General features: G+C 63.3%; 47 protein-coding genes (1 of these 47 running past the window's edge). 22 read left to right on the top strand and 25 right to left on the bottom strand.

Annotation, left to right across the window (positions count from 1 at the left end):
* A protein-coding gene (gene folP, locus NKG99_RS22815; protein WP_352870890.1) for a dihydropteroate synthase crosses the window boundary here: on the bottom strand, positions 1–336 show its 5' end (the start). Its footprint begins 516 nt before the window's first position; the window shows 336 of its 852 coding nt (coding positions 1–336); its start codon is at positions 334–336; its stop codon lies beyond the left edge, outside the window.
* A 103-nt stretch (positions 337–439) separates the two neighbouring features.
* On the opposite strand from folP, the gene NKG99_RS22810 reads away from it, so the two are divergent.
* Both NKG99_RS22810 and NKG99_RS22805 read left to right on the top strand, forming a co-directional pair.
* On the top strand, positions 440–1,075 hold the full coding sequence (locus tag NKG99_RS22810) for a DUF922 domain-containing Zn-dependent protease (RefSeq protein WP_502910997.1): 636 nt from the start codon (positions 440–442) through the stop codon (positions 1,073–1,075).
* A gap of 216 nt (positions 1,076–1,291) precedes the next feature.
* Positions 1,292–2,767: an MDR family MFS transporter gene (locus NKG99_RS22805; protein ID WP_352870889.1), complete on the top strand. Its 1,476-nt coding sequence runs from the start codon at positions 1,292–1,294 to the stop codon at positions 2,765–2,767.
* 51 nt (positions 2,768–2,818) lie between these two features.
* Here the strand turns inward: NKG99_RS22805 and NKG99_RS22800 are convergent, their stop codons facing one another.
* The 3 genes from NKG99_RS22800 to NKG99_RS22790 all read right to left on the bottom strand — a co-directional run bounded on the left by NKG99_RS22800 (position 2,819) and on the right by NKG99_RS22790 (position 4,751).
* The gene (locus tag NKG99_RS22800; protein WP_352870888.1) at positions 2,819–3,853 is read right to left on the bottom strand and encodes an NAD(P)/FAD-dependent oxidoreductase; all 1,035 of its coding nucleotides are present in this window, start codon (positions 3,851–3,853) and stop codon (positions 2,819–2,821) included.
* A 96-nt stretch (positions 3,854–3,949) separates the two neighbouring features.
* Positions 3,950–4,270, bottom strand: coding sequence for a 2Fe-2S iron-sulfur cluster-binding protein (locus tag NKG99_RS22795; RefSeq protein ID WP_023674833.1), 321 nt, complete (start codon positions 4,268–4,270; stop codon positions 3,950–3,952).
* Between the two features lie 112 nt (positions 4,271–4,382).
* Positions 4,383–4,751, bottom strand: a complete 369-nt coding sequence (locus tag NKG99_RS22790; protein WP_352870886.1) for an Hpt domain-containing protein — start codon at positions 4,749–4,751, stop codon at positions 4,383–4,385.
* Positions 4,752–5,022: 271 nt separating this feature from the next.
* Between NKG99_RS22790 and NKG99_RS22785 the strand changes: the two genes are divergently transcribed.
* A complete protein-coding gene (locus NKG99_RS22785) occupies positions 5,023–11,322 on the top strand; it encodes a kinesin (RefSeq protein ID WP_352870885.1) in 6,300 nt (2,099 codons plus the stop codon).
* A gap of 158 nt (positions 11,323–11,480) precedes the next feature.
* Entirely contained in the window at positions 11,481–12,095 is a 615-nt protein-coding gene (locus NKG99_RS22780; protein ID WP_352870883.1) for a 3'-5' exonuclease, read from the top strand.
* Positions 12,096–12,130: 35 nt separating this feature from the next.
* Here the strand turns inward: NKG99_RS22780 and NKG99_RS22775 are convergent, their stop codons facing one another.
* The 4 genes from NKG99_RS22775 to NKG99_RS22760 all read right to left on the bottom strand — a co-directional run bounded on the left by NKG99_RS22775 (position 12,131) and on the right by NKG99_RS22760 (position 16,217).
* The gene (locus NKG99_RS22775) at positions 12,131–12,724 is read right to left on the bottom strand and encodes an ABC-type transport auxiliary lipoprotein family protein (RefSeq protein ID WP_502910996.1); all 594 of its coding nucleotides are present in this window, start codon (positions 12,722–12,724) and stop codon (positions 12,131–12,133) included.
* A gap of 94 nt (positions 12,725–12,818) precedes the next feature.
* Entirely contained in the window at positions 12,819–14,192 is a 1,374-nt protein-coding gene (locus NKG99_RS22770; protein ID WP_352870881.1) for an MlaD family protein, read from the bottom strand.
* Positions 14,193–14,206: 14 nt separating this feature from the next.
* Positions 14,207–15,028: an ABC transporter ATP-binding protein gene (locus tag NKG99_RS22765; protein WP_352870879.1), complete on the bottom strand. Its 822-nt coding sequence runs from the start codon at positions 15,026–15,028 to the stop codon at positions 14,207–14,209.
* A gap of 1 nt (position 15,029) precedes the next feature.
* Positions 15,030–16,217 carry an MlaE family ABC transporter permease gene (locus NKG99_RS22760; protein ID WP_352870878.1) on the bottom strand — a complete coding sequence of 396 codons (1,188 nt, stop codon included), beginning with the start codon at positions 16,215–16,217 and terminating at the stop codon, positions 15,030–15,032.
* 76 nt (positions 16,218–16,293) lie between these two features.
* On the opposite strand from NKG99_RS22760, the gene dgcA reads away from it, so the two are divergent.
* Entirely contained in the window at positions 16,294–17,277 is a 984-nt protein-coding gene (dgcA, locus tag NKG99_RS22755; RefSeq protein ID WP_352870877.1) for an N-acetyl-D-Glu racemase DgcA, read from the top strand.
* Here the strand turns inward: dgcA and NKG99_RS22750 are convergent.
* Together NKG99_RS22750 and NKG99_RS22745 are read right to left on the bottom strand one after the other, a co-directional pair.
* Entirely contained in the window at positions 17,248–18,462 is a 1,215-nt protein-coding gene (locus NKG99_RS22750; protein ID WP_352870875.1) for an MFS transporter, read from the bottom strand. The genes dgcA and NKG99_RS22750 overlap by 30 nt on opposite strands.
* 125 nt (positions 18,463–18,587) lie before the next feature.
* Positions 18,588–19,403 carry a UDP-2,3-diacylglucosamine diphosphatase gene (locus NKG99_RS22745; RefSeq protein ID WP_352870874.1) on the bottom strand — a complete coding sequence of 272 codons (816 nt, stop codon included), beginning with the start codon at positions 19,401–19,403 and terminating at the stop codon, positions 18,588–18,590.
* A gap of 122 nt (positions 19,404–19,525) precedes the next feature.
* Here NKG99_RS22745 and NKG99_RS22740 point away from each other — a divergent pair, with 122 nt between their 5' ends.
* The 3 genes from NKG99_RS22740 to NKG99_RS22730 all read left to right on the top strand — a co-directional run bounded on the left by NKG99_RS22740 (position 19,526) and on the right by NKG99_RS22730 (position 24,112).
* Positions 19,526–20,305, top strand: a complete 780-nt coding sequence (locus NKG99_RS22740) for an SDR family oxidoreductase (RefSeq protein WP_352870872.1) — start codon at positions 19,526–19,528, stop codon at positions 20,303–20,305.
* Positions 20,306–20,482: 177 nt separating this feature from the next.
* A complete protein-coding gene (locus NKG99_RS22735; RefSeq protein WP_352870871.1) occupies positions 20,483–22,807 on the top strand; it encodes an NADP-dependent malic enzyme in 2,325 nt (774 codons plus the stop codon).
* 90 nt (positions 22,808–22,897) lie between these two features.
* Positions 22,898–24,112 carry a DUF2865 domain-containing protein gene (locus NKG99_RS22730; protein WP_352870870.1) on the top strand — a complete coding sequence of 405 codons (1,215 nt, stop codon included), beginning with the start codon at positions 22,898–22,900 and terminating at the stop codon, positions 24,110–24,112.
* Here the strand turns inward: NKG99_RS22730 and gltX are convergent.
* The 4 genes from gltX to NKG99_RS22710 all read right to left on the bottom strand — a co-directional run bounded on the left by gltX (position 24,030) and on the right by NKG99_RS22710 (position 30,328).
* Positions 24,030–25,403: a glutamate--tRNA ligase gene (gene gltX, locus NKG99_RS22725; RefSeq protein WP_352870869.1), complete on the bottom strand. Its 1,374-nt coding sequence runs from the start codon at positions 25,401–25,403 to the stop codon at positions 24,030–24,032. The two genes, NKG99_RS22730 and gltX, sit on opposite strands and share 83 nt — an antisense overlap.
* Before the next feature lie 179 nt (positions 25,404–25,582).
* The gene (locus NKG99_RS22720; protein WP_352870868.1) at positions 25,583–27,388 is read right to left on the bottom strand and encodes an ABC transporter ATP-binding protein; all 1,806 of its coding nucleotides are present in this window, start codon (positions 27,386–27,388) and stop codon (positions 25,583–25,585) included.
* A gap of 460 nt (positions 27,389–27,848) precedes the next feature.
* Positions 27,849–29,525 carry an NAD+ synthase gene (locus NKG99_RS22715; RefSeq protein ID WP_352870867.1) on the bottom strand — a complete coding sequence of 559 codons (1,677 nt, stop codon included), beginning with the start codon at positions 29,523–29,525 and terminating at the stop codon, positions 27,849–27,851.
* Positions 29,522–30,328: a DNA-3-methyladenine glycosylase I gene (locus NKG99_RS22710; RefSeq protein WP_352870866.1), complete on the bottom strand. Its 807-nt coding sequence runs from the start codon at positions 30,326–30,328 to the stop codon at positions 29,522–29,524. Before NKG99_RS22710 ends, NKG99_RS22715 begins: the two co-directional genes overlap by 4 nt.
* A gap of 93 nt (positions 30,329–30,421) precedes the next feature.
* Between NKG99_RS22710 and NKG99_RS22705 the strand changes: the two genes are divergently transcribed.
* Together NKG99_RS22705 and NKG99_RS22700 are read left to right on the top strand one after the other, a co-directional pair.
* Positions 30,422–30,985, top strand: coding sequence for a DUF1003 domain-containing protein (locus NKG99_RS22705; protein ID WP_352870865.1), 564 nt, complete (start codon positions 30,422–30,424; stop codon positions 30,983–30,985).
* On the top strand, positions 30,982–31,569 hold the full coding sequence (locus NKG99_RS22700) for a DedA family protein (protein ID WP_352870863.1): 588 nt from the start codon (positions 30,982–30,984) through the stop codon (positions 31,567–31,569). Before NKG99_RS22705 ends, NKG99_RS22700 begins: the two co-directional genes overlap by 4 nt.
* A gap of 58 nt (positions 31,570–31,627) precedes the next feature.
* Here the strand turns inward: NKG99_RS22700 and NKG99_RS22695 are convergent, their stop codons facing one another.
* Together NKG99_RS22695 and NKG99_RS22690 are read right to left on the bottom strand one after the other, a co-directional pair.
* Positions 31,628–31,987, bottom strand: a complete 360-nt coding sequence (locus NKG99_RS22695) for a diacylglycerol kinase (RefSeq protein ID WP_292179283.1) — start codon at positions 31,985–31,987, stop codon at positions 31,628–31,630.
* Positions 31,988–32,068: 81 nt separating this feature from the next.
* Positions 32,069–32,485: a GFA family protein gene (locus tag NKG99_RS22690; protein WP_352870862.1), complete on the bottom strand. Its 417-nt coding sequence runs from the start codon at positions 32,483–32,485 to the stop codon at positions 32,069–32,071.
* Between the two features lie 410 nt (positions 32,486–32,895).
* Here NKG99_RS22690 and NKG99_RS22685 point away from each other — a divergent pair, with 410 nt between their 5' ends.
* From NKG99_RS22685 to NKG99_RS22675, 3 genes are all read left to right on the top strand, one after another.
* Positions 32,896–33,966, top strand: a complete 1,071-nt coding sequence (locus tag NKG99_RS22685) for a diguanylate cyclase (protein WP_352870861.1) — start codon at positions 32,896–32,898, stop codon at positions 33,964–33,966.
* 98 nt (positions 33,967–34,064) lie between these two features.
* Positions 34,065–34,439: an MbcA/ParS/Xre antitoxin family protein gene (locus tag NKG99_RS22680; RefSeq protein ID WP_183451823.1), complete on the top strand. Its 375-nt coding sequence runs from the start codon at positions 34,065–34,067 to the stop codon at positions 34,437–34,439.
* Entirely contained in the window at positions 34,399–35,166 is a 768-nt protein-coding gene (locus tag NKG99_RS22675) for an RES family NAD+ phosphorylase (RefSeq protein ID WP_352870860.1), read from the top strand. Before NKG99_RS22680 ends, NKG99_RS22675 begins: the two co-directional genes overlap by 41 nt.
* A 69-nt stretch (positions 35,167–35,235) precedes the next feature.
* Here the strand turns inward: NKG99_RS22675 and NKG99_RS22670 are convergent, their stop codons facing one another.
* Positions 35,236–36,609 carry a class II 3-deoxy-7-phosphoheptulonate synthase gene (locus NKG99_RS22670; protein ID WP_352870859.1) on the bottom strand — a complete coding sequence of 458 codons (1,374 nt, stop codon included), beginning with the start codon at positions 36,607–36,609 and terminating at the stop codon, positions 35,236–35,238.
* Between NKG99_RS22670 and NKG99_RS22665 the strand changes: the two genes are divergently transcribed.
* The gene (locus tag NKG99_RS22665) at positions 36,566–36,766 is read left to right on the top strand and encodes a hypothetical protein (protein ID WP_352870913.1); all 201 of its coding nucleotides are present in this window, start codon (positions 36,566–36,568) and stop codon (positions 36,764–36,766) included. The genes NKG99_RS22670 and NKG99_RS22665 overlap by 44 nt on opposite strands.
* Positions 36,767–36,823: 57 nt before the next feature.
* On the opposite strand, the gene mfd is transcribed toward NKG99_RS22665, so the two are convergent.
* Together mfd and NKG99_RS22655 are read right to left on the bottom strand one after the other, a co-directional pair.
* The gene (gene mfd / locus NKG99_RS22660; protein WP_352870857.1) at positions 36,824–40,324 is read right to left on the bottom strand and encodes a transcription-repair coupling factor; all 3,501 of its coding nucleotides are present in this window, start codon (positions 40,322–40,324) and stop codon (positions 36,824–36,826) included.
* Between the two features lie 28 nt (positions 40,325–40,352).
* Positions 40,353–40,640 carry a succinate dehydrogenase assembly factor 2 gene (locus NKG99_RS22655; protein WP_352870856.1) on the bottom strand — a complete coding sequence of 96 codons (288 nt, stop codon included), beginning with the start codon at positions 40,638–40,640 and terminating at the stop codon, positions 40,353–40,355.
* Positions 40,641–40,735: 95 nt separating this feature from the next.
* Here NKG99_RS22655 and recG point away from each other — a divergent pair, with 95 nt between their 5' ends.
* On the top strand, positions 40,736–42,844 hold the full coding sequence (recG, locus tag NKG99_RS22650; RefSeq protein WP_352870855.1) for an ATP-dependent DNA helicase RecG: 2,109 nt from the start codon (positions 40,736–40,738) through the stop codon (positions 42,842–42,844).
* Here the strand turns inward: recG and NKG99_RS22645 are convergent.
* The 6 genes from NKG99_RS22645 to NKG99_RS22620 all read right to left on the bottom strand — a co-directional run bounded on the left by NKG99_RS22645 (position 42,796) and on the right by NKG99_RS22620 (position 48,618).
* Positions 42,796–43,551, bottom strand: a complete 756-nt coding sequence (locus tag NKG99_RS22645) for a DUF502 domain-containing protein (protein ID WP_352870853.1) — start codon at positions 43,549–43,551, stop codon at positions 42,796–42,798. The genes recG and NKG99_RS22645 overlap by 49 nt on opposite strands.
* Positions 43,552–43,631: 80 nt before the next feature.
* Positions 43,632–43,931 carry a HigA family addiction module antitoxin gene (locus tag NKG99_RS22640; protein WP_352870851.1) on the bottom strand — a complete coding sequence of 100 codons (300 nt, stop codon included), beginning with the start codon at positions 43,929–43,931 and terminating at the stop codon, positions 43,632–43,634.
* A gap of 37 nt (positions 43,932–43,968) precedes the next feature.
* Positions 43,969–44,250: a type II toxin-antitoxin system RelE/ParE family toxin gene (locus NKG99_RS22635; RefSeq protein WP_352870850.1), complete on the bottom strand. Its 282-nt coding sequence runs from the start codon at positions 44,248–44,250 to the stop codon at positions 43,969–43,971.
* A 118-nt stretch (positions 44,251–44,368) separates the two neighbouring features.
* Entirely contained in the window at positions 44,369–46,192 is a 1,824-nt protein-coding gene (gene glmS, locus NKG99_RS22630) for a glutamine--fructose-6-phosphate transaminase (isomerizing) (protein WP_352870849.1), read from the bottom strand.
* Positions 46,193–46,367: 175 nt separating this feature from the next.
* On the bottom strand, positions 46,368–47,726 hold the full coding sequence (gene glmU / locus NKG99_RS22625; RefSeq protein ID WP_352870847.1) for a bifunctional UDP-N-acetylglucosamine diphosphorylase/glucosamine-1-phosphate N-acetyltransferase GlmU: 1,359 nt from the start codon (positions 47,724–47,726) through the stop codon (positions 46,368–46,370).
* A gap of 145 nt (positions 47,727–47,871) precedes the next feature.
* Positions 47,872–48,618 carry a cytochrome c biogenesis CcdA family protein gene (locus tag NKG99_RS22620; protein WP_352870846.1) on the bottom strand — a complete coding sequence of 249 codons (747 nt, stop codon included), beginning with the start codon at positions 48,616–48,618 and terminating at the stop codon, positions 47,872–47,874.
* A 185-nt stretch (positions 48,619–48,803) separates the two neighbouring features.
* Between NKG99_RS22620 and NKG99_RS22615 the strand changes: the two genes are divergently transcribed.
* The 7 genes from NKG99_RS22615 (at position 48,804) to NKG99_RS22585 (ending at position 57,547) form a co-directional block, all read left to right on the top strand.
* Positions 48,804–49,181 (top strand): COG4315 family predicted lipoprotein, encoded by a 378-nt coding sequence (locus NKG99_RS22615; protein WP_352870845.1) that lies wholly within the window; start codon positions 48,804–48,806, stop codon positions 49,179–49,181.
* A 366-nt stretch (positions 49,182–49,547) separates the two neighbouring features.
* Complete coding sequence (gene topA, locus NKG99_RS22610) at positions 49,548–52,184, top strand: type I DNA topoisomerase (RefSeq protein WP_352870844.1); 2,637 nt, start codon at positions 49,548–49,550, stop codon at positions 52,182–52,184.
* A gap of 6 nt (positions 52,185–52,190) precedes the next feature.
* Entirely contained in the window at positions 52,191–54,509 is a 2,319-nt protein-coding gene (rnr, locus tag NKG99_RS22605; RefSeq protein WP_352870842.1) for a ribonuclease R, read from the top strand.
* Positions 54,509–54,955 (top strand): DUF983 domain-containing protein, encoded by a 447-nt coding sequence (locus NKG99_RS22600; protein WP_352870841.1) that lies wholly within the window; start codon positions 54,509–54,511, stop codon positions 54,953–54,955. Before rnr ends, NKG99_RS22600 begins: the two co-directional genes overlap by 1 nt.
* An 86-nt stretch (positions 54,956–55,041) precedes the next feature.
* Positions 55,042–55,782 carry an NUDIX hydrolase gene (locus NKG99_RS22595; protein ID WP_352870839.1) on the top strand — a complete coding sequence of 247 codons (741 nt, stop codon included), beginning with the start codon at positions 55,042–55,044 and terminating at the stop codon, positions 55,780–55,782.
* Between the two features lie 16 nt (positions 55,783–55,798).
* On the top strand, positions 55,799–56,977 hold the full coding sequence (locus tag NKG99_RS22590) for an MFS transporter (RefSeq protein ID WP_352870838.1): 1,179 nt from the start codon (positions 55,799–55,801) through the stop codon (positions 56,975–56,977).
* A 111-nt stretch (positions 56,978–57,088) separates the two neighbouring features.
* Positions 57,089–57,547 carry a YqfO family protein gene (locus NKG99_RS22585; RefSeq protein WP_352870837.1) on the top strand — a complete coding sequence of 153 codons (459 nt, stop codon included), beginning with the start codon at positions 57,089–57,091 and terminating at the stop codon, positions 57,545–57,547.
* Positions 57,548–57,671: the final 124 nt, after the last annotated feature.

Here is a 57,671-nt window from a genome sequence, read left to right as displayed (position 1 = left end):
AACCGCGAGCCGCGCGGTGTCGGCGCGATAGGTGTCGACCGAAATCAGCACCTCGCCAGTGCTCGCCAGTGCCTCGATCACCGGCAGGATGCGGGCCTGTTCCTCGCTTGCCGATACCGCGGCGGCACCGGGGCGGGTCGATTCTCCGCCGATGTCGACGACCAATGCCCCTTCCGCCATGATGCGCCGTGCCTGGGTCAGCGCCGTTTCGGGGGCGTCGAACAGACCGCCGTCGGAAAAGCTGTCGGGCGTGACGTTGAGGATGCCGACGACCACGGCCTTATCGCCAAGGTCGAGATGGCGCCCATGCGCCAACTGCCACCGCCTAGCCGTCATTGCTCATCAACCATGGAGTTCATCAATCATGTGTGATCCCCGGCGGATCAATTCCGTTGCGCCGGCAACGGCCGTAAAGCAAGGTGGTCGAAGAGGCAACATGATGAAACCATCCATGCTTGGCATGAAACAATTCCTGCTTGGCGCGCTGCTCGCCCTGACCGCGATCCCGGCGGGTGCGGCCAATCTCGTCAAGACGTACAGCTACTTCGCCGTTGGCGGCAGCACGCTCGATGAAATCGAGGCACAGCTCTTCAAACGCGGGCCGGAGGTGAAAAGCACGGGTACGCGCCACCCTGGCGCCACGCAAATGGCCTTCACCACCCGCATCAGCTATGCGCGGACATCGAGCTCCTGCCGGATCGCCGATGCCGTGGTGACCGTCAAAGTGAAGGTGATCCTTCCCGAATGGCGCCGCACACGCAAGGCCGATGCCGATGTCAGGCTGTTCTGGGATACGCTCTCGGCCGACATCAAGCGACATGAGGAGCGCCACGTCGAGATCGCGAAGAACCATGGCCGCGAGCTCGAACAGGCGCTGGAAGCCACCTACCCGCAAAGGAACTGCGACGCCGCCAAGGCCAAGGCCGCCGCCATCACGGCAGCCGTTCTGGCCAGACATGACCGTGCCCAGGTCCAGTTCGACCGTGTCGAAAGCGTCAATTTCCAAAGCCGCATCCTCAGGTTGCTGCGCTACCGGATGGAGCGCATCGGGAACGGTAAACTGCCGCCGGCCTGAATCCGCCGAGGCGTTGAATGGCGGCGCAGGCCAATTGCGCTGAAGCGTAGTGCCAGCTTCGAAAAATTTCCGAGCACCGGTCGAAATCGGCCTATACGGGACGACATATGTCAGGTTCGCCAGGGCGACCTTCGAAAGATCAATGCGGCCAACGCGATCAACACGCTGGAATGGCTGAATGGGGCCGGCCAGCCGCAAGCATACGGATGAATGGACATGGACCAGACTGTCGATAGTCGGACGGCGGTGAAGAGCGACGCGCCTCTCAGCGAAAGCGAAAAGAACGCAATCATCGGTGGCGTACTCCTGTCGATGCTTCTGGCAGCGCTTGACCAGACCATCGTCGCGCCGGCGATGCCGACCATGGCGCGCCTGCTCGGCCATGCCGAATATCTGCCATGGATCGTGACCGGTTACCTGTTGACCGCCACCGCGATGGCGCCGCTCTATGGCAAGATATCGGACGTTTATGGTCGCCGGCCAACGATTTACGCGGCAATCCTCATCTTCCTTGCCGGATCACTGGTTAGCGCCATGGCGCCTAACATGCTGGTCCTGATCGTCGGCCGCGCGATCCAGGGCGCCGGCGGCGGCGGCCTGTTCGCGCTGGCGCAGACCGTGATCGGTGACCTCGTGCCGCCGCGCGAGCGCGCGCGCTACTCGGCCTGGATCGCGGGAACCTGGGCGGTCGCCAGCATCGCGGGCCCGCTTTTGGGCGGCACCTTCGCCGAGCATCTCCACTGGTCGCTGATCTTCTGGATCAACATCCCGCTTGGTCTCGTCGCCATGGCCATCATCAACAAGCCGCTGAGAAAGCTGCCGATCGCGGCAAAACACCATCGCATCGATGGCCTAGGCGCGTTGCTGCTCGTCGCGGCCACCGCCTTGCTGTTGCTGGCGTTGAACTGGGGTGGCAGCGAATATCCATGGCTGTCACGCGAAATCTTCGGGCTGCTCGCCTGTTCGGCTGTCATCTGGAGCGCCTTTGCGTTGCGGCTGCTGCGTGCGGCCGAACCGTTAATCTCGCTCGAAGTGCTTGGCAACCCGATCGTCCTTGCCGGCACGTTGTCATTGTTCCTGCTGCAGGCCGCCAATATTGGCCTTGCGGTCTACCTGCCGGTCTATTTGCAGTCCATCCTCGGGCTTTCGGCCAGTGAATCGGGAACCGCCATGCTTGGGCTCATGCTCGGCACCGTTGCGGGCGCGACATTCAGCGGCCGCACGATTCCCCGGTTCGTTCACTACAAGCGGATCGCGATGGCAGGGGTAACCTTCGCCATCCTGTGCCTCGGCATACTCAGCCTGGTGGCGGGACATGCTTCCCTGCTGATCGTCGAGATTCTGACGACCTGCATCGGCCTGGGCAGCGGCACGACATTCCCGGTTGCCACCGTATCGGTTGAGAATGCCGTCGATCAGGCCCATCTCGGCGTCGCCACCGGCGTACTGACCTTCCTTCGTTCTTTGGGCAGCGCGCTTGGCGTCGCCATCCTTGGCGCGGTCGCGCTCGGCTACGGCCTGCCGCTTGCCGGAGAAGGGACCCAAGCGGCCAGCACCGCCGTCGAGGCACTGGCATTCGTGATGATCTTCTTCACCGCGGCAACGATGCTGGTCATGGCGCTCGTCGCGCTGGTGCTGATGCCGGAAAAGCCGCTGCGCGGCCATCCCGAGGCTCCGGTGCTGGCTGACTGACAAAAGACGTGAAGCGCGTCGGCTGCATTTGATTATTCAAAGCGACGCGTTTCAAGAAGCTTCCACCACGCCGAGCTTCTTCTGCAGGCTGGTCGACGAGGTCGTGTACTGGAACACGATACGCTCGCCGGGGCTGATGACGCGCTTGGCGGCCTGCGCCATCAGCGCCACCTCGTGGAAACCCGACAGGATCAGCTTCAACTTGCCCGGATACCAGTTGATGTCGCCGACCGCGAAGATGCCGGGCACCGATGTCTGGAACTTCTCGGTATCCACCGGAATGAGGTTCTCGTGAAGATTGAGCCCCCACTCCGCGATCGGTCCGAGCTTCATGGTCAGGCCGAAGAACGGCAGCATGCGCGTACAAGGCACCTCGACATCGCCGTCCGGCCCCTTGATGGTGGCCGATGACAGCTGGCCGTCGGCGCCGGTCAATCCGGTCACCTGCCCGACCTGGAAATGCAGCTGCTTCATCTCCTGCATGGCATACATCTTGTTGACGCTGTCGGGCGCGGCACGGAATTCAGGCCGCCGGTGCACCAGCGTCACGCTCTTTGCCACAGGCTGCAGGTTGAGCGTCCAGTCGAGCGCCGAGTCGCCGCCGCCGACAATGACGAGGTCGTGGTCGCGAAAATCCTCCATCCGCCGCACCGAATAGAAGACACTCTTGCCTTCATAGGGTTCGATGCCCGGGATCGGCGGACGCTTGGGCTGGAAGGAGCCGCCGCCGGCGGCGATCACCACCACCTTGGCCTCGAACACTTCGTTCTCGTCGGTGGTGACGCGAAAACTGCCGTCCTCCAGCTTTTCGAGGCTGGAAACCATGCGGTTGTAGGTGAAATCAGGCTTGAACGGCGCGATCTGCTCAAGCAGTTTGTCAACCAGCCCCTGCGCCGAGATCGAGGGCCAGCCGGGAATGTCGTAGATCGGCTTTTCCGGATAAAGTTCCGCGCATTGGCCGCCGGGCCGGTCGAGGATGTCGATCAGGTGGCACTTCATGTCGAACAGGCCGAGTTCGAACACGGCAAACAGGCCGACAGGCCCTGCCCCGACAATAAGCACGTCTGTCTTGGTGGTCTCGGTCATGCGATGCGCCTCGCTGCGAAGAGAGCAGGACACTGCATGACCAATGCTCCGCTGCCAAGCCGCAGCGGGAAAAATCAGTTGGCAAGGATCCTGCGCTTATCCCTGGCGGGCGGGCACGCGGACAACCAGGCCGTCAAGCGCGTCGCGCACCTTGATCTGGCACGACAGGCGTGAGTTCGGCTGGACCTCGTAGGCGAAGTCCAGCATGTCCTCTTCCATCGCTTCCGGCTCGCCGACCTCAGCCGTCCAGGCTTCGTCGACATAGACGTGACAGGTCGCGCAGGCACAGGCGCCGCCGCATTCCGCCTCGATCCCGGGCACGGCGTTGCGGATCGCGTTCTCCATGACCGTCGAGCCGTTCTCGGCGTCCACGTCGAAATGTGTGCCGTCATGGGCGATGAAAGTCAGCTTGGTCATTTGTCACCTGAAGGGAGTTGCAGCCGAGATAATCACACCGGCGAGCAAGTCAACTGCCGCGCGAAAGCGCCGCCCCGTGACGTTTTTCCGCAAACCGGCTTTAGCGCCGGATTCAGCGACTGATGGCGGCGATGAAATCGCGCACTTCGTCGATCAGCGTGCCGAGCCGCTTGAGCGTCTGGTTGTCTTCCGGCCGGCGCTCGATCTCGGTGACGCAATCGGCAATGGCAAAGGCACCCACGCCCCGTGCCGAGCCCTTGAGCCCATGGGCGAGCAGAAGCCGGTCCTTGATGTCGGCGTCGACTATTCGGTCGCGCACCGACAGAGCCTGTTGTACAAACAGCGCCAGCACCTCCTGCTCGAGGCCGCGGTCGCCCATCGTCTGGTGGGCAAGGTGTGCCAAATCGACCGGCCGCGACCGCCTCGGTCCGGATACGTCGCCCCCGGGCATTGAGAAGGCAATGCCGCTTTCGCCACGCATGAACTCGAACTCCGTTTCTTCAATCGCCCCAAAACCTAGGCGAATCCAGTGGACAACGGGTTAATGGATGGCCCCGAAAAATGTTGCGAAAACGGCGCCGAAATCACGGTTGCGTTAACCTTATATTTAAAGTTTTACGTATCCCGCGGAATGCATGTTTTCTTTACCCCCCTGTGTCATTACGATACGAGGGGTCCATTTTCAGCCTCCTGCGCGTGGTACGACAAACAGAATTATAAGCCCGCGGCAGCTAGTACAGGGTAGCGAAGGCATGGCAAAGAAACCAACGACGACGAGAACTCTCGACAGCGACGTGGCCAGGGAACTGGAGAAGGCGCTTGATATCGACCTCAGCAATGACGTCGGCAGCGGCGACCTCGACATCGCGGCTTCGATGGAGGATCTGGAAGCACAGATATCCCAGGCCGCCGACGAGCTGGCACGCGAGGGACGCAATCAGAAACCAGAGTCCGTGGTCAATCAGGGCCAGGCCCAGAGCCAGGCCACAAAACCCGCGCCAAGGGCCAAGCCCGCCGAGTTGCGCCCCGTGGAAACACGCAATGGTGCCCAGCCCGCGGGCTTCGCCCCGGCCAATGACGATCGCCAGAAGGACTACAAGACGCTCCTGCACAGCCTCAACAGGCGTGCCTCGAACACCATTTACTGGGTCGTTGCCTTCGTTTCGCTCGCCTGGTTCGCCGGCGCCGGCGGATTGGCCAATCTCCTTTTCGGACCGAGCATCTGGAGTATCCGCACGCTCGACCAGTTCCTTGCCCGTCCGGAACTGATCGGCCTCGCCGTCGCGGCGATCGTGCCGGTCATCCTGTTCTGGGCCTTCGCGGCCATGATCCGCCGCGCCCAGGAAATGCGCATCGCCGCCCAGTCTATGACCGAAGTTGCCTTTCGCCTGACCGAACCGGAAAACCTTGCCCAGGACCGCGTCATGATGATCGGCCAGGCCGTTCGTCGCGAGGTCGCGGCCATGGGCGAAGGCATCGAACGCACGCTTGCCCGCGCCGTCGAGCTGGAAACGCTGGTGCACAGCGAAGTCAACCAGATCGAACGCTCCTATTCCGAGAATGAATCCCGCATCCGTTCGCTGGTCGACGGGCTCGGCAGCGAGCGCGAAGCCGTCGTCACCCACGCAGAGCGCGTCCGCGCGTCGATCACCGGTGCGCATGAGACGCTGAAGGACGAGATCGGCGCCGCCTCCGACATCATCCGCGACAGCATCCTCAATGCGTCGACCAAATTGTCGATGACCATCACCAATTCCGGCGACACGCTCATCGACCGCATCAACGAAAGCTCGATGTCGATCTTCGATTCGGTGGAAGGCCGGCTCGATTCGATCACCGACCGGCTGTCGACCTCGGGCGAGGCCTTCGCCAGCCTTCTCGACACCCGCATCGCCAAGCTGACGGACACCACGGACGGCCTGACACGGTCGTTGACCGATCTGCTCGACGATCGCACCACCGGCATGGTGTCGCTGCTTGGCGGCGCCGCGCGCACGCTCAATTCCGAATTCGAGGCCAGCCTCAACGGCATCGAACGCACGCTCGCCGAACGCGGCCAGGCGCTGATCAGCGAGTTCCAGACCCGCGCCGAGGCGCTGGATACCGGAACGCAGAAGCTTAATGCGGCCCTCGAGGCCCGCGCCCGCCAGATCAACGAGACACTGGTCGAGCGCGCCCGCGAAATCGCCCATACCTTTGCCGAGAGCAAGGACACGCTGTCGGCGATGATCGATCAGGGCAAGACCCAGATCGGCGCCGATATGGCCGACATCGTCACCTCGACCTCCTCCATGCTCGAAGCCCGCGCCAGCGACTTCGCCGGGCGCATGGAAGCCGCCCGTCACGTCGTCTCGCGTTCGTTCGACAGCGACATCCAGCGGCTCGCCGACGCCCGCGTCGGCATCGAGGAAGCCGTCGAGAACCACAGCAGAAAGCTGTCCGAAAGCCGCGAGCGCATGGCCGAGGCCATGCAGGCCGATCTGGCGAAGTTCGCCGAGAGCCGCGCCGGCATCGATGCAGCGGTGACAGACCAGGTGCAGAAGCTGGCCGAGGGCCGCAGCCTGATCTCGCGCGCTCTCGAAGAGGATCTGCGCAAGGTCAATGAATCGCGGGCGGCCATCGATGCGTCGCTTGGCAGCCATCTCGAAAGGCTGGAAGAAGGCCGCAACAGGCTCTCCGCCGCCCTGAATGAAGACTCAGGGAAACTGGTGCAAGCCCGTACGATCATTGATGAAATGGTTGCCGGCCATGTCGGAAAACTCGCCGAAGGCCGTAACATCCTGTCGCGCGCCCTGGAAGCCGATCTCGGCAAACTGTCGGACAGCCGTGCCGACATCGACGGTCTGGTCGCCGGTCAGGTCGAAAAGATCGCCGAAGGCCGCGCCGTGCTCGCCAAGGCGTTGGAAAACGACATCATCGGCATCAAGAGCCTCATCGAAACCCATTCCGCCAAGCTGGCGGAAGACCGCACGCAGCTTTCCCATTCGCTGGACGACGATCTATCCGGCATACGCGGCCTGATCGAAAGCCATTCGGGACGGCTGGCCGAAGACCGCAGCCTGCTGTCACAGACCCTCGAAGCCGACCTTGCCAAGCTGGCGGAGAGCCGCTCCAGCATCGACGGGCTCGTCGCCGGCCAGGTCGAGAAGCTGGCCGAAGGGCGCGACATTCTCAAACGCGCGCTTGAATCTGATCTGAACACGATCAAGGGCGTCATATCGAGCCAGTCGGAAAAGTTGGCCGAGGATCGCGGCCAACTTTCGCGGGTGCTGGAAACCGATCTGGAGAATGTGAACAGCGTCATCGCCGACCACATGAACAGGCTGGTGCAGGATCGTTCGACCCTGTCCAAGGCCCTTGAGGACGATCTCGCCAAGCTGGCGGAGAGCCGCTCCAGCATCGACGGGCTGGTCGCCGGCCAGGTCGAGAAGCTGGCGGAAGGCAGAGATATCCTGCGGCGCGCCCTGGAATCCGACCTCAATGCGATCAAGGGAACCATTGCCGACCAGTCGCAGAAACTGGTCGATGACCGGGCACAGTTCGCCCGGGCGCTCGAGGCTGATCTCGAAAGCGTCAACGGCCTCGTCAACAGCCATTCCGAACGGCTCGCCCAGGATCGTTCGACCCTGTCGAGATCACTTGAGGCCGACCTCGACAACGTCGCCGGCCTGGTCGACAGCCACGCGGAAAGGCTTGTCCAGGAGCGCTCGACCCTGTCGAAGGCGCTTGAAGACGACCTAGCCAAGCTCGCCGAGAGCCGCTCCAGCATCGATGGCCTTGTCGCCGGCCAGGTCGAGAAACTCGCCGAAGGCCGCGATGTTCTCAAGCGCGCGCTGGAAGCCGACCTTGCCAAGCTGGCCGAGAGCCGCTCCAGCATCGACGGTTTGGTCGCTGGTCAGGTGGAGAAACTGGCCGAAGGCCGCGATATTCTCAAACGCGCCCTCGAAGCTGACCTGCAGAAGCTGGCCGAAAGCCGCGGCGATATCGACGATGTCATTGCCGGACATGTCGGCAAGCTGTCCGAAGGCCGCAATATGCTGACCCGCGCACTGGAAGACGATCTCGGCAAGCTCGTCGAGACCCGCAAGGACGTCGACCGCTCGTTGTCGGGCCATATCGACCAGATCGCCGCCAGGAGCACCGATATCTCCGCGGCGATCGCAAGCGATGTCGAGAAGATCGAGCAGGCGTTCAGCCGCCAGACCGGCATCATCGAGGAGCGCGCCGGCACCATGGAGCGTGCGCTCTCGACAGGCGTCGACAACGTCCGCGCCGTGCTCGAAAAGAGCGCCGTGTTTGTCGCCGGCGCCTTGCGCGAGAAGGTGCTGGAAGTCACCAGCACGCTGCACGAGCAGGCCGGTGCCGCGTTCAGCGACGCCGACCGCAAGATCGCCGAGCGCGCCGAGCAGACTTCCGCAGCCCTGCTGGCACGGGCCGAGGACATCGCCCGCACGTTCGAGGACGCGGACCGTCGCCTGCACGCCCGTGCGGAAGATACGTCGAACGCCTTGCTCGCCCGCGCGGAAGATACGTCCAGCTCGCTGCTGGCCCGCGCCCATGAATCCGCCGATCAGCTGGCTGCTCGTGCAAGCCAGATCGCCGGCGCCTTCGACGTGGCGGACCAGAAGCTCGCCGCCCGCGCCCAGGAAACCACCGACCAGCTGACCGCCCGGGCTCAGGACGCCGCCGATCATCTGGCCGCCCGTGCAAGCGAGATCGCCGGTACGTTCGATGCAGCCGACCAGAAGCTGGTCGCCCGCGCCATCGAAACGGCCCAGTCGCTGGCCGCTCGCGCCGGCGACATCTTGCGCAATTTCGAAGGCGCCGACCAGCGGCTCGGCATGCGCATTGGCGAATCGGCCGAAGCGCTTGCCGCCCGTGCATCGGACCTCGGCCGCATCTTCGATGCCGCCGACCAGCAATTGGTCTCGCGCATCGCCGAAGGTTCGGAAGCGCTGTCGAGCCGTGCCTCCGAAATCGGCCGCATCTTCGACGACGCGGATCAGCGTCTGGTGTCGCGCATCGCAAGCAGCACCACCGCGATCGGCGAGCATGCCGAGACCATCGTCGGCGCCTTTACCGACACCGAGCAACGGGTCGCCGAACGTGCAAGGCGGACCGGCCAGGAAATGGCCGTGCATGCCCGCGAAATCGAACAGGCGCTTGTCGGCGCCGACGAGCGGCTTGCGTCGAGCGCGGCGGCCGCGGCCGCCCGTGTGGAAGAGCAGGTCTCGGGCGTCGAGAACCGCCTCGCCCACACGGCCGAGACGATGGGCCAGAAGCTCAACGAGCAGGTGTCGAATGCCGAGGCGCAACTCGTCTCGCGCGCCAATGTCATCGCGGAGACCTTCACCGCGGTCGGCCAGCATATCGGCCAGAGCACCAACGATGCCGCCAAGACGATCGGCGCCAACACCCGCGAACTCAACACCATGCTCGCGGCGCGTTCGGCCGAAATGTCGAAGATCCTCGACGAAACCGCACGGCCTTTGGTCGAGCGCTTCGCGCAAGGTGGCTCGGAACTGCAAAAGAGCATGGAAGAGGTCACCGAACGCGCCACCGAGAAGCTGCGCAGCGAGAATGCCGCCCTTGTCGACGCGCTCGCCAGCCGTACCGCCGAGACCTTGTCGGCGGTCGAAGGCGCTCGCTCGTCGCTGTCCGACAGCGTCGCCGATCTCATCGGCCGCATGACCAAGTCCAGCTCGCAGCTCGGTCAGCTGATCGAGCAGGCCGCGGTCAATCTCGGCCAGGTCGATGAACGCCTCAGCGGCAGCACACAAAGCTTCGCCGCCACCACGGAGAAGGCCGCTCAGACCTTCGCCAGTTCGGCGCGACTGGTCGATTCGAACACGACAAGGCTGACTGAACTGTCGTCGTCCACCTTGCGCGAGGTCGCGTCGATCGCCACCAAGTTCGACGAACATAGCCGCCTGCTCTCCAGCGCTTCGGACCTGTTGAGCTCGGCCCAGAGCAACCTCGAACACACGCTCGAACGGCAGTCGTCGCTCGAAGACCTCGCCGTCGGCTTGGTCAAGAAGTCGGAAGATCTCGAAAGGGTCATGCGCTCGTTCGAAAACCTCGTCGGCCAGACGCTGCAGAACGCCGAGGGCAAGACGATGGAGTCGGCCGACAAGATCCGCAACGCCATCACCGACGTCGTCGATTCGGCTACCAAGCGCTTCGCCGATGCGACCGAGGAGATGCGGCGCACCGCTGGCTCGATCAAGAGCGAGCTCGACCTCACCCGCGCCGAGCTCAAGAAGGGCGTCATCGAAATGCCGGAGGAGGCCAAGGAATCGACCTCGGCCATCCGCCGCGCCGTTTCCGAGCAGATCAATGCGCTGAAAGAGCTTTCCGAGATCGTTGCGAAATCTGGCCGCAATGGTGACGGGTCCGAGCCACGCAATCTGCGCCCGGCGCCGCAAGCGCCGGCCGCACGCGCCGCCGAACCACCGCGCCGTGCACCGTCGCCGCAGCCGGAGCTGCGCACGCCCCAGGCACCCTTGGGCGGCCCTGCATTGCGCGGCACGCTCGACCTTGAGCGTCCGGCCGAATCGGCGCCGCGCCAGCGTTCGGACGCCAGTGCCCGCACGCCGCAAGGCGGCTGGGTGCGCGATCTCCTGACCGCGGCGTCGAACGACGAGGACCTGAGGCCCGCGGCACCCTCGGAAGGGCCGCGCGCGGCCCCTGCCCAGCGCTCGCCCCTGCATGTCGTGGAATCGCTGAACTCGCTCTCCGTCGATATCGCGCGGGCCATCGATCACGAAGCGTCGATCGAGTTGTGGAACCGCTACCGGCGCGGCGAGCGTGACGTGTTCACGCGGCGGCTCTACACGCTGAAGGGTCAGCAGACGTTCGACGAGATCCGTCGCAAGTATCAGGCGGAGGCCGAGTTCCGCGCCGCCGTCGACCGTTACTGCGACGATTTCGAGAAGCTGCTCAAGGATGTCTCGCGCAACGACCGCGACAACATCATGGCGCAGACCTACCTGACGTCGGATACCGGCAAGGTCTACACCATGCTGGCCCACGCCAGCGGCCGGCTGCACTAAGACAGCAATTGAATAGGCGGGGCCATGGGTCCCGCCTGTGACTGCCTTAACCTCCAGCACGCGCTGAACCTGGATGCGTTCGGGAATCGTCCAAAGTCCGATTCCCAACGGCACCAAGTCCACTGGCAAAGCTCCGCCTACGCTCAAAGGATGTGATCGTGAAGACGGCAATCATATTCGACTGCGAGTTTCTTTGCCTCGAAGGTTCGCAACGTCGATTCTGGTGTGCGGCCCACGACCCCGACCCGGTGATCGTGCAGATCGGCGCCGTCAGACTAGGACTCGGGCACGACTTTCCCCTGTTGGGCACGCACAAGGCCTATATCAGACCGGTCGACCGGTTTGGCAACAGATACGCCCTCGACCCGTTCTTCACCAAGCTGACCGGCATCACCGAGGAAGACTTGGAGACCGAAGGGGTAGACCTCGGGGAAGCCCTCGCGGACGTCGATCGCTTTTCCGATGGAGCGCGGTTCTGGTCCTGGGGCAAGGACGAACTGAACATGGTCGCCATCAGTTGCTATATCGCGGGCATTCAACCTTCGATCCCGGCCACCCGGTTCGACAACGCCGTCAGGCTGCTGGTCGAGGCTGGGATGCCGACCGAGGATCTGGCGAGAACACCGAGCAACAAGCTTGCGGACTACTATGGCATCGAACACCCGCCATTGCAGGGGCACGACGCGCTCGATGACGCGCTGTCTGTGGCCTACACCCTGCAGCACGTGATGAAGACTGGAAAGCTCTGGCCGGACATCTTCGACCGCCTGTAGGTAGAAGAGTTTGATGGGATTCTGGCGCCTCGCGCTCAGATCACCGAATCCGTCCAGCGCACGATCTGCCGGGCGGCATCGCCGAACGCGTTGTCGAGCGCGTTGACATAGGCTGGATTGCCGCTGCCCGAAACAGGCGCCGAGGCGGTGAAGCTCTTCGATGCACGCACCTCGCCATTGCGGTCGTTGAGGATGCGCACGAACAGGTCGACCTCGGCATGCTCGCCGCCGTCGACGCGCACCTCGAACGAACGGATCTCGACGATCACCTGATAATCGATGGCAAGGCCCTCGCCCGGCTTGCCGACGCCGGCAAAACTGCCCGAACGCTGGAACGTCTCGGCCAGCCGCGCCTGCACGATCAGCGGCAGCCGGTCGGCCCATTGCGCGCCCTTGAGATACTGGATCGAGCGATCCGACGGCTTGATGACGATGTTCTGGCTGTCCAGCGCCTTGAGCGCAGATGGCTGCGCGATCAGGATCTGGCGACGGCTGTGGCCGCGCACATCAATCGAAGGCGCCGACAGCTCAAAGGTGTCGAGTGGCGCAGGCTTGCCGCCCAACACTGCGCAGCCGGCCAGCGTTAGGGCAAGCAGAGCCGCAGCCGATGTCAACCCGCCCGTTCTCACCCACACAGACTTCACACGCGATCCCCGTTGTCCCCGGATCGTAAGATCAACCCGCTTTCGCGGCTCATGTTCTTGCGGCGCGCCGACGCCGAAGTCAACGCCGCGCCCTGCCATTGAACTGCCGAACCTCGCCCTCGCCACCCGAAAGGATGCGCTGCGGATTGCGGCTGAGATCGGTCACCGCCTCCTCGATGCGGCTGATCGAACGGCGGCTGTCCTGCACCAGTGCTTCGACATTCGACAGCCCCTGGCCCGAGAAACGCGTCAGATTGTCGGTTATGACGCCAAGGCGGGCATTCAGCGTGTCGGCAACCTGCTTGAACGATTTCAGTGTGGCCCTGGCGTCGGCCATCACCCCATCGGCCTGCCCTGAACCGAGCAAGTGGTCGACCCTGGCGAGAATGCCGTCGACACGCACCGAGGCGTCGTTGAGGCGTTGCGCCAGTTGCTTGGCGTCCTTGATCGTCTGGTTGATGTCGTCGGCGCGGTTGGCGAACTTGTCGGTCACCTCCGCGATGTCGGCGGCGGCCTTGTTGGCGTTTTCGCTGGCTTTCTGGATATTGGCAAGCGCCGTGCGCACCTGCGCCGGATCGATGCCGTCGAGCACGCCGTCGACCTTGGCCAGCGTGCCTTGCGTCTGCTTGGCGAAATCGTTGACCGACCCGACCGCCGTGTCGACGTTCTTGATCACGCCGTCGAGCTGTTTCGAAGTCTCCTTGAGGTTGCCTGTCACCGTATCGACGTTGGCGACAATGCTCTTGATCTTGTCCTTGTCGACGGCGTTGAGCAGGCCTTCGGCTGCCTTCAGCGTGCCGTCGAGCTTGCCGGAAACGCCTTTCAGCTCATCGGACAGCGCACTGGCGGCGGACAGGAACTTGTCGATGCCGTCGGAATTCTTGGCCAGCGCGTCGGAAAAGGTCCGCACGTTCTGCACGGTCTGCGTCAGCGGCCCACGAACGTCCCTGGTGAAGCCTTCGAGCTCCGTGAGCACCTTGTCGGCGCGAGTGAAGATGTTCTGCGCTGTCTGCAGGAGGTTGGTCACCGCCGACGGGTTGGCGACGATCTCGGCGACCTTGCCTTCCTTTTCCGCCTGGTCGAGGAGTTTCACTTCCTTGGGATCGGCGCCCTTGAGCTCGATGTTGGCCTGTCCGGTGAGGCCGGCAAGACCGATATCAGCCTGCGTCGACTTGGTGATCGGCGTCAGGCGATCGATCTCGGTATCGGCGATGGCGACGGTCGGATTGTCGACGTCGATATAGACGCGCCTGACATCACCGACCTTGACGCCGTTGAACAGCACGAAACTGCCGCGGCCTAGTCCGGACGCCGAGCCTGGAATGCGCACGCGCAGCACCGTCGTCTCGCCCTTGTCGCCGATCGCCGCCGTCCAGTAGACGAAGGCAAAGGCCGCCAGGATCGCGGCCAGCGTGAAAATGCCGACAATGACGTAATTGGCTCTGGTTTCCATTGTCCCACTTATGGCTATGCGCGCGCCGCAAGATCAAGTTGCCGGGCGCGTTTTCCGCGGAAATAGGACTTTACCCACGGTTCCTCGCTCTTCAGCATGTCGTCGATGGTGCCTTCGACCAGCACTTTCTTCTTGCCGAGCACGGCCACCCGGTCACACGCCGTGAAAAGCGTGTCGAGATCATGCGTCACCATATAAACGGTCAGATCCATCGTATCGCGCAGTTTGACCACCAGTTCGTCGAATTCAGCCGCGCTGATCGGATCGAGGCCGGATGTCGGCTCGTCGAGGAAGACGATATCGGGGTCGAGTGCCAGCGCCCGCGCCAGCGCGGCGCGCTTGATCATGCCGCCGGAAAGTTCGGACGGGAATTTCTGCGCCGCGTCAGGCGGCAATCCGACCAGTTCGATCTTGAGCAGCGCCAGCTCATCCATCAGCTTCTTGGGCAGGTCGAGATATTCGCGCATCGGCACCTGGACGTTTTCCTGTACCGTCAGTGCCGAAAACAGGGCGCCGTGCTGGAACAGCACGCCAAGCCGCATGTCGATGCGCAGACGCTCCACTTCGCTGATCTTCTCGACATCGACGCCGAACAGCTTGATCGTTCCCGACTGCTTGCGCGTCAGGCCGAGAATGGTTCGCAGCAGAACTGACTTGCCGGCGCCCGAGGCGCCGACAAAGCCAAGGATCTCGCCGCGCCTGATATCGAGCGACAGTTTGTCGAGGATGAGCTTGTCGGCGAAGGACACGCTGATGTCGTGCGCGGAAAGCACGATGTCGCCCTCGCCCGTGTCGTCAGTCAGCGCACTTGCCTTTTTCCGGTTTCGCAGCTTCATCTCAAAACTCGATCGCTGCGTAGAACATGGCGAAAAGCCCGTCGAGGATGATGACGACGAAAATCGACTTCACCACCGAGGCTGTCACGTGCTGGCCGAGCGATTCCGCGCTGCCGCCGACCTTCATGCCTTCGACCGAGGCAATCGTGCCGATGATCATGGCCATGAACGGCGCCTTGATCAGGCCGGCGAAAATCGTGCTGAGATCGATGGCGACGCGCAGCCGGTCGATGAAGGCGGCCGGCGCGATGTCGGAATAGAGCCAGGCAGCCAGTATGCCGCCGCCGAGAGCGGCGAAATTGGCGATGATGGTCAGGCACGGCAAGGCGATGACCAGCGCCACGAGCCGTGGAAAGACCAGGACGCCGATCGGGTTGAGCCCGATGACCTTCAGCGCGTCGACCTCCTCGCGCATTTTCATCGAGCCGATCTCGGCGGTGATCGCGCTGCCGGAGCGGCCGGCGATCATGATCGCCGTCATCAGCACGCCGAGTTCGCGCAGGATCAGCACGCCGACCAGGTCGACGACGAATATGTCGGCACCGAAATAGCTGAGCTGATAGGCGCCTTGCTGGGCGACGATGGCGCCGACGATCGCCGACATCAGCACCACCACCGGAATGGCGCCGACGCCCATGCGGTCGATCTGGTTGAAGATCGCCGCCGGATTGACGGCATGACCACGACCGAGCTTCATCTGCGCGCCGCGGATGGTGGCGCCGAGGATGTTCATCGAGGCGAGGAAGTCGTCGCGCATCTCGTAGACGCGACGGCCGACCGCCTCCAGCGCGCGGATGACGATATTGGGCGGACCGGCGGCGCCGGATTCGGGTTCGCGTCGCACGGCCTCGCCCACAGCGTCGAGCAGGATCGAAGCGATCTCGCTCTGGCCTTGCATCTGGATCTCGACGCCCTTCTTCTCGAAGGCGCTTACCAGCCGATCGATCAGCCAGGCGCCGGCGGTGTCCATCTTCTCGATCTTGGAAAGATCGAGCGCCAAGGTTTTGAAGCCGCTTCGTTTTTCGATCTTGCGCATGTCGGCGTCGATCAGCGCGACGGTCCGTGTCGTCCAGATTCCGGAGAAGGCGCAGCCGAGAACGCCGTCCTCCTCGCCGATTGCCACGCGCGGTTCGTGGTCAGCCTCCCCTGCGGTCGTGCCGCTTGCGTCGCGCTTGCCAATGGTCAACATGGCGTCCTGTTTAGCCTGACGGGTCTGACCTGTCGATTTGCCGACAACGCTTGTCGCATAGCAGGAGCAGAAAAATATGGCGCGTGTCATTTCGGTCGAGGCCGAGCGTTTTCCAATCGCCGGAACCTTCACCATTTCGCGCGGTTCCAAGACCGAAGCCGAAGTGATCTCCTGCACGATCAGCGAGGGCAGCCACGCCGGCCGCGGCGAATGCGTTCCCTACAAGCGTTATGGCGAGACGATGGACGCCGTTCGCGAGGCGATCGAAGCCATGCGCGACCGGATCGCCGGCGGCATCAGCCGAACCGCCTTGCTCACGGCCATGCCGGCCGGAGCCGCCCGCAACGCTATCGACTGCGCCTTATGGGATCTGGAGGCAAAGGTCAGCGGAACATCGGTAGCCGATCGTATAGGTGCTGCTCCCTTACGGACGCTCGAAACCGCCTACACGCTGTCGCTCGGCGAACCGGAAGCGATGGCGGCGCAGGCCCGCGCCAATGCGGCGCGGCCTCTGCTCAAGGTCAAGATCGGTGGCGACAACGACATCGCCCGTATCCGCGCGGTAAGGCAAGCGGCGCCCGACAGCCGCATCGTCCTCGACGCCAATGAGGGCTGGACCGACGATAATATCGTGGCAAACCTTGCCTTTGCCGCCGAGCAAGGCATCGCGCTGATCGAACAGCCGCTGCCGGCTGGCCATGACGAAATCCTGCGCCATATCGCGCATCCAGTGCCAATCTGCGCCGATGAAAGCGTGCACGAGGTGAAGAATCTCGGAACTCTTATCGGCCTTTACGACGCCATCAACATCAAGCTCGACAAGTCGGGTGGCCTGACAGCTGCCCTTGTGCTGCGCGATCGCGCCCGCGAACTCGGTTTCGGCGTGATGGTCGGCTGCATGGTCGGTACGTCGCTGGCGATGGCGCCGGCGGTGCTGCTCGCTCAGGATGCCGATTTCGTCGACCTCGACGGTCCGCTGCTGCTTGCTCGCGACCGTGTGCCCGGCCTTGTCTACCAGGGCTCGCTGGTGTCACCGCCTGATAAGGCGCTGTGGGGCTGAGCGCGCCGCTAGCCCGATCAGCACCAGGCCGATCAAGGCGATCGGGATCATGGCAAAAAAGCCGTTGACGCCGAACCGCTCGTAAAGCGGGCCGGATGCCAGCGTCATTACCGCCATGAAGAAGCCGTTGGAGAAATAGGCGATGCCTTGCGCGGCGCCTGTCCGCTCTTCGGACACCGTTTCACCGATCATCTTCTGCAGGCCGATCAGCACCAGCGCCACAGAGACCGAGTGCAGCGTCTGGACGCCGAAAAATCCGGCAACGCCGAGGCCGAGCGGCCAGACCAGCGGAAAGGCGATCCAGCGCACGATCGAGCCGATCCCTGCCATCACCATGATCGACACGACGGAGAACCGGTCGAAAAAGCGGGTGAACATCATGAACATGCAGACTTCCGAAACCACGCCCCACGCCCACAAAAAGCCCACAACCGAATCGCTGATGCCGATCGATTTCCAGTAGATGGAGACGAAGCCGTAGAGAAATGCGTGGCTGGCGGTGATGACGCCGACGCCGATGGAAAAATACAGGAAATACGGGTTGAGAAGCTTCGGTGCTGAATGCTGGATGTCGGTGGCCGACAGCGGCGAAGCGCGCCGCGGACGGCCAAGACGCGGCGCCAGCAGCCCGGCGGCAAGGGCCGCGACAAACGCCACGAGAATGATCACCGGAACCGCCCGCGAGCCGGTTGCCGACAGGATGAAGCCACCGGCGACATTGGCGAGCAGATAGGAGATCGAGCCCCATTTGCGCATGCTCGTATAGTTCGATCCGAAGCGGCGCACGCCTGAAAGCGCCAGCGAATCGGCGATCGGCGAATGCGGCGTCCAGACGATGGTCAGCGCCAGCGACACCGCCAGCACCATCGCGTAGGTCGGCGTCAGGAAATAACCGGCCGACAAAAGCAGCGACGCAGCCACCAGCGCGACGTAGACATCGGCGCGGTCCCTGGCACGGTCGGCCAGCGCGGTCAGCAACGGCGTCGTCACCACGCGCAGGAACATGGGGGCCGCCAGGATGACGGCGATCTGCTCGGCATGAAAACCCTTGGCCTGCAGCCACAGCGGGAAATACGGCAGATGCGTTCCGAGCGGCACGAACAGCGTCGCGAAGATCAAGCTCATGCGCAGTTCGAAATGACGCGGCTTGACGAGTTGTTCGGGCGAAAGCGGCGGCAGGGACATGAATCGATCCAATCACGCTGCACTTGGCCGGACGGCAACGCGTGTCGATCCCTTAACATGAGCGAAAACCGGGCGAAACCGGTTGGACCAATCGATTGCCGCCGGAGCGGGGAGGAACGCCGGCGCTATGCCGCCTGCCCTACCCGGTCTTCGATGAGCAACGGGATAAAGGGCTCGTCCGGCGCCTCGGGCAGCACCTGTGCCCAGGTCAGGATTTCCATCCGGCCATCAAAATGCTCGACCACCGCCGTGCAGCTTTCCACCCAGTCGCCGGTGTTGATGTACTGGACATCGCCAAAATTCTCGATGACGGCATGATGGATGTGGCCGCAGACGACGCCGTCGACATGCGAGCGGCGCGCCTCTTCGGCAAGCATCGTCTGGAACGAGCCGATGAAGTTGACCGCTTTCTTGACGTTGACCTTGGCCCAGGAGGAGAACGACCAATAAGGCAGTCCGAGCAGCTGGCGCAGCCGCGTCACCACGCGGTTGACCAGCATGGCCGCGTCATAGGCGTGATCACCAAGATAGGCCAGCCAGCGCGCATTGTGGACGACGGTGTCGAACTGGTCGCCATGGATGACGAGCAGGCGCTTGCCGTCGGCGGTCTCGTGGATGGCACGGTCGGCCACGACGATGCCGCCGAAATGCACGCCCTGGAACTGGCGGGCGAATTCGTCATGGTTGCCGGCGATGTAGGTGATGTTGGCGCCCTTGCGCGCCTTGCGCAGCAATTTCTGCACGACGTCGTTGTGGCTTTGCGGCCAGTGCCAGTTCCGCCGCAGCCGCCAGCCGTCGACGATGTCCCCGACCAGATAGATGATGTCGGCGTCATGATAGCGCAGGAAGTCGATCAGGAATTCGGCCTTGGCCGCCTTCGAGCCCAAATGGACATCGGAAATGAACATGCTGCGGAAAGTGCGGGGCTCTTGGCCGGACATCGCGATTTTTCACCGTTGCTTTCGCGAGAGCCTATGCCCCGATTCATGCAACAACCGTATGACGGTTGCGATTGGTCCAGTCGAAGGACTAGCTTGCCGCCGGCTCACAAGGAGAAATCATCATGGATCTCGGTATCAGCGGGAAGAAGGCCATCGTCTGCGCTTCGAGCAAGGGACTTGGGCGCGGTTGTGCCATGGCGCTGGCGGAAGCCGGCTGCGACGTCGTCGTCAACGGGCGCAATGCCGAACTGGTGGCGAAAACCGCTGCGGAACTGCGCCAGCGCTATGGCGTCACGGTGACGGAAGTCGTTGGCGACGTCTCGAGGCCCGAGGTGCAGAAGGCGCTGCTCGCGGCCTGCCCGGAACCGGATATCCTCGTCAACAACAATGGCGGACCGCCGCTTCGCGATTTCCGCACGCTCGACCGCGAAAAGATTCTCGAAGGCGTCACCCAGAATATGGTGACGCCGATCGAACTGGTGCAGGCTGTCCTCGACGGCATGGCGGCGCGCGGCTTCGGCCGCATCGTCAACATCACCTCGCTGTCGGTCTATGTTCCGATCCCCGGCCTGGACCTGTCGTCCGGCGCACGCGCCGGCCTGACCTCGTTCCTGGCCGGCGTGGCGCGGACGGTGGTCGATCGCAACGTGACCATCAACAGTCTTTTGCCGGGCAAGCTCGACACCGACCGGCTGCGCGGGCCGCACGAGGCCGGCACATCAGAGGATCCCGCCGCCGCGGCAGCCCGCAAGACCCGCATCAGCGCCGATGTTCCGGCCAAGCGGCTCGGCACGCCGGAGGAATTCGGCCAGATCTGCGCCTTCCTGTGCTCGGTCCATGCGGGCTATCTGACCGGGCAGAACATACCGGTCGATGGCGGTCTCTATGTCAGCGCCTTTTGATCGACGCGCCTGCCAACCAGCAGCAATCATTTGCTGTCAAATCGGCATAAGCACTTGATAGATAACGATTTTCGACACGCCGCAGGGTAAAGCCGCCGGCGCGTCAATTAGCGTCGCGAAAAACCTCGGCTGCATGCTAAAAGGGAATCTCCAGGCAGATTTCGGAGGAGCGGCCGCATGGAAGGCGAGAGCAAAAAGACGGCACGTTCGGACCTCGACGAAGCCGCCCTCTACTTCCACAAGCACCCAAGGCCGGGAAAACTCGAGATCCAGGCGACCAAGCCGCTCGGCAATCAGCGCGACCTCGCGCTCGCCTATTCGCCTGGTGTCGCCGCCCCTTGCCTGGAAATCCGTGACGATCCGGCGACCGCCGCCGACTATACGGCGCGCGCCAATCTGGTTGGTGTCGTCTCCAACGGGTCGGCGGTGCTCGGCCTCGGCAATATCGGCCCGCTGGCCTCCAAGCCGGTGATGGAGGGCAAGGCTGTCCTGTTCAAGAAATTCGCCGGCATCGACGTCTTCGACATCGAGATCGACGCGCCCGGCATCGAGCGCATGGTCGAGACGATCTCGGCGCTCGAGCCGACCTTCGGCGGCATCAATCTCGAAGACATCAAGGCGCCGGAGTGCTTCGAGGTCGAGGAGCAGTTGAAGGCCCGCATGGGCATACCGGTGTTCCACGACGACCAACACGGCACCGCGATCATCGTCGCCGCCGCCGTACTCAACGGGCTGGAATTCGCCGGCAAGACCATCTCGAACATCAAGATCGTCACCTCAGGCGCCGGCGCTGCCGCCCTTGCCTGCCTCAACCTGCTGGTCTCGCTCGGCGCGCGGGTCGAAAACATCTGGGTCACCGACCGTTTCGGCGTCGCCTACAAGGGCCGCGTCGACGAGATGGACCGCTGGAAGGACCCCTATGTGAAAGACACAGAGGCGCGCACGCTGGCCGATGTCATATCAGGCGCCGACGTCTTCCTCGGCTTGTCGGCGGCAGGCGTGCTGAAGCCGGAACTGCTCCAGCACATGGCGCCGAAGCCACTGATCCTGGCGCTGGCCAACCCCAATCCGGAGATCATGCCGGAGGTGGCGCGTGCGGCGCGTCCCGATGCGATGATTTGCACCGGCCGCTCCGATTTTCCTAATCAGGTCAACAACGTACTGTGTTTTCCTTACATCTTTCGCGGTGCGCTCGACTGTGGCGCCAGCGCCATCAACGAGGAGATGAAAATGGCCGCGGTGCGGGCGATCGCAGCGCTCGCTCGTGAAGAACCCTCCGATGTCGCGGCCCGCGCCTATTCCGGCGAGACGCCGATCTTCGGCCCCGAGTTCCTGATCCCCTCGCCCTTCGATCCGCGCCTGATCCTGCGCATCGCCCCGGCGGTCGCCAAGGCGGCCTGCGACACCGGTGTCGCGACAAGGCCGATCACCGACTCCGCCGCCTATATCGACAAGCTCAATCGCTTCGTTTTCCGCTCCGGCCTGGTGATGAAGCCGGTGTTCTCGTCGGCCAAGGCATCGACCGCCAAGCGCGTCATCTACGCCGACGGCGAGGACGAGCGCGTGCTCCGCGCCGCCCAGGTGGTGCTCGAGGAAGGCATCGCAGAACCGATTCTGATCGGCCGCCCACATGTCATCGAAGTGCGCCTGAAGCGCTACGGGCTGCGCATCAAGCCCGGTGTCGATTTCGGCCTGATCAATCCGGAAGACGATCCGCGCTATCGCCACTATGTCGACCTGTTGATCGAACTCGCCGGCCGGCGCGGCGTGACGACGGAGGCCGCGCGCACCATGGTGCGCACCGACAACACGGTGATCGCAGCACTTGCGCTCAAGCGCGGCGATGCCGATGCCATGGTCTGCGGCCTCGAAGGCCGCTTCGAGCGGCATCTGCGCAACGTCACCCTGATCATCGGTCCGCGCACCGGCGTCAGGGATCGCGACCTCTCGACGCTGTCGATGCTGATCTCGCAGCGTGGCATCATCTTCCTCACCGACACCCACGTCTCCGTCGACCCGACGGCCGAGGAGATTGCCGAGATGACGGTGCTGGCGGCGGAAGAAATCCAGCGCTTCGGCATCGAGCCGAAGGCAGCACTCCTGTCGCATTCCGATTTCGGCTCGCGCGATTCACCCAGCGCGCTCAAGATGCGGCAAGCGGCGGCGATCCTGGCGCGTATCGCACCCGAACTGGAGTGCGACGGCGAGATGCATGCCGATTCCGCCTTGTCTGAGCATCTGCGCCAGCGCGTCTATCCGCATTCGCGGCTGAAGGGCGAAGCCAATCTGCTGGTATTCCCCAACCTCGATTCGGCCAACATCACGCTGACCGCACTCAGAACCATGATGGATGCGCTGCATGTCGGGCCGATCCTGCTCGGCACCGACATGCCGGCGCACATATTGACGCCGTCGGTGACCTCACGCGGCGTCGTCAACATGACGGCGCTTGCCGTGGTCGAAGCCGCTCACAAGGCGCAGGCGGTCGTCAATCTGGGCTGAACGCGGATTTCGCGGTAAACTGCGGTTAACCGCGAACACGGTAGCCTTGCGGGCCAACGGGCGGGATTTGGGCAGGCGGAGTTTGGGCGGATGGCAAGCGGAGGGTGGAAGCAGGCGCATGCTGCCGTGCTGCTTGGCCTTCTGTTGTCCGCAACCTGGGGAGTGGCCGAGCCACAGGCCGCCTCGCGGATCTGCCGCCAGTTGGAGGCCGATCTTGCCTCAGCCTCACGCGGCGGTGGCGGCGGTCCGGCACTGATCCGGAAATACGATTCCGCAATTGCCAGGCAGCATGAGCAGATTTCCAAGGCCCGCGGCCAAGCGAGCCGGGCCGGGTGCGGCTTTTCCCTGTTTGACCGCAACCTCAATCAATGCGCCGGGCTCAACGCCACCATCGACCGCATGAATGCCAATCTCGACGCCTTGCAAAACAAGCGCGAGCGGATGGCCGGCGGTGGCTCGCGCCGTGACCGCGAGCGCATCGTGGCGGCACTTGATGCCAATGGCTGCCGCGACGACACCGTTGCGCCACGGCGCGCGCCCTTGCAGGAGGCGGACCGCGAAGGCGGCGGCACAAACCTGTTCGATCAGCTTTTCGGCGGCAACAGCCAGCAGCTCGATACGCCAGATCCACTTGACCAGCTTGGCGATCCTGGCGAGGAGCGCAGCGTCCGCCGGGTGCTCAACCGGCCCGGCGTACCGGACTTTCCGAGCGTCGGCGGTGAATTCCACACCTCCTGTGTGCGCACCTGCGACGGCTACTTCTTCCCGATGTCCAACTCGGCCTCGGCGAGCGATTTCGAACGCGACCAGAAGAATTGCGAATCGAGCTGCCCAGGCACCGAGATGGAGGTTTTCTACTCGCGCGGCATGGATGACGATTCGGCCTCGATGACGTCATCGGTAACCGGCCGGCCCTACAGCGAATTGCCGACCGCCTATCTCTACAAGCAGCCCGACATGTCGCGGCCACCGGCTTGCGGTTGCAACGCCGCCGCGCAGGGCTTCCAGATCATCGCCGGCAACCCGCCATATCAGGAGCAATCGCAGCCCGAAACGGACGCTGCATCGTTCATCCCAGTCCCCAGTTCCAAGCCAGACCCGGGCGCCGATCCGGAAACCCTGGCCAATCTGGAAGGCGGGCTCGACCGCGAGGCGATCAAGCGGCTTTCCGTCAAGCCGGTGACGTCGCCGGTGTCCGCGCTGCCGCCGGACCAGCGCAAGGTCAGGGTCGTCGGGCCAACGTTCCTTCCCGACCCATCAGCGGCAATAGATCTGCAAGCTCCGGCCCCGAGGGCAGTCCGGTAAGGGCTGTTCTGAGCGGCATGAACAACGCCTTGCCCTTGCGGCCGGTCGCTTCCCTGATCTTGCCCGTCCAGTCTTTCCAGATCGTCCCGTTCCAAGGCTCTTCCGGCAAAAGGTCGAAGGCCTGACCGAGAAAATCGCGGTCGTCATCGGAAAATTCCGGCTTCTCCCGTGGCCCTTCGCGCAGGATACGCCACCAATTGACCGCATCGGCCAGCCTGTCGAGATTGCCGCGCACCGCCAGCCAGAACGGTTCGGCCTGCTCGCCCGATACGCCGAGCACGATCAGCCGGTCTTGCGCCTCGGCGAACGGCATGTGGTGCAGCAGTGTCCGGTTGAGCACGAACAGCTCGTCCGGATCGAATTTGGCCGCGGATCTCGATGTCGCCGCCGGATCGAAGCGTTCGGCGAGTTCGCCCATCGTCGGCACCGCCGCGACATTCTCCGAGGTGCCAACCAGCACGGCCAATGAGGCGACGGCCATCGGCTCGATGCCGTCCTCGCGCAGGCTTTCGATGGAGAGCGCGCCGGTGCGCTTCGACAACCCCTCGCCCGAGGACGTGGTCAAGAGATTGTGGTGGCCGAACACCGGCGGCGCGGCAGCCAGTGCCTGGAACAGCGCGATCTGCACGCCCGTATTGGTGACGTGGTCGTCGCCGCGGATGACATGGCTGACGCCCATCTCGATGTCGTCGACCACGGAGGGGAGCGTATAGAGGTAAGTACCGTCCTCGCGCACCAGCACCGGATCGGAAAGCGAAGCGAGGTCGACGGTTTCCTCGCCGCGCACCAGATCGTTCCACTGGATTTCGGTGCGTTCCGGCTGTTGCGGATCGCCCGAGAAATTGGGGAGGAGAAAACGCCAGTGCGGCCGGCGGCCATCGGCCTGGTATTCGGCGATCTGCTCGTGCGTCAGGGCCAGCGCCTCGCGGCCATAGACTGGCGGCAGGCCGCGCGTTCGGCGCACCTTGCGGCGGAGATCAAGTTCCTCCGGCGTTTCATAGCAGGCATAGAGAACGCCTGCCGTCTTCAACCTCTCGACCGCCGCGTCGTAGATCTCGAAACGCCGCGACTGGTACTCCGTGGCGTCCGGGAAAATGCCCAGCCAATGCAGGTCGTAGAGGATGGCGTCTGAAAATTCCTGCTTCGAGCGCGCAATATCGGTGTCGTCGAAGCGCTGGATGAAGCGACCTTTATTGTTCATGGCAAACAGCCAGTTGAACAAGGCGGTGCGCGCATTGCCGATATGGATGCGGCCGGTTGGCGACGGGGCGAAACGAACGGTAACTGTCATGAGCGGGGCGTACCGGATGCTTTTGCGGTTGACAAGACGCGCCCCCGCGCTGCCCGGCAGACATAGAACATGGCGCACATAATGAAAAGACCGGGGCGGGGCGCCTCAGGCGGCGCATACCCGGCGGCCGGCCGGCGGTTAGAGGTGGCCCCCGGCCGAAGCCGGAGGCCATCTCAGGGTCAGATCACCAGACCCTTGGTCAGTTCCAGCGCCTGGCGCTCGAACAGGCGGCGATAGATGCCGCCTTTCAGCCGGATCAGCTCGTCATGCGAGCCTTCCTCGACGATCCTGCCGCGATCGAAGACCAAGAGCCTGTCGAGCGCCCGCACCGTCGAAAGCCGGTGCGCGATAACCAACGTGGTGCGGCCGACCATCAGCCGCTCCATCGCCTGCTGGATCAGCACCTCGGATTCCGAATCGAGGCTTGATGTCGCCTCGTCGAGGATCAGGATGCGCGCATCGGCAAGAAAGGCACGCGCGATCGCCACGCGCTGACGCTCGCCGCCCGACAGTTTCACACCGCGTTCGCCGACCAGAGTGCCGTAGCCCTTCGGCAGGTTGGTGATGAAATCATGCGCGCTCGCCAGCTTTGCGGCATGCTCGATCTCATCCTGCGTCGCGCTCGGCCTGCTATAGGCGATGTTCTCGGCCAGCGACCGGTGGAACAGGATCGGTTCCTGCTGGACGATGGCGATCTGCCCGCGCAGCGACGCTTGCGCCACCTGCGAGATGTCCTGGCCGTCGACCAGGATCTTTCCCGCATTCACGTCATAGAGCCGCTGGATCAGCTTGACGAAGGTTGTCTTGCCCGAACCCGAATGGCCGACCAGCCCGACACGTTCACCCGGCGCGATATCGACCGAAAAGTCGCGATAGAGCGCCGATCGGTGATTGCCGTAGTGAAAGGTGACGTTGTCGAAGCCGATCCGTCCTTCAGTGATCCGGATCGGCTTTGCGCCGCGCCGGTCCTCGATGCCGAGCGGTTCGGACTGGAAATCGACCAGTTCCTCCATGTCGTTGATCGAGCGCTGCAGATTGCGGATGTGCGTGCCGATATCCCTGAGATAGCCTTGCAGCACGAAGAACGAGGTCAGCACGAAGGCGACGTCACCGGCGCTCGCCTGCCCCCACGACCACAGCATCAGCGCCAGGCCGATCACCGCGGCCCGCATGACCAGCAGCAGCGCCCCTTGCGTGGTGCCGTTGATGGTGCCGCGCACCCAGGTGCGCCGTGTGCGCGCACGCCATTTGGCGACGACCCTGGCGAGGCGGCGCTCCTCGCGCTCCTCGGCGCCAAAGCCCTTGACCACGGCGTTGCAGCTGACCGCGTCGGCCAGCGAGCCGCCGAGGCGCGTGTCCCAGATGTTGGCGAGCCTTGCCGCCGGGGCGACATAGCCAAGCGACAGCATCGCGGTCACCATGATGAACAGCACCGAACCGGCGGCAACCACCGCGCCCATCAACGGCCAGAACCAGCCGAGCAGCAGCGTCGAGCCGACCAGCATGACGACGGACGGCAGCAGCGCGATGAGGATCGTGTCGTTGAGCAGGTCGAGCGCCCACATGCCGCGCGTCACCTTGCGCACGGTCGAGCCGGCAAAGCTGTTGGCATGCCAGTCGGTGGAAAAGCGCTGGACGCGATGGAAGGCGTCGGCGGCGATATCCGCCATCATCTTCAGCGTCAATTCGACGATGCCCATGAAGGCAAGGTTGCGCAAAACAACGCCGGTCAATGCCAGGGCCATCAGCATCGAAAACGCCGTCATCGCGGCATTCCAGGCAATGGCGTCCGCACCGGCGCTGCTGGCGACGGCGTCGACCAGCCGGCCGGAATAGAGCGGCGTCAGGACGTCGGCCAGCGTCGACAGCAGGAAGCCGCCCATGATGAGCGAAAGCCGCCACGGCTGGCGCCGCCAATGGGTGAGCGTGAAGCCAAGGACGCTGCGAAAGGCGCTCGCGCGCAAATCGATTCGAAAACGAGCCATGATGTCATTCGGGCGCGAACGAGCCCGATCCCAGTAAGGTCGAAAATTGAAGAAGCCGCGCATGGGGCCAATGAGCGCCCAGAAGCGGAGTGGCATATTTGGCGTCTCGCCCGTAGTCGGGCGGCGACCGGCATCGGCATAAGCCTGCGCTCGATCCGGAGTCGGTGCGGGGGCAAAGCCCTCGCGGAACGCCAGATGAGACCTAGGCTTCGCGGCCTCGCATTACCATTTGAAATACTGCCATTCGGACCTCCCGCAAATGAATCGCGGAGAGGTCCTTATAGAGACGCCCAGATGCATCGCCAAGATCAGCGCACGCCAAAAGTGTATCTGGTCCAACCACTGCGATCATTTTGCAACAATGGCAGCAAGTCATCGCCGCGTGCCGCTTCATCTGGTCGAAAAGGGCTGGGACGAGCCAGTTGCCGATGCCGCCGCGGCCGCCGCGCGCTTTCAGTGTCTAGCCGCGATCCCTGAACCGGTTGGTGATGGGGTAGCGGCGGTCGCGGCCGAAGTTCTTTTTGGTGATCTTCACGCCCGGAGCCGCCTGCCTGCGTTTGTATTCGGCGATGTAGAGCAAGTGCTCGATACGCGTCACCGTCGCCCGGTCATGGCCGCGCGCAACGATGTCGTCGACGCCCATCTCGTTCTCGACCAGGCATTCGAGGATGTCGTCCAGCACCGGATAGGGCGGCAGCGAGTCCTGGTCGGTCTGGTTCTCGCGCAATTCCGCCGACGGCGCCTTGTCGATGATGTTCTTCGGGATCACCTCGCCCGAAGGCCCGAGCGCGCCCGGCGGCACATGGCTGTTGCGCCAGCGCGACAGTGCGTAGACCTGCATCTTGTAGAGGTCCTTGATCGGATTGAAGCCGCCGTTCATGTCACCGTAGAGCGTGGCGTAGCCGACCGACATCTCGCTCTTGTTGCCGGTGGTGACGACCATCGAGCCAAACTTGTTGGAGATCGCCATCAGGATGGTGCCGCGCGCGCGGCTCTGCAAATTCTCCTCGGTGATGCCTTCCTTGGTGCCTTCGAACATCTGCGTCAACGTATGCAGAAAGCCCTCGACCGGCTCGAAGATCGGCACGATGTCATAGCGGCAGCCGAGCGCACGGGCGCAGTCCTCGGCGTCCTTCAGCGAGTCCTTCGAGGTGTAGCGGTAAGGCATCATCACCGCGCGCAGGCGTTCCTCGCCGAGCGCATCGACGGCAAGGGCGGCGCAGATCGCCGAATCGATGCCGCCCGAGAGACCAAGCACGACGTTCTTGAAACCGTTCTTGTTGACGTAGTCGCGCAGGCCCAGCATGCAGGCGCGATAGTCGGCCTCTTCCCTGTCCGGGATTTTCGACATCGGCCCTTCCGAACAGACCCACCCTTCGCCTTGTCTTTTCCAGGTGGTGACGTCGACTGCTTCCTCGAACTGGCTCATCTGGAAGGCCAGTGTCTTGTCAGAACCTATGGCAAACGAGGCGCCGTCGAAGATCAGCTCGTCCTGGCCGCCAAGCTGGTTGGCATAGATCATTGGCAGCCCGCATTGGATGACCTGGCGGATGACGACCTGGTGGCGAACATCGATCTTGGCGCGATAGTAGGGCGAACCGTTCGGCACCAGCAGGATTTCCGCCCCGCTTTCGGCCAGCGTCTCGCAGATGTCGATATCGCCCCAGATGTCTTCGCAGATCGGAATCCCGATCCGCACGCCGCGGAAATTGACCGGCCCCTGAATCTCGGGCCCGGCCTGGAAGACGCGCTTCTCGTCGAATTCGCCGTAGTTCGGCAGATCGAGCTTGTAGCGCTCGGCGATGATCTTGCCGCCATCGGCGAAGATGATCGAATTGTGCGTGCCGCTCTTGCGCTTTAGCGGCGTGCCGATGATGACGCCCGGGCCGCCGTCGGCGGTATCGGCGGCAAAGTCCTGTGCCGCCTTTTCGCAGGCCTTCAGGAAAGCCGGCTTCAGCACCAGATCTTCCGGCGGATAGCCGGCGAGGAAAAGCTCGGTATAGAGCACGAGATCGGCGCCTTGGCGAGCGGCATCCGCTCTCGCCTCGCGGGCCTTGGCGAGGTTGCCGGCGACGTCACCGACGGTCGGGTTGAGCTGGGCGATCGCGATGCGCAGGATGTCGAGGTTCTTGGTCATGCCTGCTGACTTAGCGCGGCAAATTTCGTCGGGCAATGGCGTTCGTTTGGACCACTTCGGACCGATTGTGGCCGGACTGCCGGCGATCGGTCGTCGCCCATATATTCGCGCAACGCTTGCGGAGAATGGTTGTCGCCGATCGACATCGCCAGGATGCGCGAGATATGGCGGCGCGGCAGGCCCGTCTGCGCCACCCACTGGTTGATCTGGGCCTGGATCTTGTCGAGGTCCCTCTTCGAAGTCGGGGTTTCGGCGATGTCGAGCCCCGAGTCGCGCAATGCCGCCGCCATATCGCCCGAAATAACGAAGGCATCCCAACCCAGCCAACGCAGAAAATACTGGCCGGTGTTGCCGCCGAGCCGGCTGCCATGCTTGCCGAGCCACGCCATCAGCCCGACCTGATCGTCGGCCGGCCAGTTGGCGAGGAATTCACCGAAGCCGCCGTGCTCCTTCGACACACGTTCGACGAAGGCCGCGTTGTCGCGAACGGATTTGATCTTCTGCGGGTTGCGCACAATGCGCTGATCGGAAGCCAGATCGTGCCAGAAATCATCGGGCTGGAACAACAGCCGCTTTGGCTCGAAGCGCAGAAACGCCTCTTCGAAGCCAGGCCATTTCTGTTCGACAACGCGCCAGACGAAACCGGCGGCAAAGACCCGCTCGGCCATAACAGACAGAATGCGATCGTCCGCGATGTCTGCCACGGCGGCATTGTCGGGCGCCGGGCCCAGCAGTGACGAAAGCTCCGCCTCGCCACCCTTGCGTTTTGCGGCACGAGCGCGGATTTTTGCGAAATCGGGCATTCTGCTTGCATCCTCACGTCGTGCTTTTGACGAACCGGCATCTTCCTATATGGAAACCAGGCTGCCAAGCCGCTGCTTTGTATGGAGACATCCATGAACAAGACCGTGCCGGAACTCGCCAATCGCTGGCTGAGGCGAAACCCGGAGAGCCTGAGCGAACTTGAGAGGCGGGTGCTGCAGAGTACCGTCGACCGCAAGCCCATAGCGCAGGACATCAACGACCATCTTGCCGGCCTTCAGGGCGCGGGCGACCGTATCGCCGACGCCATTGCGCGCGTCGGCGGCTCGTGGACGTTCATCCTGTCCTTCATCGCCTTCCTGATCCTCTGGATCGGTGCCAATTGGTGGCTGCTGGGGCGAGAGTCGTTCGACCCCTACCCCTTCATCTTCCTCAACCTCGTCCTCTCGATGATCGCCGCCTTGCAGGCGCCGGTGATCATGATGTCGCAGAACCGCCAAGCGGCGCGCGACCGCATCGACGCCGCCCACGACTACGAGGTCAACCTCAAGGCCGAGATCGAGATCATGGCACTGCACGAAAAGCTGGACGAGCTGCGCCACAGCCAGATCATCGGCATGCGCGACGAGATCGCCCAGATAGCAGAACAGCTGAAACGGATCGACGAACGGCTTGCCCCCCAGACCCAGCCCTCATGACGCAGGCCATCCATCATTTCATCGAACAATATGGGCTGCTTGCTGTCTTTATCGGCTGCGTCGCCGAAGGTGAAAGTGCCGCCATCCTCGGTGGCTTTTTCGCGCACCAGCAGGTCTTCGTCCCGTGGCACGCCTTTGTCGCGGCTGGCCTCGGCGCCTTCGCCGGCGACACCTTCTTCTTCATCCTCGGACGAAGCTTTGCCGACCATCGCTATGTCGTCAGATTGCGCAAGCGACCCGGCTTTCGCCGCGCCTTTCGCCTGCTCAACTCTCATCCCGACATTTTCGTCCTGTCGAACCGCTACGTCTACGGCATGCGCCTCGTCGGCGGCATCGCGGCCGGGCTTTCCAATATCCCCGCGCTGCGCTTCGTCGTCCTCAACGCCATTTCATCGGCAATCTGGGCGGTGCTGTTCGGCACGGTCGGTTATGTCTTTGGACTGGGAGCCGAGCACTTCATCGGCCAGGCATTGATGCGCCACGAGCGGCTGCTGATCGGGCTTGGCATCGGCCTGAGCGTGGCGATCCTTGCCTGGTTCGTCGCCCGTCACATCGCCAGCAGGGAGCGCGCCAGGGAGAGCTGAGCTGGATGTGCTTGAGATTCAGGTTAGGCCGGTATCACCTGAATATCGAGCACCTTCTCTAGATCGGTAGTCCCGTAATCCGTTCGATGATGGCGATGCCCCAGACACCGGCGACGATGAGCACCGAAATCAGCACCGCCAGCGAACCGCAGTCCTTGGCCAGCTGGATGTCGACATTGAACTCGCGGCTGAAGGCGTCGCACGCCGCCTCGATGCCGGTGTTCAGCACTTCGACCATGATCAGCAGCAGCACCGCGCCGATCAACAAGGCATAGCCGCGCCATGAGATCGAAACGAACCAGCCGAGCGGCAAGGCAAGCGCCAGCAGCATCAGCTCCTGCTGGAAAGCCTTCTCGCTGACGGCCAGTTTGCGAAACGCCCGCACCGAATTGAAAAAAGCGTCGATCAGCCGCTGCATGCTAAACCCCTTTCCGAATCACCGGCACGGGATAATGCAATGGCTGGCCAGATCAATGGAATAAGGCGACTTGTCCAAGTTTCATTCAGCGACCGGTATGGACGGTGTCGATTTTTCAAACTGCGGCAGCCCGTCGTTGATCGAATAATAGTCGCCCTTGTCGCCGACGAAGATATGGCATTCGCCCTCAAGGCCTGTCGGCCTGTCGAACGATCCCGCCATGACTGAAATGTAGTCGTGGTCTCGCGGCTTCCAGAACAGCACCGAGCCGCACACCTTGCAAAAACCGCGCCTGGCGAAGGCGGACGCCTCGTACCAGGTGATGCTTTCCGTGCCTTCGATGACGATGTCGGCGTTGGCAACATTGGTCGCGGCATAGAAATGTCCGCTCTGCTTGCGGCATTGCGAGCAATGACAATAGACGACGCCACGCAGCGCTCCGTGCGTTCCGAAGCGGACCGCTCCGCACAGACAGGACCCTTGATGGCCATCACTCATGTCGACCCCTTGTTGAAGAAAATTCTGCCTGGCACGAGCATCGCCATCAGGATTCCAGCTTTGCGGCGGCCACGCGCAAGCAAATGCGACATGTACTGGCGCGGCGAATCCGAAATTCGGTTTCATTCTTAATGCGCGAATTTCGGATTCGACGCCACCAAACTGGCGCTGTCACGGATTGTTGGTGCGAAGATTCAAGCTTCTACAGCCGCAAAATAGAGAAAAACGTGTCCGCTTCTTACAAATTAAGGAAACTTTAGCGCCAGCGCATTTATGGTCACGGCAAGCGAAGGTCGTGGGTGGGGACGCATCCCTTCGCAGGTTGTTCTGGAGTGTCGGTCGCATTCCCCAGATCGGCGACAAAGGGGACCCGCGAATTCCGCGGCGGGATTCGAGGGGAAGAAACAAAAATGCAGCCGGCACCTGTCCCGACCGAACGAAGCACCGACATCGCAGCCAGTGTCATCGCCACAATGCGCCAGCTGGGTGTGCTCGGCCTGCCACGCAACTACGAGATCTTCTACGAGGCCCTGAGCGGCACCAATCGCGAACTCAGCCTCGCCGTCGTTTCGCTGAGCAACCGGCCGACACAGGATGAACTGGACCAGATCGGGCGCACTTTCTTTGCCCAGAACCATGGCCCGGGCATCGTCGAGCATGCCAGGGACGTCATTGCCAGGGAGCTTGAGGAGGTCGCCTCGCTGTTGCGGAGCGAGCGCAGCCACATCGAGAAATACGGCAGGATCCTCGATGAGACATCGAGTGGCCTCAGCGGCCGCAGCCTTCTCTCCCAGGACCTTTTGCAGAAGATCGCCAACGCCATGGCGGTTGCCACCAATTCGACGATCGATCACGGCCGGCAGGTGGCCTCGACGCTCAGCGACAGGACGGCCGAACTCGAGAGCGTCAAGTCGAAGCTCGAGGAGTACAAGCGGCTGGCCGATACCGATCCCTTGACCCATATCTGGAATCGCCGCGCCTTCGACAAGGAAATCACCAGGATCTACAACAGCAACAGGGGCATCCTGTTCAATGCCTTGATCCTTGCCGACATCGATCGCTTCAAGGACATCAACGATCGCTACGGCCACCCGGTTGGCGACAAGATCATCCAGATCATCGCCGACATTTTCCAGACCGGCATTCGCGGCGACATGTTCGTCGCCCGCACCGGCGGCGAGGAATTCGCGCTGATTGTCGAGGGCGCCAGCGAGGATGCCACCTACGAGATCGCCGAGCGCATTCGCGCCCTGATCGAACAGACGCCGTTCACCAGCAGCCAGACCGGCACCAATTACGGCACCGTCACCGTCTCGATGGGCATCTGCATGGCGTCCGAGGCCGAGGGGCCGGAGGATCTCTACACCAAGGCCGACCGGGCGCTCTATCGCTCGAAGGTCAGCGGCCGCAACCGCGTCACCAAGCACTCGACGATGGCCGGTCGGGCCGGCAAAAGCTGGCTGCTTTACAAGAAGGACTGAGCTTCCCCGCCGATCGCCGCTGCGAATTGTCTTGCGCCATCCCTTTCCATATGAATTTCTGTGGGCTATATTTTCCACAGAAATAGAAAGGCGCCGCGATGCAACCTCAAACCGCTGCCAAGACAGCCGAGAATGCAGTCCTTACCAAGGCAACGCTGCGCGCGGCCGATCTGCTGGACATCACAGCCAGGATGCTTGCCTCGGTAATAGGCGTTTCGGAGGCCACGGTTTCGCGCATGCGCAGGGATGAATTCCTGCTCGAGCGCGGCACCAAGCCATTCGAACTCGCCGTGCTGTTCGTCAGGCTGTTCCGCTCGCTCGACGCCATAGTCGGCGGCGACGCGGCTGTCGCCCGGGCATGGCTGAAGAACGCCAACACGGCGTTCGACGCCGCTCCGCTTGAAAAAATCCTCACCATCACCGGACTTGTCGATGTCATCGCCTATCTGGACTCCCGTCGCGCTCTCGTCTGAGGCCGTCGGGATCGACGGCAAATACTGGCGCATGGTCGAGGCGCAGCACCACGTCTCGACGCTGAAAATCGTCGACACGCTCGACGAGCAGGCGATACTGGAAGACTTGATCGAGGAAACCAAGCCGCGGATCCCGCTCGAATGCCGCCATCTCCACTATCTCCTGGCGACGCCCTTCCGCTACGGCTCGGTCTATCCGCACGGTTCGCGCTTCCGCCGCGCCGGCAGGACCAAGGGCGTCTACTACGCGGCCGGGACCGTGATGACGGCGGTTGCCGAAATGGCCTTCTACCGGCTGCTGTTCTTTGCCGAGTCGCCCAAAACACCCTGGCCGAGCGACGCCGCCGAATACACGGCCTTTGCCGCCGCGATCAAATGCGCCAGGGCGATCGATCTCACCCGGAAGCCGCTTGATCGCGACGCGGCTGCCTGGACACATCCGACCGATTACGCGGCTTGCCAGGCCCTTGCCGATGCCGCCCGCGAGGCCGGGCTGGAGGCGATCCGCTACCGCTCGGCGCGTGACCCCAAAGGTGCCAACATAGCGCTGCTGACCTGCCGCGGCTTTGCCAAGGCCAAGCCGATGGAGCCACGGACCTGGCGGATCCGCCTGGGCGCGTTCGGTGTGCAGGCGATCTGCGAATTTCCTGAAAAACGGATCGAGTTTTCCAGAACCGCCTTTGCCGATCCCCGTCTCGCTGGCCTGCGCTGGGAACGCGGCCGCTGAACCAAAAACGAAAAAGGCGCCGAATTTCTCCGGCGCCTTTTTATGATTTCATTCGGACCGCGGCGAAAATCAGCCGTTCACGGCCTGCTTGTGCTGCACCGGGTGGCTCTTCTTCAAGAGATCCGAGACCAGGAAGGCCAGTTCGATCGCCTGGTCGGCGTTGAGGCGCGGATCGCAATGGGTGTGGTAGCGGTCCTGCAACTCTTCGGCGGTGATGGCGCGCGCGCCACCGGTGCATTCGGTGACGTTCTTGCCGGTCATCTCGATATGGATGCCGCCCGGATGCGTGCCTTCGGCGCGATGCACCTCGAAGAAGGTCTGCACCTCCTTCAGGATGCGGTCGAACGGCCGCGTCTTGTAGCCGGCCGCCTCTATCGTGTTGCCGTGCATCGGGTCCGAAGACCACACCACGCTGCGGCCTTCCTTCTTCACCGCGCGGACCAGCTTCGGCAGATGGTCGGCGACCTTGTCGGAACCGAAGCGCGCGATCAGCGTCAGCCGGCCGGGCTCGTTGTCGGGGTTGAGCAGATCGATCAGTTCCAGCAACCCGTCCGGCGTCAGCGACGGTCCGCATTTCAGGCCGAGCGGGTTCTTGATGCCGCGGCAATATTCGACATGCGCATGGTCGGGCTGGCGTGTGCGGTCGCCGATCCAGATCATATGGCCTGAGGTGGCGTACCAGTCGCCGGAAGTCGAATCGACGCGGGTCAGCGCCTCCTCGTAGCCGAGCAGCAACGCCTCGTGGCTGGTGTAGAAATCGGTTTCGCGCAGGGCGTAGTTGGTTTCCGAGGTGATACCGACGGCCTTCATGAAGTCCATCGTCTCGGTGATACGATTGGCAAGCGATTCATACTTCTCGCCTTGCGGACTGTCGGACACGAAGCCGAGCATCCAGCGATGCACATTCTCCAGGCTGGCATAGCCGCCCTGCGCGAAGGCGCGCAGAAGGTTGAGTGTCGCCGCCGACTGGCGGTACGCCATCTCCTGGCGGGCAGGATCGGGAATGCGCGACTTGGCGTCGAATTCGATGCCGTTGATGATGTCGCCGCGATAGCTGGGCAGCGTCACCCCGCCCTTGGTCTCGTTGTCTGACGAGCGCGGCTTGGCGAACTGGCCAGCAACGCGGCCGACCTTGACCACCGGCTGCGCGCCGGCGAAGGTGAGCACCACCGACATCTGCAGGAACACGCGGAAGAAGTCGCGGATGTTGTCCGCGCCATGCTCGGCGAAGCTCTCGGCGCAATCGCCGCCCTGGAGAAGGAATGCGTCACCGGCAGCGACGGCCGCAAGCTGCTTCTTCAGCTTGCGTGCCTCACCTGCAAAAACCAGCGGCGGAAAGGTCGCGAGTTGGGCTTCCGTGGTCTTCAGCGCGGCAAGGTCCGGATAGGCAGGAACCTGCTTGATCGGCATCGCTCTCCAAGAATTCGGCGACCATTTCGTCATCGCTGCACCCAACGCTCTTTCCGAGCAACTCCAGGAAAAGCGTGAAACGGTTTTCCGTCCGGAATTGCGTCAAACAACAAAAGCAAGCGCCATCGCCCGCCAACCCGCCCCATATGGGGATCGCGGCTCCATACACGAAGCCGATTTCCTATTCTAGACCGGATTTGGCCGCGTGGCGAATGGCGGCCTGGCGAGGCGCTGTCCTACCCCTGCCCTACGCCGCCGCCTTCTCCACCAGCCGCGCCAGTTGCGTCATGACGACCGCGGAGCCCGCCAGCCGCTTCTCGGCCGTTGGCCAGTCGCGCACGAACACGACGCTGTGGTCCGGCCGGATCTTGGCCAGCGAGCCCTGCTCGCCGATGAACCGGACCAGCCCGACCGGGTTGGAGAATTCACGCTTGCGGAAATGGATGACGACGCCCTTCGGGCCGGCGTCGAGCTTCTCGACATTGGCCTTGCGGCAGAGCGCCTTGATGAAGACGATCTTGAGGAGATGCTTGACCTCCTCCGGCAGCGGGCCGAAGCGGTCGATCAGCTCGGCGCCGAAAGCATCGATCTCCTCGGTGTTTTCAAGATCGCCGAGACGGCGATAGAGCGCCAGCCTGAGCTGCAGGTCCGGAACATAGCTTTCCGGGATCATCACCGCCGTGCCGACGGCGATCTGCGGCGACCAGCCGCCATCCTGAACCTCGCCGGAATCCTTCACCTCGGCGACGGCTTCTTCCAGCATCTGCTGGTAGAGTTCGAAGCCGACCTCCTTGATGTGGCCGGACTGCTCTTCGCCCAGAAGATTGCCCGCGCCTCTGATGTCGAGGTCGTGGCTGGCCAGTTGGAAGCCGGCGCCCAGCGTGTCGAGCGATTGCAGCACTTTTAGCCGGCGCTCGGCGGTGTCGGTCAGCTTGCGGTTGGCCGGCAGCGTGAACAGCGCATAGGCGCGCACCTTCGAACGCCCGACGCGCCCGCGCAATTGGTAGAGCTGCGACAGGCCGAACATGTCGGCGCGATGGATGATCAGCGTGTTGGCGGTTGGGATGTCGAGGCCGGATTCGACGATGGTGGTCGACAGCAGCACGTCGTACTGGCCGTCGTAGAAGGCATTCATGATGTCGTCGAGTTCGCCCGGCGGCATCTGGCCATGGGCCACCGCAACTTTCAATTCAGGCACGGATTCTCTCAGGAAATCATGGATTTCCGCCAGATCACTGATGCGCGGAACGACATAGAAGGAATGCCCGCCGCGATAACGTTCGCGAAGCAGCGTCTCGCGGATCACCAGCGGATCGAAGGGCGAGATGAAGGTGCGCACCGCCAGGCGGTCGACCGGCGGCGTAGCGATCAGCGACAGCTCGCGCACACCGGTCAGTGCCAGTTGCAGCGTACGCGGGATCGGCGTCGCCGACAGCGTCAGCACGTGCACATCGGTTTTCAGGTCCTTCAGCCGTTCCTTGTGCTTGACGCCAAAGTGCTGCTCCTCGTCGATGATCAGCAGCCCAAGACTCTTGAACGAGATCGCGGACCCAAGCAGCGCATGGGTGCCGATGACGATGTCGACCTGGCCCTCGGCAATGCCCTTCTTCGTTTCCGCCAGCTCCTTGGCACCGACCAGACGCGAGGCCTGGGCAACGCGGATCGGCAGGCCTGAGAAACGCTGCGAAAACGTCTTGAAATGCTGGCGCGACAACAGTGTCGTCGGCACCACCACCGCCACCTGAAATCCTTCCATCGCCGCGATGAAGGCGGCCCGCAACGCGACCTCGGTCTTGCCGAAGCCGACATCGCCGCAGATCAGCCGGTCCATCGGCTTGCCGGCGCCAAGATCGTCGCGCACGGAGTCGATCGCCGTCTGCTGATCGTCGGTCTCCTCATACGGGAAGCGGGCGGCGAACTCGCCATAGAGGCCTTCGGCCGGCACCAGCGCCGGTGCGGCGCGCATCTGCCGTTCGGCGGCGATGCGGATCAATTGCCCGGCCATGTCGAGCAGGCGTTTCTTCAGCCGCGCCTTGCGCGACTGCCAGGCTCCGCCGCCGAGCTTGTCCAGCGTCGCTTCGGCCGAATCCGAGCCATAGCGCGAAAGAAGCTCGATATTCTCGACCGGCAGGAACAGCCGGTCATCGCCGGCATAGTGGATTTCCAGGCAGTCATGCGGCGCGCCGACCGCTTCGATGGTGCGCAGGCCGATGAAGCGGCCAATGCCGTGGTCGGCATGGACGACGATGTCGCCCGCCGACAGCGCCGAGGCCTCGGCGATGAAGTCCGACGGACGCTTCTTGCGCTTCGAGCGCCGGATCAGCCGGTCGCCGAGAATGTCCTGTTCGGCGACGACAACCAGTTTTTCGGTCTCGAAGCCGGATTCGAGCGGCAGCACGGCGAGAGCCGCCTGCCCCGGCTCAAGCTTTTCGGCTTCCGCCAGCGTCGCGACCTGCTTGAGGTTGCCGAGGTGGTGCTCGCCAAGGATCTGGCCAAGCCGGTCGAGTGAGCCTTCTGTCCAGCCGGCGATGACGACGCGGCGGCGCGCCGCGCGCTCGTCGGCGATGTGTTTGACGACGACATCAAAGACATTGACGTTCGGGTCGGCGCGTTCCTCGACGAATCTGCGGCCGTGCCGCGAACCGGAGTGAAAGACCTTTTTCGCGCCGGCATCGGGCGCATCGAACGGCGTGAAATCGATCGCTTCGCGCGGCCCGAGCGAGGCGATCAGGTTTTCCGGCGAAAGATAAAGCAGATCCGGCGGCACCGGCTTGTAGGGCACGGCGTCCTTCAAGGCACTATCGGCCTGCTTCTTGCGCGCCTCGTAGTGATCGAGGATCAGCGTGTGGCGTTCGGCCAGTGCCTCATGCGCCAGGTGATCGAAGACGACAGGTGTATCGGTGAGATAGTCGAACACCGTCTCCAACCGCTCGTAGAAGAACGGCAGCCAGTGCTCCATGCCGGCGAAGCGTCGTCCTTCACTGACCGCCGCATAGAGCCCGTCGTCGCGCTGCGGTGCGCCAAAAGCTTCGATATAGGAGCGGCGAAAGCGGCTGATAGTTTCCGGCGTCAGCGCCACTTCGCTCATCGCTTGCAGCGCCATCGACTTGCGTTGGCCGGTGGTGCGCTGGGTGGCGGCATCGAAGACACGAATCGATTCCAGCGTGTCACCGAAGAAGTCGAGCCTGAGCGCCTCGGTCCAGCCGGGAGCAAACAGGTCGAGAATGCCGCCGCGCACCGCGAATTCGCCGATGCCGCGCACCGTCGGCACGCGCTCGAAGCCGGATGTTTCCAGCCGCGACACCAGTGCGTTCATGTCGATCTGGTTACCGGGCCTGGCGTGAAAAGTCTGTGCCTCGACCAGTTCAGCCGGCGGAATCCGCTGCAGCAGTGCATTGGCGGTGGTGAGGATGACGGCGCGGTGCGGCTTTTTCGCCAGCGCGATCATGGCGGTCAGCGCATCGAGGCGCTTGGCGGCGGCGTCCGAACCAGGCGAGACGCGGTCGTAGGGCAGACAATCCCAGGCCGGTAGTTCGAGAATCGGCAGACCTGGCGCCGCGAAGGACAGCGCCTCGATGATCGCCGGCAGGCGCTGGCCGTCGCGCGCCACGAACAGCACCGGCTTGTCGGGCGCGATCTCGAGTGCCGCCTGCACCAGCGCGAAAGCTTCGTAGCCGTCGGCGACGCCGTCGACGATAAACTGGCCGGCGCGGCCTTTCGGCAGACCGATGGTGGGAATGAGGCTCATGAAATCACGTCGTTTTGAATGTGGTTGTTCAAAATGTCAGGGAGTGGCGGAATGCCAGGATCTTTTGCAGGACGGCACAATCGATGTCCGCCGGGACCGGGCGTTCGCCGGTGACCATGGGCAGGAATTCGGTGTCGGGAATGTCGAGGAGCTTCTCATATTGGTCGATTTCCTCGCCGGTCAAGGCGCCGATCTCGGCGTCGGCGAAAGTGCCAAGGATCAGGTCCATCTCGCGCATACCGCGATGCCAGGAGCGAAACAGAAGCTTGCGGCGGTGGGCGTCCAGCCCCTCGCTTGATCTCGTCGTTCCGGTCATTGTGCCGCATCCTCACTTGCTGCGGCGCATATAGCGTGGATAGAAGGTGCTGTCAGCCTTGCGCTGTAGCCGTCACGACATAAGCTGACATCATCATGCGCCCCACCATCCTCGATCCGCTGTTTGTCCCGATCACCTCGCTTGCCGGCGTCGGGCCGAAGGTTGGCGCCCTGATCGAAAAGGTTGTCGCGGCCGATCTGGGTGATCGCGTCGCCCGCGCGGGCGACCTTCTGTTCGTGCTGCCGCACACCGTCATCGACCGCCGCAGCCGTCCGGGTATTGCAGGGTCCGCCGAAGGCCAGATCGTCACGCTCGACGTGCGCATCGACCGCCACCAGCCGCCGCCGCGCGGCAACAGGTCGGTGCCCTACCGGGTCTATGCCCATGACGACACCGGCGAGATCGCGCTGACCTTCTTCCATGCGCATGCTTCCTATCTCGAAAAGGCGATGCCCGAAGGCGAGCATGTCGTGGTCTCGGGCCGCATGGAATGGTTCAATGGCCGCCCAAGCATGGTCCACCCCGACCATATCGCGCTGGCCAGCGAAGCGGAGAACCTGCCGCTGGTCGAACCGGTCTATCCGCTCACCGCCGGGCTCTCGGGCAAGGTGCTGCGCCGGGCAATCGGCCAGGCGCTGGCGCGCGTGCCTGAATTTCCCGAATGGCAGGATGGCGCCTTCATGCGCCGGCACACCTTTGCGGCCTTTGGTGATGCGCTTGCCCGTATCCACAATCCGGCGGACCCGATCGACGTCTCTGTCGACGGCGCTGCATGGCGGCGCCTGGCCTATGACGAGTTGCTGGCGGGCCAGGTTTCGCTGGCGCTGGTGCGGGCAAAAGTCCGTCGCCTGTCCGGCCGTCCCCTGGTCGGCGACGGCAGCATCGTCGAGAAACTGCGCGCCGCACTGCCCTACTCGCTGACATCAAGCCAGGAGTTCGCGCTGGCCGAAATCAATGCCGACCTCGCCGATCCCGAACGCATGCTGCGGCTTTTGCAGGGCGATGTCGGCTCCGGCAAGACGGTCGTGGCGCTGCTGGCCATGGCGCGTGCCGTCGAGGCCGGCGGCCAGGCCGCCTTGATGGCACCGACGGAAATCCTGGCGCGTCAGCACCTGGCGACCATCGCGCCGCTTGCCGCCAAGGTCGGGCTGCGCATCGCTATCCTCACAGGCCGTGAAAAGGGCCGCGAGCGCACCGACACGCTGGCAGGCCTGGCCAGCGGCGCGATCGACATCATCGTCGGCACCCACGCGCTGTTCCAGGAGACGGTCACCTTCCACGACCTGGTCTTTGCCGTCATCGACGAGCAGCACCGCTTCGGTGTCCACCAGCGCCTTGCCATCACCGCCAAGGGCGATGCGCCAGACATGCTGGTGATGACGGCCACACCGATCCCGCGCACGTTGGTACTGACCGCTTTCGGCGACATGGACGTGTCGAAGCTGACGGAAAAGCCGGCCGGCCGCCAGCCGATCCGCACCGTCACACTGCCCCTGGAGCGGCTCGATGAACTGGTCGGGCGCATGGTCGACGCCGTTGCCGCTGGCCAGAAGATCTACTGGATCTGTCCGCTGGTCGAGGAATCCGAAGAGATCAAGCTGATGTCGGCCGAGGACCGTTTTGCCTCGCTGAAGCCGCTGTTCGGCGACCGCATCGGCCTCGTCCATGGCCGCATGAAGGGCGCCGACAAGGACGAGGCGATGCGCGCCTTCAAGCAGGGCGAGACACGCATCCTGATCGCCACCACGGTCATCGAGGTCGGCGTCGATGTACCGGACGCCACCGTCATGGTCATCGAACATGCCGAACGCTTTGGCCTGGCCCAGTTGCACCAGCTGCGCGGGCGTGTTGGGCGCAGCGACAAGCCCTCCTCCTGCGTGCTGCTTTACAAGGACCCGCTCGGCGAGACCGCAAAACGCCGGCTGTCGGTAATGCGCGAGACCGAAGACGGGTTTCTGATTGCCGAGGAAGACCTGAAGCTGCGCGGCGAAGGCGAATTGCTGGGCACCCGCCAGTCCGGCACGCCGGGTTTCCAGGTGGCGCGCATCGAGGCGCATGCCGACCTTCTTGAGGCCGCCCGCGACGACGCCAGGCTGATCCTGTCGCGCGATCCGGAGCTGCAATCCGAGCGTGGCGAGGCGCTGCGCCTGCTGCTTTATTTGTTCGGACGCGACGAGGCCGTGCGGCTCCTGCGCGCCGGCTGAGCCAAGGCGGCAACCGATGGATTGGCAAGCATCCCCTCGATCGGCTCGCCATTCACGACGACCATTGGCTTGACCTCGGGGGCCACCAGCCCGGCCGAGACGATCAGCTTGGCGCCGTCCTCGATCGTCATGTCAAGCAGCACGATATCCGACTTCGGCACGTACATGAGAAAGCCAGTGGTCGGGTTCGGCGTACAGGGCATGAACACCGCAATGAGCGGATCGCCTTCCTGATCGAGCTTCTGGTTGATCTCGGTCTCCTTCTCGCTGGCGACGAAAACCAGCGACCAAACGCCCTTGCGCGGATATTCGACCAGCCCGACCTGGCGGAACATGTCGCCCTTGTTGGACAGCACGGTCTCGAAAATCTGCTTCAGCGAACCATAGATGCCGCGCACCAGCGGCATGCGGCCAAGCAGCCGTTCGCCGAAATTGACGATGGCTCGGCCGACGATGTTGGCCGTCAGGAAACCGATCAGCGTGATCAGGATCAGCGCCACGATCAGCCCGAACCCCGGAACCGGAAACGGCAGGTAGGAGTCCGGACTGTAGCGCACCGGAATATAGGGTTTCACCCAGGAATCGACCCAGCCGATGAACGACCAGGCGATATAGGCGGTGATCGCCAGTGGCGCACAGACAACGAAGCCTGTGAGGAAATAATTCCTCAGCCGGGTCATGCCGGAGGTCTTGGGAGCGTCGGACATGGTTCACCGGGAACGCGGGTTGCAGCGCAACATAGTGAACCGCAAGACGCTTTGGAACTACGAAGTTTTTAAAGGGCCGATTATGCCGCCGCGTCCAGCGGTTCGATTTTCTCGAGTTCCGGCGCCAGTTTCTTGGCTTCGGTTTCAAGCTCATAGGCCTGTTGAAAATTCATCCAGAATTCGGGTGTGGTGTTGAAAAATCTGGCGAGGCGGAGGGCCGTATCGGGGGTCAAGCCGATCTCCTCCTTGGCAATGCGCTCGATACGGGTGCGCGGAAGATTGAGATTTTTTGCCAGCGCGCCGGCACTCATGCCGAGCGGGACGAGATATTCTTCGCGCAGGAATTCTCCAGGATGAACTGGACGTGCGAACTTGAGCATAATTCAGGGTCCTCAAGGGTTCAGGGCAAATGCCTGCTCAATGGTAATCGACGATCTCCACGTCTTCAGCGCCAGCGGCGGTCCATTTGAAGCAGATGCGCCATTGGTCGTTGATGCGAATTGAATGCTGTCCGGCGCGGCTTCCTTCCAGGGCTTCGAGGTGATTTCCGGGCGGCGATCGAAGGTCATTCAGTTGGGCAGCGTTGGCAATTGCGCGGAGGCGACGTTCGCCGCGGGCAACCAAATCTGGCGGAAAGCCTTTTGGCGCCTTCCCTTCGGCAACCGCTTCGACCGCCTTGCCTTTGAACGAAACGATCAATAACGCGCCCTCTGGACTGTATCATACATTGATACAGACCGGCACGCAAGCAAATGTATCATCGGCCGATACAAATTTGCCACCGGTTGATGGGTGGCAAATGGTGAGTTGCCGATAGCTATTCCACCGTCACCGATTTCGCCAGATTGCGCGGCTGGTCGACGTCGGTGCCCATGAACACGGCGGTGAAATAGGCCAGCATCTGGATCGGCAATGCGTAGATGATCGGCGAGATGATTTCCGGCACGTCGGGCAGCACGATCGTCTCCATCGTCTTGACGCTCGTCAGTGCCGCACCCTTGCTGTCGGTGATCAGGATGATCTTGCCGCCGCGTGCCGCCACTTCCTGCATGTTCGACACGGTTTTTTCGAAAATGCGGTCATGTGGCGCGATGACGATGACCGGCATGTTCTCGTCGATCAGCGCGATCGGGCCATGCTTCAGTTCGCCCGCGGCATAGCCCTCGGCATGGATGTAGGAGATTTCCTTGAGTTTTAGCGCGCCTTCCATGGCCAGCGGGAAATTGGTGTCGCGGCCGAGATAGAGCACGTTCTTGTAGTGCGCGAGCTCGCGCGCGATCTTTTCGATCTGATGATCGAGCTTTAGCACCTGGTTGGCAAAGCGCGGAGCCTCCGAAAGCTCGCGCACAAAGATCTTTTCCTGCTCCTTCGAAATCGTGCCGCGCGCCACGCCGGCGCGCACGGCGAGCGATGCCAGCACCGATAGCTGGCAAGTGAACGCCTTGGTCGAGGCGACGCCGATCTCCGGCCCGGCCAGCGTCGGCAGCACGACGTCGGATTCGCGCGCCATGGTCGATTCCCGCACATTGACGACGGCGCCGATCTTCATCCCCGCCTTGCGGCAGTAGCGCAGCGAGGCCAGCGTGTCGGCGGTCTCGCCCGACTGCGAGATGAAGAAGGCGGCATCGTTCTTCGACAGCGGCATTTCGCGGTAGCGGAATTCGGAGGCGACATCGATGTCGACCGGCAGCCGAGCGTAGCGCTCGAACCAGTATTTGCCGATCAGGCCGGCGAGATACGCCGTACCGCAAGCCGAAATCGCCAGCCGGTCGATATTAGCGAAATCGAAAGGCAGGTCGAGCGGCTTGGAAACGCCACCGACAAAATCGAGATAATTCGCCAGCGTGTGCGAGATCACCTCGGGTTGTTCATGGATTTCCTTCTCCATGAAATGGCGCCGATTGCCCTTGTCGACCATGAAGCTGGTCGAGAGCGACTGCTGGCGCTTACGGTCGACCTTTGTGCCGTCAATGTCGAAGATGGTGACGCCGTCGCGGCGCACCACCGCCCAGTCACCATCTTCGAGATAGGTGATCGAATTGGTGAACGGGGCGAGCGCTATGGCGTCTGACCCCAGGAACATCTCGCCATCGCCATGGCCAACAGCCAGCGGCGGGCCGTTGCGGGCGCCGACGATCAGGTCTTCATCGCCCTTGAACATGATGGCCAATGCGAAAGCGCCTTCCAGCCGCTTCAGCGCCTGGTGCGCGGCATCAACCGGCTTCAGCCCCTTGGCGAGTTCGCTCGCCACCAGATGCGCCACGACCTCGGTGTCGGTCTGCGACGAGAAAGAATAGCCGTCGCGGATCAGCTCGGCGCGCAATTCGGCGAAATTCTCGATGATGCCGTTGTGGACGATGGCGACGCCATCGGAAAAATGCGGATGCGCATTGGTCTCGTTGGGCACGCCATGCGTCGCCCAGCGCGTGTGGCCGATGCCGATCGTACCGTCGAGCGGCTCGTTTTTCAGCAGGCGTTCGAGGTTGACCAGCTTGCCTTCGGCGCGGCGGCGGGCAAGCGCACCGTGGTCGATGGTGGCAACGCCGGCCGAGTCATACCCGCGATATTCGAGCCGCTTCAGCGCATCGACGATGAGCGGCGCAACCTGCGAGTGGCCGACGATTCCAACGATGCCGCACATCCAGAAAGCCCCCGATTCCCATGGAAAACCAGCGCTATTTAGGGATGGCCGGCCTGCCGCGAAAGTCACATTGCATTTCGTCCCGTGTAACGGAACGCTTATTCCTGTCGATGCACCATGACAGGCCGCTCTTGCAATCCGGTTACTGCACTCGTTCGGCTTTTTGCGGGCCGAGTTACTTTTTCTTCGCCGCAGCGGCCGAAGCAAAGCGTTCGCGCAATTCCCTGCCCTTGCCGGGGATCGTCTTCTGGCGAGCGCGGCCGAAGGCCAGCGCATCTTCGGGTACGTCTTCGGTGATGACGCTGCCTGAAGCAATGTAGCCGCCGTTGCCGATGGTGACAGGCGCCACCAGTGAGGAATTCGAACCGACAAAGGCGCCCTCGCCGATGTCGGTGAAGAATTTCGAATAGCCGTCATAATTGCAGGTGATGGTGCCGGCACCGATATTGGCGCCCGCGCCGACCCGTGCATCGCCGATATAGGTCAAATGGTTGACCTTGGCGCCCTCCTCGATAACAGCCTGCTTGACCTCGCAGAAATTACCGACCTTGGCCTTTTGCCTGAGATCGGCGCCCGGCCGCAGCCGCGCATACGGCCCGACATCGCAATTCGCTGCAATAGTGGCGCCTTCGATGTGGCTGAAGGCATGGATCTTGGCGCCGCCGGCGATTTTCACGCCTGGGCCAAACCAGACATTGGGTTCGACGATCGTGTCGGCGCCGATTTCGGTGTCGTGCGAGAAATACACGGTCTCCGGCGCGATCAGCGTCACGCCCGACAGCATTGCCTCATGGCGGCGGCGCGCCTGCCAGATGCCCTCGGCTTGCGCCAGTTCGGCGCGGTTGTTGATGCCGAGCGCGCTCTCGAAGCTGGCTTCGGTGGCAACGACGTCGAGTCTCCGCGCGCCGGCGATCTCGACGATGTCGGTGAGGTAGTACTCGCCCTTGGCATTCTTGTTGCCGACCGCGTCGAGCAGCTTCAGCGCATGCGCGCCGGCCACCGCCATCATGCCGGCATTGCAGAACGTGATTTTCTTCTCCTCCTCGGAGCAATCCTTCTCCTCGCGGATTGCGACCAGCTTGCCGTCTTTTTCGATCAGCCTGCCATAGCCGGTCGGATTGGGCGGACGGAAACCGATCACGACGACGGCAGCACCCTCCGCCAGTTTCAGCCGCGCCACGGTCAGAGCATCAGCGTCGATCAGCGGCGTGTCGCCAAACATCACAAGGATATCGTCATAACCCTTTGATATTGCATCGCGCGCGGCCAATACCGCATGAGCGGTGCCAAGGCGGTTTTCCTGCACGAAGGTCTCCGCCGCCGGAGCGAATTTTGCCGCGGCCTTGCGCATGTCTTCCGCGCCATGGCCAATCACCAGCGCCTGACTGCCGGCGCCAGCGGCCTCGGCCGCCTTCACCACATGGGCCACCATCGGCAGCCCGGCAATCAGATGCAGCACCTTCGGCAACGCACTCTTCATGCGCGTGCCTTCGCCGGCGGCGAGGATGACGGACAGGCAGGATCTCTGGCTCATGAAAGGACAACCGAATGAAAGGGTTGGGAATCAAGACACGATAGCAGTGGCGCCATGCTGCACCAATGCGGTTAAATTCCGGTGAGATGGTGGTGCAGCTGACTCTTAATCAGTGGGTCCAGAGTGCAGATCTAGTGTCGGGTGCCTACCCCAACCGCCCCAGCACCGGGAAATTCTCCAGCAGCCAGTAGGACACGGTCTGCACGCCACCGGTGAGGAAAAACACGCCGGCGACGACCAGCAGCGCGCCGATCGCCTTTTCGACGCGGCCGAGATGGACGCGGAATTTGCCGAGGAAGCGCATGAAGGCGCCCGAAAACAGCGCCGCGATCAGGAACGGGATGCCGAGGCCAAGCGAATAGGCGGCAAGCAGCAGCGCGCCCTCGCCCACCGTCTCGCGGCCGCCGGCCAGCGTCAGGATCGGCCCCAGCACGGGGCCGATGCACGGTGTCCAGCCGAACGCGAAAGCCAGCCCCATGACATAGGCGGCGACCGCGCTTGCCGGCTTGCCCTGCGACTGGAAGCGCGCCTCGCGCGACAACAGCGGGATGCGCAGGATGCCGAGGAAGTTCAGGCCCATCAGGATGATCAGCACACCGGCACCCATCGCCAGTTGCTCCTGCCAGACCCGCAGCAGCCGGCCGATGGTCGACGCACCGGCTCCGAGCGCAACGAACACCGTGGAAAAGCCTAGCACGAAGGCGATCGAGGAATAGAGCAGCGCACCGCGGGCGCCTTCGCGCGTCGCCGCACCCGCATTGCCGCGGAAATCGTCGACCGAGACGCCTGCCATATAGCAGAGATAGGGCGGCACCAGCGGCAGCACGCAAGGCGACAGGAACGAGATCGCTCCCGCCCCGACCGCGCTGACATAGCCGATGTCCAATGCCATTTCCAAGAACTCCAGTGCCGTGGCTGATATAGCGGCGCGCAGCCTTGTCCACCAATCACCATTGTGTTGGCAAGATCATCCCTTGCCGAACGCACTTGCCGGGGAAGAAACGACGACGCGCGGGCGTTGATGCGGTGAGGCCGCGATTTCCCGCGCGTCTCCAGATATCAGTCAAGGAGATTTCCATGAAAACCATAACCTTAGGGCTGGCAGCGCTTTTGCTCAGCACCGCCGCATCCTTCGCCGCCGACGCGTGGAAGGAAGCCGAGGTCAATGGCACCAAGATCTACACCGACGCCAACGGCATGACGCTTTATACCTATGACAAGGACGAGAAGGGCAAGACCAACTGCTACGACAAATGCGCCACCAACTGGCCGCCGCTGAAGGCCGAGGCCGGCGCCAAGGCGGACGACGAATGGAGCGTTGTCGACCGCACCGACGGCACCAAGATGTGGGCCTATGACGGCAAGCCGGTCTATACCTTCATCAAGGACAAGAAACCAGGCGATGTGACCGGAGATGGTGTCGGCGAGGTCTGGCATATCGTCAAGGCCGACTAGGGTACTCGATACCCAGCCGCCCGATGGCGGGACAAGGGCTGGTCGCCGGGCATCCCTCTTTCAGCCGGCGACCGGCGCCACAGCTTGCTATTAAAGCCGCCTGTTATGGCTCTGGGCAGCATTTCAGCGACTCGGTGGAAAACAGATCGGGTCGATTCCGATGACTCGGGGACCACCAACTCCCTTTCCCAAAATTCTGTGATTTTCACCATACACTCTAAGAGTGTATTGCTGCGGAGAGCTTCGCAATTTGGGCGCTTCCCCTTGACCGGATGCAAAAGCGCCGCCATGTGAGCGACAAATAGAACAAGATTTCGTCGCGCGCAGCGGAATTCTTCTGCCGCACCACAGCTGATATGAGACCTCATGGACGTCGTCGTCGTCGAATCGCCGGCCAAGGCAAAGACAATCAACAAATACCTCGGCAAGAACTACAAGGTTCTGGCCTCGTTCGGCCATGTCCGCGATTTGCCGGCCAAGGATGGCTCGGTGCGTCCGGACGAGGATTTCGCCATGTCCTGGGCGGTCGACACCGCTTCGGGCAAGCGGCTTGCCGACATCGCCAAGGCGGTCAAGGATGCCGACGGCCTGATCCTCGCCACCGATCCGGATCGCGAGGGTGAAGCCATCTCCTGGCATGTGCTGGAGGTGCTGAAGCAGAAGCGCGCGCTGAAGGACAAGCCGGTCAGCCGCGTCGTCTTCAACGCCATCACCAAATCGTCGGTGCTGGAAGCAATGGCCAATCCGCGCCAGATCGATGCGCCGCTGGTCGATGCCTATCTCGCCCGTCGGGCGCTGGATTATCTCGTCGGCTTCACGCTGTCTCCGGTGCTGTGGCGCAAGCTGCCGGGCGCCCGCTCGGCCGGCCGCGTTCAGTCGGTGGCGCTGCGTCTGGTCTGCGACCGCGAATCCGAGATCGAGCGCTTCATCCGCGAGGAATACTGGCAGATAGCCGCTCTGCTCGGCACGCCGCGCAACGAGAATTTCGAAGCGCGGCTGACCGCCTTCGACCGCAAGAAGCTGCAAAAGCTCGACATTTCCAACAAGGCGCAGGCCGACGACATCAAGTCGATGCTTGAAGGCGCGACCTTCAAGGCGGTGTCGGTGGAAGCCAAGCCGACCAAGCGCAATCCGGGCCCGCCCTTCACCACCTCGACGCTGCAGCAGGCCGCCTCATCGGGCCTCGGCTTCTCGGCCAGCCGCACCATGCAGGTGGCACAGCGCCTCTATGAAGGCATGGAGATCGGCGGCGAGACCACCGGCCTGATCACCTATATGCGAACCGACGGCGTGCAGATGGCGCCGGAGGCGATCGACGCCGCACGCGATGCCATCGCCAAGGAATTCGGCCCGAAATACCTGCCGGAAAAGCCGCGCCTTTACACGACCAAGGCCAAGAATGCGCAGGAAGCGCACGAAGCGATCCGCCCGACGGATTTCATGCGCACCCCGGCATCGGTCAGGCAATATCTCGATTCCGACCAGATGCGGCTTTATGAGCTGATCTGGAAGCGCGCCATCGCCAGCCAGATGCAGCCGGCCGAGATCGAGCGCACCACCGCCGAGATCGAGGCGGTCAACGGATCGCGCACCGCCGAGCTTCGCGCCATCGGCTCGGTCGTTCGCTTCGACGGCTTCATTGCCGCCTACACCGACCAGAAGGAGGACGACGCGGAAGACGAGGAAAACCGCCGCCTGCCCGAGATCCGCGCCGGCGAGCAGCTGGTCCGCCAGGCGATCAACGCCACGCAGCACACCACCGAGCCGCCGCCGCGTTATTCGGAGGCTTCGCTGATCAAGAAGCTGGAAGAGCTCGGCATCGGCCGGCCTTCCACCTATACGGCGATCCTGAAGACGCTCGAGGACCGCGACTACGTCACCATCGACAAGCGCCGGCTGGTGCCGCAGGCCAAGGGCCGGTTGCTGTCGGCCTTCCTCGAAAGCTTCTTCAAGCGCTATGTCGAGTACGACTTCACCGCGTCCCTCGAGGAAAAGCTCGACGAGATTTCCGACGGCAAGCTCGCCTGGAAGGACGTGCTGCGCGATTTCTGGAAGGATTTTTCGGGCGCCGTCACGGACATCAAGGAGCTGCGCGTCACCGACGTGCTCGATGCGCTTAACGAGGAACTGGCGCCGCTGGTGTTTCCCGCGCGCGAAGACGGCTCGAACCCCCGCATCTGCCCGAAATGCGGCACCGGCAACCTGTCGCTGAAGCTCGGCAAGTTCGGCGCCTTCGTCGGCTGCTCGAACTATCCCGAATGCTCCTTCACCCGCCAGCTCGGCGACGCCGCCAATCCCAATGGCGAGAATGGCGGCGGCGAAGACGGCACCAAGGTCATCGGCAAGGATCCCTACACGTCAGAGGAAATCACGCTGCGCAGCGGCCGCTTCGGCCCCTATCTGCAGCGCGGCGACGGCAAGGAAGCCAAGCGCTCCAGCCTGCCCAAGGGCTGGACGGCAGAATCGATCGACCACGAGAAGGCGCTGGCGCTGCTGTCGCTGCCGCGCGATGTCGGCCAGCATCCGGAAACGGCCAAGATGATCTCGGCCGGGCTCGGCCGCTACGGCCCGTTCGTTCTGCATGACGGCACCTACGCCAATCTCGACAGCATCGAGGACGTGTTCTCGATTGGCCTGAACCGCGCCGTGTCGGTGATCGCCGAGAAGCAGTTGAAGGGCAAGGGCGGCCGCAATGGCGGCACCGCCGCTGCGTTGAAGGAGCTTGGCGACCATCCCGATGGCGGCGGCAAGATCGTCGTACGTGACGGCAAATACGGGCCGTACGTGAATTTCGGCAAGATCAACGCCACCCTGCCGAAGGGCAGGGATCCGCAGTCGGTGACCATCGAGGATGCGCTGGCGCTGATTGCCGAGAAGGAAGCCAAGGGCGGCGGCGGCAAGAAGCCGTTCCGCAAGGCGGCTGCGGCCAAGGCCCCGGCAACGAAGAAAGTGGCGGCCAAGAAAACGGCGGCCAAGAAGCCGGCAGCGAAGAAAAAAGGGTAGGACGGCGTGGCGCGCAAGATCACCGGTAGAACCCACGGCGATCCGCGCACCGCCGACACGAGAGCCAAGGTCAAGGACGACTATCGGCCCTCGCGTGACGAAATCCTGCGCTACATCGCCGAAAATCCCGATCGCGCCGGAAAACGCGACATCGCCAAGGCGTTCGCGCTGCGCGGCGACGACCGCATCTGGCTGAAGGATCTGCTGCGCGACCTGCAGGACGAAGGTTTCCTGACCAAGGAGCGCAAAGGGTTGGCCCGCGTCGGTGCCCTGCCCCACGTCACGGTCCTCGATATTTTTGACCGTGACGCCGATGGCGTTCTGTTGGCGCGTCCCACCGAACACACAGCCAATGGACCGCCACCCATTGTTTCCATCCGCCTGTCGCGCAGTGGTGGTGGACCGGCGCCCGGCATTGGCGACCGCGTGCTGGCCAAGACCTTCCCCGCCGACGAGACGAATGTCGCCCTGGGTGGCCCGGCATACACCGGACGGGTGGTGAAGATCTTCGAAAAGCGCACCGATGCCGTGCTCGGTGTCTTTCGCATCCTGCAGGATGGCACCTTCCGCATCGAACCGGTGGAACGGCGCCAGCCCGAACTGATCGTCGACAAGGAATTCCAGAACGGCGCCAAAGGCGGCGACCTGGTCGAGGTCGAGCCCGCGCGGGCCTCCCGCTATGGGTTGCCGAGAGCCAAGGTGCTCAACGTGCTGGGCTCGCTGACCAGCGAAAAGGCGGTCTCGATGATCGCCATCCACGCCCACGACATTCCGCATATTTTTCCGGCCGACGTCATCGCCGAATCCGAAGCCGTCAAGCCGGCGACGCTTGCTCACCGCGAGGACTGGCGCGACCTGCCGCTGGTCACCATCGATCCGGCCGACGCCAAGGACCATGACGATGCCGTTTTCGCCACGCCGGATCTCGACGAGAAGAACCCCGGCGGCGTGGTCGCCACGGTGGCGATCGCCGATGTCGCGGCCTATGTGCGCTATGGCACGGCGCTCGACCGCGAGGCGCTGAAGCGCGGCAATTCGGTCTATTTCCCGGATCGCGTGGTGCCGATGCTGCCCGAGCGCATCTCCAACGATCTCTGCTCGCTGCGCGAGGGCCAGGATCGCCCGGCGCTGGCGGTGCGCATGATCTTTTCGGCCGAGGGCCGCAAGCTCAGGCACTCCTTCCACCGCGTCATGATGAAGTCGGCGGCAAAGCTCGCCTACAGCCAGGCGCAAGCAGCGATCGACGGCGTGCCGGACGAGAAGACCGGCCCGATCCTCGATACGGTGCTTAAGCCGTTGTGGGAGGCCTATGCGATCCTCAAGCGTGGCCGCGAAGGCCGCCAGCCGCTCGAGCTCGACCTGCCGGAGCGCAAGATCCTGCTCAAGCCAGACGGCACGGTCGATCGCGTCATCGTGCCGGACCGGCTCGATGCCCACAAGCTCATCGAAGAATTCATGATCCAGGCCAATGTCGCGGCAGCCGAGACGCTGGAGGCGAAGAAGCAGGAACTGGTCTACCGCGTCCATGACGCGCCATCGCTCGCCAAACAGGAATCGCTGCGCGAGTTCCTGCAGACGCTTGGCCTGTCGCTGGCCCGCGGCGCGCAGATGCAGCCGAGCCAGTTCAACGGCATCCTCGAGCGTGTGCGCGGCGCCGACAATGAAGGCCTGGTCAACGAAGTCGTGCTGCGCTCGCAGAGCCAGGCCGAATACTCGCCCAAGAACATCGGTCATTTCGGTCTCAACCTCAGGCGCTACGCCCATTTCACCTCGCCGATCCGCCGCTATGCCGATTTGATCGTGCATCGCGGACTTATTGCCGCACTCGGCCTCGGTCCGGGCGCGCTGACGCAGGACGAAGCGGCACGGCTCGAAGATGTCGCGGTGCTGATCTCAGGCACGGAACGCCGCGCAATGGCGGCCGAGCGGGACACGGTCGACCGTCTGGTCGCCGCCTATCTCGCCGAGCGCATCGACGACCGTTTCGATGCCCGCATCTCCGGCGTCACCAAATCAGGACTATTTGTCCAATTGCCGCAGTACGGCGCGGATGGTTTCATCCCGGTGTCAACATTGAACGGCGATTACTACATATACGACGAAACCGCCCGTTCCCTGTTCGGAGAACGCTCGGGCAAAGGCTACCAGCTCGCGGACCGCGTCGAGGTCCGACTCGTCGAAGTGGCGCCGATGGCCGGCGCGATGCGCTTCGAGATGTTGACCGACCCGAAGCCTTTGCCGGGCTCCAAGCGGTCGTTTCACAAGGCCAAGGGCCGCGCCCGCGCGTCGCAATCGCGACCGGGTTCGCGCGGCAGGAGACGATGATGACAACAGCCACGGAAGAACAGGTTTTCGGCGGAGAACATCACTCGGGCCGGGCTGCCCGCCCGCTGTGGACGGCGATGAAGCGCGGCCTGCTCGGCCGCTGCCCGCATTGCGGCGAAGGCAAGCTGTTTCGCGCTTTCACCAAGACCGTCGACACATGCGGTATCTGCGGCGAGGAACTGCATCACCACCGCGCCGACGACCTGCCCGCCTATCTCGTCATCGTCATCGTCGGCCACATCGTGCTCGGCGCCTTCATGGGCGTGGAGGCGACGTCCACCTTGTCGACGTGGCAGCACATCGCCATCTGGGTGCCGCTGACCATCCTTCTGTCGGTCGCGCTGCTGCAACCGGTCAAGGGGGCCGTCATCGGACTGCAATGGGCCTTCTATATGCACGGCTTCGGCGGCGAGCACGACGTGATCGAGCCGCATCCCGGAACCTGAGGCGCGGCCAAGATTGCGGCCTGGCGCAACATACCGACCGTGAAAGGCCACTTTCGCTTGCCAGAAGTTTCCGCTAGGTCCTGCGCATGGACGGTATGACCAAGGCGGAAGTCGCCAAGATCGAGCGGAGCATGATCGCTCATAGCGACCAGCCAATTCGCCCGCGCGACGCGGCAACCCTGATCCTGCTCGACCGCAAGGGCGATGACGTGCTGGTTCTGATGGGCCGCCGCCATGCCGGCCACGCCTTCATGCCGGGCAAGTTCGTCTTTCCCGGCGGCCGCACCGACCCGGCCGACAGCCGCATCCCGGTCGCCGCCGCACTGCACCCTGAGCAGGTAGCCAGGCTGATCGCCGGGCCGGGCCGCACAAGCGCCGCACGAGCCCGCGCCATCGCCTTGTCGGCCATCCGCGAGACCTATGAGGAAGCCGGATTGCTGATCGGCCGCAAAGGCGCTTTCGCCACGGCCAGGGCCGATTGGCAAGGTTTTGCCGAACACGGCGTGCAGCCCTCTCTGGACATGCTGCGCTTCGTCGCGCGCGCCATCACGCCGCCCAACCGGGTACGCCGCTTCGACACACGCTTCTTCAGCGCCTGGCGCGACGATGTCGCGGTAGAACTGCCCGGTGGCGGCCCGACCAACGAACTCGAAGAGCTGGTCTGGCTGCCACTTGCCAAGGCCAGGGAAGCCGACATCCCCGACATCACCCGAATGATCCTGGACGAGCTGCAAAAGCGCCTCGCCCATGATCCGCTGTTGCGTCCGGGCGGTCCCGTGCCCTTCTACCGGCTTGTCCGCAACCGTTTCACCCGCGAACTTCTCTAGAGTATTCAGCATCCCCATGACGGTCGATACCCAACAACAGGGCGACGAACGCGTACACTGGCTGCCGATGGTGGCGGCGATCTCGTCGATCAGTGTCGTCGGCATAGCCATCGGCCTCGGCATGCCGCTGCTCAGCGTCATCCTCGAAACACGCGGCCATTCTGCCTCGATGATCGGCCTCAACACGGCCGTCGCCGGCCTCGCCTCGATCGCCGGAGCGCCGCTCGCCACACCGCTCGCCATGCGCTTTGGCGTCGCCTGGACCATGATTGCCATGATCGCCGCCGGCGCGCTGGCCTTTGTCGGCTTCCATTTCGCGCCCGATTTCTGGATGTGGTTTCCGCTGCGCATCGTGCTGCACATCGCGCTGACGGTGCTGTTCATCCTGTCTGAATTCTGGATCAGCACCTCGGCGCCGCCGCATCGGCGCGGCCTTGTCCTCGGCATCTACGCCACGGTTCTGTCGCTCGGCTTTGCCGCCGGGCCGTGGCTGTTCGCCCATCTCGGCAGTTCCGGCTTCAGACCGTTCGGCGTCATCATCTGTCTGGTGACGCTGGCCGCCATACCGGTGCTGGCGGCGCGCAACGAGAGCCCGTCGATCGCCTCCGACGGCGAGACCAGCAATTTCCTGCGCTATATCTGGCTGGTGCCGTCGGCGACGGCCGCCGTGCTTGTGTTCGGCGCGGTGGAAACCGGCGGCTTTGCGCTGTTCCCGATCTACGGCAGCCGCATCGGCTATTCCGAAGCCGACGCGGCCCTGCTCCTGACCATGATCGGCCTCGGCAACGTGCTGCTGCAGATCCCCATCGGCATGATCAGCGACCGCGTCACGGACCGCCGCTATCTGCTGATTGCCTGCGCCATGGTTGGCCTTGTCGGCACGGTCTTCATGCCCTTCTTCGCGCAGAATTGGCACCTGATGGCGGCACTTCTGTTCGTCTGGGGCGGCGTCGTCGCTGCCATGTACACGATCGGCCTTGCCCATCTCGGCTCGCAGCTTTCCGGCCACGAACTGGCGTCGGCCAACGCCGCCTTCGTGCTGTGCTACGGTGTCGGCATGGTTCTCGGTCCGCAAGCGATCGGCATCGGCATGGATGCGTTCGGTCCGTCCGGCTTCGGCTGGTCGCTCGGCCTGTTCTTCGCCGCCTATATTGCCTTGGTCGCCGTCAGGCTGGTCCGCAAGATCCTGTTGTAGCGCGACTGCCGCTAGCCCTGCATTTGGCATGGCGCGGTGACAGGCTGCTGACAGAACCGTGTCAGGAGCACAGGGCTAAAAGGGTGTCCCAAAACACTTGAGGACATTTCCATGATCGACAGCGGCTTTGAAACCACATCGCTACGAATGACACTGCTTCTGCTTGTGACCTTCCAGGCCCCGGCCGCCGATGTCGACCGCATCATGGACGCGGTGGTGGCGATAGCGCCGCTGGCCATGGGCAAATATGACCGCAATGCCTATCAGTCGGCGCATGGCATCGAACGCTACAGGCCGCTTGAAGGTGCGGCCGCCGGCGCCGAAACCGAATTGCGGCGCCGCCCCGGCACGGTCGAGGTTTCCTTCGAACTGCCCGACGACCAGGCGCTGGCCGCCCGCGTCGTCGAGGCGATTTTCCAGGCGCACAGCTACCAGGAACCGGTGATCCGCATTCAGCCGATCCTGGCCAGCCGTTCCAAGGGGCTGGACGATCGCGCCAATCCGAATCGCTGGTGGAACACGACCGGAGACTGGAAGAAGGTTGCGGTATCGGCGACGGAAACCGCATGATTTCCACCCACCAGCAGGCCCAAGCGGATCGCACAGGGCCAGGGGAATCGGGTGAGTTAATTATCGTGAGATGACGCTTACGAGGAATTCGTCGTCCCACGCCGCCACTTTTCGTTTCAATCGC

The sequence above is a fragment of the Mesorhizobium sp. M1409 genome, assembly GCF_040317535.1.
GTDB lineage: Bacteria > Pseudomonadota > Alphaproteobacteria > Rhizobiales > Rhizobiaceae > Mesorhizobium.
The sequence above is the reverse complement of the archived record's forward strand: the minus strand, read 5'-3'. Positions and strand labels throughout refer to the sequence as shown.

Coding starts and splice junctions, on each gene's coding strand:
- NKG99_RS22810 (WP_502910997.1), top strand. CDS start 440: ATGAAACCATCCATGCTTGGCATGAAACAATTCCTGCTTGGCGCGCTG.
- NKG99_RS22805 (WP_352870889.1), top strand. CDS start 1,292: ATGGACCAGACTGTCGATAGTCGGACGGCGGTGAAGAGCGACGCGCCT.
- NKG99_RS22800 (WP_352870888.1), bottom strand. CDS start 3,853: ATGACCGAGACCACCAAGACAGACGTGCTTATTGTCGGGGCAGGGCCT.
- NKG99_RS22795 (WP_023674833.1), bottom strand. CDS start 4,270: ATGACCAAGCTGACTTTCATCGCCCATGACGGCACACATTTCGACGTG.
- NKG99_RS22790 (WP_352870886.1), bottom strand. CDS start 4,751: ATGCGTGGCGAAAGCGGCATTGCCTTCTCAATGCCCGGGGGCGACGTA.
- NKG99_RS22785 (WP_352870885.1), top strand. CDS start 5,023: ATGGCAAAGAAACCAACGACGACGAGAACTCTCGACAGCGACGTGGCC.
- NKG99_RS22770 (WP_352870881.1), bottom strand. CDS start 14,192: ATGGAAACCAGAGCCAATTACGTCATTGTCGGCATTTTCACGCTGGCC.
- NKG99_RS22765 (WP_352870879.1), bottom strand. CDS start 15,028: ATGAAGCTGCGAAACCGGAAAAAGGCAAGTGCGCTGACTGACGACACG.
- NKG99_RS22760 (WP_352870878.1), bottom strand. CDS start 16,217: ATGTTGACCATTGGCAAGCGCGACGCAAGCGGCACGACCGCAGGGGAG.
- dgcA (WP_352870877.1), top strand. CDS start 16,294: ATGGCGCGTGTCATTTCGGTCGAGGCCGAGCGTTTTCCAATCGCCGGA.
- NKG99_RS22750 (WP_352870875.1), bottom strand. CDS start 18,462: ATGTCCCTGCCGCCGCTTTCGCCCGAACAACTCGTCAAGCCGCGTCAT.
- NKG99_RS22745 (WP_352870874.1), bottom strand. CDS start 19,403: ATGTCCGGCCAAGAGCCCCGCACTTTCCGCAGCATGTTCATTTCCGAT.
- NKG99_RS22740 (WP_352870872.1), top strand. CDS start 19,526: ATGGATCTCGGTATCAGCGGGAAGAAGGCCATCGTCTGCGCTTCGAGC.
- NKG99_RS22735 (WP_352870871.1), top strand. CDS start 20,483: ATGGAAGGCGAGAGCAAAAAGACGGCACGTTCGGACCTCGACGAAGCC.
- NKG99_RS22730 (WP_352870870.1), top strand. CDS start 22,898: ATGGCAAGCGGAGGGTGGAAGCAGGCGCATGCTGCCGTGCTGCTTGGC.
- gltX (WP_352870869.1), bottom strand. CDS start 25,403: ATGACAGTTACCGTTCGTTTCGCCCCGTCGCCAACCGGCCGCATCCAT.
- NKG99_RS22720 (WP_352870868.1), bottom strand. CDS start 27,388: ATGGCTCGTTTTCGAATCGATTTGCGCGCGAGCGCCTTTCGCAGCGTC.
- NKG99_RS22715 (WP_352870867.1), bottom strand. CDS start 29,525: ATGACCAAGAACCTCGACATCCTGCGCATCGCGATCGCCCAGCTCAAC.
- NKG99_RS22710 (WP_352870866.1), bottom strand. CDS start 30,328: ATGCCCGATTTCGCAAAAATCCGCGCTCGTGCCGCAAAACGCAAGGGT.
- NKG99_RS22705 (WP_352870865.1), top strand. CDS start 30,422: ATGAACAAGACCGTGCCGGAACTCGCCAATCGCTGGCTGAGGCGAAAC.
- NKG99_RS22700 (WP_352870863.1), top strand. CDS start 30,982: ATGACGCAGGCCATCCATCATTTCATCGAACAATATGGGCTGCTTGCT.
- NKG99_RS22695 (WP_292179283.1), bottom strand. CDS start 31,987: ATGCAGCGGCTGATCGACGCTTTTTTCAATTCGGTGCGGGCGTTTCGC.
- NKG99_RS22690 (WP_352870862.1), bottom strand. CDS start 32,485: ATGAGTGATGGCCATCAAGGGTCCTGTCTGTGCGGAGCGGTCCGCTTC.
- NKG99_RS22685 (WP_352870861.1), top strand. CDS start 32,896: ATGCAGCCGGCACCTGTCCCGACCGAACGAAGCACCGACATCGCAGCC.
- NKG99_RS22680 (WP_183451823.1), top strand. CDS start 34,065: ATGCAACCTCAAACCGCTGCCAAGACAGCCGAGAATGCAGTCCTTACC.
- NKG99_RS22675 (WP_352870860.1), top strand. CDS start 34,399: ATGTCATCGCCTATCTGGACTCCCGTCGCGCTCTCGTCTGAGGCCGTC.
- NKG99_RS22670 (WP_352870859.1), bottom strand. CDS start 36,609: ATGACGAAATGGTCGCCGAATTCTTGGAGAGCGATGCCGATCAAGCAG.
- mfd (WP_352870857.1), bottom strand. CDS start 40,324: ATGAGCCTCATTCCCACCATCGGTCTGCCGAAAGGCCGCGCCGGCCAG.
- NKG99_RS22655 (WP_352870856.1), bottom strand. CDS start 40,640: ATGACCGGAACGACGAGATCAAGCGAGGGGCTGGACGCCCACCGCCGC.
- recG (WP_352870855.1), top strand. CDS start 40,736: ATGCGCCCCACCATCCTCGATCCGCTGTTTGTCCCGATCACCTCGCTT.
- NKG99_RS22645 (WP_352870853.1), bottom strand. CDS start 43,551: ATGTCCGACGCTCCCAAGACCTCCGGCATGACCCGGCTGAGGAATTAT.
- NKG99_RS22640 (WP_352870851.1), bottom strand. CDS start 43,931: ATGCTCAAGTTCGCACGTCCAGTTCATCCTGGAGAATTCCTGCGCGAA.
- glmS (WP_352870849.1), bottom strand. CDS start 46,192: ATGTGCGGCATCGTTGGAATCGTCGGCCACTCGCAGGTTGCGCCGCTC.
- glmU (WP_352870847.1), bottom strand. CDS start 47,726: ATGAGCCAGAGATCCTGCCTGTCCGTCATCCTCGCCGCCGGCGAAGGC.
- NKG99_RS22620 (WP_352870846.1), bottom strand. CDS start 48,618: ATGGCATTGGACATCGGCTATGTCAGCGCGGTCGGGGCGGGAGCGATC.
- NKG99_RS22615 (WP_352870845.1), top strand. CDS start 48,804: ATGAAAACCATAACCTTAGGGCTGGCAGCGCTTTTGCTCAGCACCGCC.
- topA (WP_352870844.1), top strand. CDS start 49,548: ATGGACGTCGTCGTCGTCGAATCGCCGGCCAAGGCAAAGACAATCAAC.
- NKG99_RS22600 (WP_352870841.1), top strand. CDS start 54,509: ATGACAACAGCCACGGAAGAACAGGTTTTCGGCGGAGAACATCACTCG.
- NKG99_RS22595 (WP_352870839.1), top strand. CDS start 55,042: ATGGACGGTATGACCAAGGCGGAAGTCGCCAAGATCGAGCGGAGCATG.
- NKG99_RS22590 (WP_352870838.1), top strand. CDS start 55,799: ATGACGGTCGATACCCAACAACAGGGCGACGAACGCGTACACTGGCTG.
- NKG99_RS22585 (WP_352870837.1), top strand. CDS start 57,089: ATGATCGACAGCGGCTTTGAAACCACATCGCTACGAATGACACTGCTT.